We start from the raw sequence: 57,671 nt of genomic DNA, 5'->3' as shown, positions 1-57,671 counted from the left end.
CGGAGTCGGCGGTTTTAAGTGCTGTTATCTTTAACGCTTTAATCCTTGTCTTTCTGGTTCCCTTGGCATTGAAGGGTGTCGAATACAAACCGATAGGAGCCGATTCAGTCTTGGCAAGGAATGTGTTCATCTACGGCTTCGGAGGATTGGCGCTTCCTTTCCTCGCTATCAAACTTATAGATATCGTTTTGAGATATGTAAAAGGAGCATTTGTATGATCCGCGCTTTTGTTCATTTCGCAACATGGAGCTTGGTTTGTGGGATCTTATATCCTGCATTCGTGTTTGGAACCTCTAAGCTTTTATTTCCAAGGGAAGCTTCCGGTTCTCTTCTGAGAGAAGGAGACAAGATAATCGGTTCTGAGTTGATTGCTCAGAAGTTCGAATCTCCAAAGTATTTTCATTCTCGTCCGTCCGCTTCGAATTACGATGCGTCTGCGGGAGGGGCTTCTAATCAAGGTCCAACAAGTTCTTCCTTGCAAAAAGTCGTAGAAGAGAGAAGGGCTTATTGGGTATCTCGCGGCGGAAATGACCCTGTTCCTTCCGAATTGCTGCATTCTTCTGCGAGTGGGTTGGATCCTCATTTGAGTCCCGATGCTGTAATCTATCAGATCCCATTGGTCGCGAAAGAGAGAGGATACTCTAAAGAAGAGTTGCATGCATTGGAGAATTTAGTTACGAATTCCATAGAAGGACCTCAATGGGGACTGTTCGGATTTCCTAAGGTCAACGTGATGAAGTTGAATCTAAAATTGGATTCGATCCGTTAGAAGAATATTATAAAATGGTAATTTATTTAAAGTGATTCCTTTGGAGGAAAATCGGCCCGATCCGGACGAATTGCTTTCCAGGATCGGAGGAGAGGAAAAACAAAACCGAGGGAGATTAAAAATTTTCTTCGGAATGGCCGCAGGCGTCGGCAAGACATTTGAAATGCTTCGAGATGCACAAAAAGCGAGATCGGAGGGCACCGACGTTTGGATCGGTTATTTAGAAACTCATAATAGAAGGGAGACCGAGGCCCAAGCGGAGGGAATTCCTATCCTTCCCCGCAAGAGAAGTAAATACAAGGGAGTCGATCTAGAAGAGATGGATCTGGATTCCATTTTAGAAAAGAAGCCGGATCTTGTCCTTGTAGATGAACTTGCGCATACAAATGTTCCCGGTTCAAGGCATCCTAAAAGATACCAGGATGTTCTGGAGATCTTGGATCAAGGGATCAACGTGTATTCTACATTGAATGTGCAACATTTGGAAAGTCGTGCTGGGATCGTTGAGGAGATTTCGGGTGCTCCGGTTATGGAAAGAGTTCCCGACTCTATTTTGGAAGTTGCAGATGAGGTTGAACTCATCGACTTGGTTCCGGAGGATCTAATCAAACGTCTGAAAGAAGGAAAGGTGTATCCGAGCGAGAAGATCCCTCAGGCTCTCAACTCCTTCTTTCGAACTCCGAATCTTACTGCATTAAGAGAATTATCTTTAAGTTATACATCCAAACTCGTAGACCGAGAACTTTCTAGATTAGAACCTACTAAGGACTCAAAATTATCCGAAAAGATTCTGGTTGCGATCGGCCCATCCGCAGGAGGAGCCGAATTGATCCGTTATGCGAAACGGATTGCCTTCGGCCTGAAATGTCCTTGGGTAACAGTTTATGTGGACGAAGGAAAGAATCTAAGTGAGGAAGACAAGAATACTCTAAGAGAGAATCTGCAATTTGCAAGAGAGTTAGGCTCGGAGATATTAAGTCTCGCCGAAAAGGATCCTGTAAGAGGGATCCTTCGTGCAGTTCAAAGAACTAAGGCTACCCATGTCGTCGTTGGAAGAAGTGGAAAGAACAGAATTTCTTGGCTTCTAGAAGGAGGTTCCCTTGTAGATCGGTTAAGTAAGGAATCGGGAGATTTTCAGGTCATACTCGCGCCAACGGATTCCTCTAAAAGAAAATCACCGAATCGCTTCAGTCCATTCTGGTGGGGTGCACGCTCTAAACCTGTACAGTATTTTCTTTCCTTTCTCGCTTTGATGGGAGTTACCTCCTTTAATCTTTTATTAAATACGTTTGCGGGTTATTGGTCCATCGGACTTATATATTTATTTTTTATAATGTTCGTTTCCCTTTTTGCGGGAAGAGGTCCGGTACTTGTGACTGCGGCTCTAAGCGCTGTCTTCTGGAATTTTCTTTTTATTCCCCCGAAATTCACCTTTTATATAGAAAAGATGGAAGATTGGATGATGTTCGGGACGTATTTTCTATTAGCGATCGTACTCGGAGTTTTGACTACCAGGCTCAGGGCAAGAGAAGACGCCTTGCAAAGTGGAGAAGAGGCACTTTCCGGATTATATAGGCTTTCCACTTCTTTATCTAAGGCACATTCGTTAGACGAAATTGTTTCAGTCGCGATGGAGTCTATTCGAAATACATTTCATTCTCCTATTCTATTAGTCTTGGCGGATAAAGAGGGGAGGCTCTCTAATACTCCTCATACTAAAAGCGATTTTCTTCCGGACATGAGAGAGTTTGCTCTTGCGAATTGGACCTTTCAGAATCGGAAACCTTCCGGAAAATCTACGGACACTGTTCCCATGTCGAGAGGATTGTATCTTCCTCTTTTGTCTCCGGGGGGATGCTTCGGAGTTCTTGGGCTTGATAGAGAAGAAAAACCTCCATTAGAGTTAGAAGAAGAGGCACTTCTATTTTCCATGTTAAGTCAATTGTCTTTGGCAATGGAGAGAATACAACTCTTGGGAATACGAGCAACGGCAAAGATGGCAGAAGAATCCGAAAAGTTTTACTCTGCATTATTCAATTCAGTAAGTCATGATTTTAGGACTCCTTTAACTGTGATCCGAGCCTCTTTGGATCTGCTAGACTTAGGAGAAGGTTCTCTTGCATCTAAGGACTCCAGTTTGATCTCTGAGATCCGTACTGCTTACAAGAAGCTCGACCGTTTGGTTTCCGATCTCTTGGATATGTCCCGCTTAGAATCGGGAAGATTGCAGTTAGATTTGCAGTGGGAAGATCCTTCCGATCTAGTAAATGATGCAGTGAAATTGACTCAGGATGAGAAGGAGAAGCATTCTTTGACTGCGATTGCAGATGAGAATATGCCTTTGGTCAGAATGGATCATAGATTGATGGGTCAGGTTTTAGTACATCTTATTCAAAACGCTTTTTTGCATACTGGACAGAATACCTCTGTCGTAGTAAGGGCGAGTGTTCCAAAAGATCATCTTCTATTAACGGTAGAGGATAACGGACCTGGTGTCCCTTCCGGACAAGAAGAAAAGATCTTCGAGAAGTTCTTAAAAGGCCCAGGAGAAGTACAGGGAACTGGACTCGGGCTTTCTATTTGCAAAGGACTTGTTGAAGCGCAAGGAGGAAAGATCTGGGCTGAGAATAAACCAGAAGGTGGAGCAAGATTTTCCATACGGATCCCTGTCTTAACCTTTCCTCCTTTGGAGGATGAATTTGTCTAGTCCAGTCATACTCGTCATAGATGACGAGGTGCAGATCAGAAGATTATTGAGAATGGCCTTCGAAAAGGAAGGATATAAGGTAGAAGAAGCAGTCTCCGTCCAAGACGCATTCACAAAACTTTATATGGTTCGACCGGACTCCATCATCTTGGATCTAGGGCTACCGGACAGAGGAGGAGAAGAATTCTTAAAGCAGATCAGAGAGTCCGGTTCTAAAATTCCGATCCTAGTTTTAAGTGTGCGAGCTTCCGAGAAAGATAAGATCCTTCTTTTGGATGCCGGAGCGGATGATTATCTTTCCAAGCCTTTCGGAGTAGGGGAATTGCTTGCAAGAGTCAGGGTCCTTCTGAGACATTCCTCCCCGGAAAAAACCGATGTGAAGGTGAGGATAGGAAATTTGGAGATCGATTTCGGCTCACGTAAGGTTACTATAGATGGAAAAGAGATCAGACTCACTCCTACCGAATATTCCTTTATTAAACTATTGGCAAGTTATCCAGGAAAGATCGTAACCCAGACTCAGATCCTGAAGGAACTCTGGGGTCCGAACCAGCTCGGAGAAGCAGGCTATCTACGAGTTTATGTAAATCAGATCCGGAAGAAGATCGAAAAAGATCCTTCTAAGCCGGAGATACTGATTACAGAACCTGGTGTGGGGTATTTCTTGAGATCGGAAGAATAGATCAGCGCGGCCCCCACCCTCATCGGGATTGGGGAGGTGGGTCCCCAGTGGGACGCACTCCGCCTCTATATCAGAAAAACGTATCTTTTGCAACTCGAAAAAATTCCCTTCAAAAATGTGGGAACTGTTTGCATTCTGCTATATTAATTTTTCCTAATTTTCCTGTTCCTTATATCGAATAAGAAGCAATCCAGCGCCATCTGCGAGTTCCCAGTTTCTGAGCTCGGTTTCTTCTTCCCAAGTTTCCAAGCCGCAGAGGATTAGGTCCGCTTCTGAAAGAATATGCGGATCATCGCCTCGGACAATCGGTGTCTTTTCCTTCTTTAAAAGATTTCTATCTTTTTGAGAGAGATGAGGCACTCTTCCTCTTGGATCCCAAAGAGAAAGTTTCGCTCCTAAGTTTTTAGATAAGGATTGAGATAGATTCAATAGGCCTAGATCGTTATCGGAGTAAACTGCTAGGATGATCTTCTTGATATCTCCCAGTTTTTCAGAGACGAGGATGCCTGCGTTTCCGTCCGACTCGGAGAGAAGAGTGCGGATCTTTCCCCCAAGTACATCATCACTGAAAAGAGATCTTGCCCCTCCGGTCAGGAACATACTATAATTTCCGGATTGTATCGTTTTGAGTATATCTCGAGTAACGTTATCCGACGGTTTGTATAGAGTGCTAAGCCTTAGGCCGAGTTCTTTAGAAAGTTTGAATAAAGGTTCGAAGCTGGTCTTTTCGTATTTTTGAGCGGTCTTGCCTGAAATCCAAGAATCGGGAGTCAGGTGAAGGGCGGTCACCTTCTTATGTTTGCTTCCTTTATCAAAGAGGCCTCCAGCCAGACGCAATAGATCGATCCCTCTGGAATGGAGAGCGAATGCGAGCAGAATGCCTTCTCCTTTCTGGTCTTTCTCTCCCGCAAACAATCTATCAATTAAATTTAATGTAGGTCCGGTCATGTAAGTGGTGACGAGGGCCATGAGCACCATCATGGAGAATACTTGAGAAGAAAGAACTCCGATATCGTATCCGATATTCAATACAATAAGCTCCATGAGCCCTCTTGTATTCATGAGGGCACCCAGAGAAAGAGAATCCTTCCAATTCTTTCCTGAGGCTTTGGCAGCGGCAGCGCTCCCAATGAATTTACCGGAGATCGCAACGAGAAGCACCAATAGAAAATCTGTCCAGAGATGACCTTCGTTTAAAAGCCCGATCTGGGTCCGTATGCCGGTTAACGCGAAAAAGAGGGGAAGAAAGATCGCAGTGCTCACGTCTTCTACCTTCTCTGCAAGAAGAGTCCTGAGTTTCGGTTTATCTGGCATGACCACGCCGGCCAAGAATGCACCGAATAGAGCGTGAATTCCAATGGATTCGGTAATCCAGGCAGAAGCGATCGGAAATAATAAGAAGAGGGCAACCGCCATCTTAGTAAATGCTTCTCTATTCGTGAAGATTCTGCCTGCTCTGTGCATGGCGGGTTGTACGATCTTCCACATAAAGAAAACGTAAATTACTGCAAGAATGATGGTAAGTAGGGCAGGAAGTAATCCTCCAGCTTGCACTAATGCGATCACTAATGCAAGAAGACACCAAGCGGTTAGGTCGTCCGATGCGGCACAGGTGAGTGCAAGACCACCTAACTTTGTTTTGGTGAGTCCTCTTTCTTGCACGATCCTGGCAAGAACCGGAAAGGCGGTGATACTCATGCCTATTCCCATGAATAAAGAAAAGGAGAGAAAATTTACTCCTGCCGGAGCCAAATTCTTATAGAGGGACATTGCAAGAATGGCCCCTAGTAAGAATGGGAGAAGAATACTTGCGTGGGAGATGAGAATTGCCGAGTCCGCTTGGTTGCGTAGGATCTTCAGATCCAATTCCATTCCTACTACGAACATGAAGAATACTAATCCGATCTGGCTTAAAAGCTGCAGAGATCCTAAGGAAGCCTTTGGAAATAAGAACTGGTAGGATTCTGGTGCTATGGCTCCAAGTAAAGAAGGCCCTAATAAGATACCCGCCAAGATCTCTCCGATCACGAAAGGCTGTCGAAGTTTTACCGACAATTTTCCTACGATCCTGGTTGCGATGATTACGACAGCAATTTGTAATAAGAGAAGAGGAAGAGGTTCATGGAAACCTTTCCATAAACGTGCGCCCGCTTTTTTCCATGCTTCGATAGCGGTGTCTGTCGTAACCGGCGCAGCGGTTTGCGTTGAAATGGTTTCGAGTTTGCCGACCTCTAAGAGCTGGCCTTGTTTCACCACGAATAGAAAAGCGGCGACGGAGAATAGGATCAATAGGAAATAGAAGATAGCATTTCGTTTCATTCTAAAATTCTAAAAAACCAATGACGAGTATTATATTCCATAATGCTAAAACTAATAAATAGAGAAAAGAAGAATCTGAAAGGATTAGTTCGAGAAATATTTTTCCCAAATCCCTTTTTCCCTTAAATAGGCGACTCCGAATTTTGCCGCTTCTAAAGAAGAAAAGGTTTCTGTCTCGCTCTCTAATCTTGTAAGGAATAAATAAGACTTCTTCTCGGTTTTCCAAAAGAACCAATACCAAGAGACGCTTCTTCCTCCCGCATAACCTGTTCCTGAATCCGAATAAAACTCTTTGTAAGGACCCCAATTTCCATCCAGTCGATGGGAGCCTGAGGGATTCTTAACTTCTCCCGGAATTCTTTCTAATCCTTCCAACACCGATCTTAGATTCTTTTCGCGAAGGTTTAATTCCCCATCGAATAGTTTCCATAAGAAGGAATAGAATTCTTCCGCAGTCCAAACGTAGCCTCCGTCCATCCAGAAGGCGCGATTCGGATCCGTGGGAACGGATGTAGGAAGTCCTACGGAACCGAGCCAAGCCCGAATCTTTAAGGCTCCAGTATCCATCCAAAGTTTTTGAAAATACCAGATCGTTGAATTCTCTAAGGCGGATCTTAGATTTTGTTCCTTCTGCCAACGCAAATAGGGAAATTTGGTCTTGTCCCAAGGAAGATTTCCATGCGGATCTTTTAAGCTTCCTGTCTCCAAAGCGGAGAGTGCAAGAATAGGCTGAAAAATATACATAGAAGGAGCAGTTTGCTTGCAGGAACTCTCTCCTACTCGAACCAAGTTTCCTTCGCCCAATTCGGCAAGAAGTATGCAAACTTTCTTGTCCGTAAAGGAAAGTTCTTCTCTTTCTAATCTAGGAGAATCCGTCCCGGTCTTTACCGAACAGGATACAAGAATTAGAAAAAAAGAAAAACCTAATATTCCTTTCATGAGAACCAGGCATAGATAGTAAGATAGGTTATATATAATGAAATTGGAATGTAAAAGTACAGAAAGACTCTACCTATTTTTCTCCAATTGATCTGCGTATTCTTTCGAACAAATTCAGTCATTTCCTCTCTTCCCATGGAATAGAGTTCGCTTGCGTCGTTCCAACCGAATATATTTCGAGCGAGTCTCCCAACGATTTCTTCCTTATGAGAACGGATCGTTTCCCAGGAAAGTTCTTGTTCGGCGGAGTTAGGGGAGAGGAGACCTAAAAAGATCTTAGGCACTAAGAAAACCCTTCCGATCATGAGGCTTGCGGTACGGGTGAATAACCCTAAAAAAAACATGGCTGCAAAGAGAGGATTCTCTTTTTTGAAAGCGAATACGATGGATAAACTGACCACGTAAGCTCCGTAGCCGATATACAATCCTGCGAGTTCGAATCTTCTATTCGTTCGTTTCTCCCGAAGGAATTCTTCGTACAGGGATCCGACCGTTTTGCTTTCTTGCATTCTTTCTCTCTCTTTTTCTGTCATCTCGAAACAGAGATGATAATGCTAACATTTCTCGGTTCTTCTTCCGGACAAGTATTTCCGTAGGACTTCCCACATTCGTTTTTTATGTCCCAGACAAGATCGTAAAAAGCCAGAGGGGAATTTTCGTAATCCTTCCGAAAATTTAGAAAAGAAAGGCGGGACGGATGAACGGAGCAGTTCGTAAAAAAGAGAGAAAGATACTCACCGGAGAATTTTGGACTTCTAAGCAAAGACAGGCACATCCGATCCATTACGTAGTAAGCTACAGAGCTTCCTTCAAACCCGAATTACCTTCCTTCTTCATGGGAAAATATTTGGGGAATAAAAGGGGGGTCGTCTTCGATCCGTTCGGCGGAAGAGGAACCACTTCTGTTCAAGCAAACCTAGAAGGCCACACCGCGATCCACAATGATATTAGTCCTATGTCCTTGTTTTTGGCAAGAGCAAGACAGTATGTGCCTTCTCTCGAAAAATTGGAAAAGACACTTTTCTCTTTAGATCTGAAGAAGAAATTACCGGAAGAAAAAGAAGACTCAGATCTTCTGCATTTTTATCATAAGGATACCTTAAGAGAGATCAAGAATTTCAAAAAGATCTTGGCTAACGAGGATTCTCCCGAGTTGCGTTATCTTGGTTTGACTGCGCTCTCTCGTTTGCATGGACATAGCAACGGATTCTTTTCCGTGTACAGCTTTCCTCAGATTTCTATTCCTCCTTTGGCCCAAAAGAAGAATAATGAAAAGAAAGGAATGGTCCCTGATTATAGAGAGATCCAGCCCAGGATCTTTCAGAAAATGAAAAGAGATTTGAAGGAGATCCTACCTCCTTTCTATCACGAGTATTCTTCTCGAAATATTTATACCAATAATTCCTCTTTAGATCTGTTGGATCTGTCTGAAAATGCGGTGGACCTGGTTGTGACGAGTCCTCCATTTCTGGACAAGGTCAACTATGAAGAGGACAACTGGCTTCGCTACTGGTTCTTGGATATTCAATTGGAGAAGGATCAAAAGCCCAGTATCTTCGCAACCTTGGCCGGTTGGTGCGAATTCATCCAAGGCACACTGTCTGAACTTTCCAGAGTAGTTAAGCCAGGAGGCGTGGTCGTAATGGAAGTTGGCGAAGTCAGAAAGGGAAAGACCGTCTTCAATCTGGACGAGTATGTGATCCGATGCGCCGAAAACACAGGCCTTGTTTGGGAAAATACCTATATCAACGACCAGAAATTCACGAAGCTTGCAAATTGCTGGAATGTCTCGAACAATGAGAAGGGGACGAATTCCAACCGTTGTGTCGTATTCCGGAACCTAAAGTAGGGAGGAGTTCCCACAAAAGGGATCGAATGTTCCTAAAATTCCCCGGAAAAACGCCAAAACCCCTGGGGAAATTTTGGAATCGTCCGATAGGTAACCAGAGGTACAACTCAAATGATGCGTTCTCTTTGGACCGCTGCGACTGGAATGGTTGCACAGCAATTTCATATAGATACGATTTCCAACAACCTGGCAAACGTTAACACTACCGGATTCAAAAAGAACCGAGCCGATTTTGAAGATCTAGTGTATCAGCACATGGTTTTGGCAGGAACTCCTGCAACTTCCGTGAGTGAGATCCCGACCGGTGTGAATGTGGGTCACGGGGTAAGGGCGGCTGCTTCTCAGAAATTATTCGAGATTGGTTCCTTTCAAGCTACCGGCAATAAATTGGACCTTGCGATCACAAGTGAGATGGGATTCTTCAAGATCCAAATGCCTGACGGAAGTTTCGCATACACTAGAGACGGTTCTTATAAAATAGATTCTAACCAGCAAGTAGTGACCTCCAACGGTTATTTGCTCGAGCCTCCGCTTATTCTTCCGGAGGGAGCGATCCTGAATACTCTTATGATCTCCGAGCAAGGAGAGGTTACTGTAAAGATCGGTGCCGACATTCGTCCTACAGTGATCGGTCAGGTTGAACTTTACAGATTCGTAAACCCTGCAGGTTTGCAAGCGATCGGTAAGAACTTATTCCAAGAGACAGTAGCATCCGGACCTGAGATTCCTGGGACTCCTGGTATGGAAGGATTCGGTAATGTTCTCCAAGGATTCTTGGAGATGTCCAACGTGAAGATCGTAGAAGAAATGGTGAACATGATCGTTGCTCAGAGAGCTTATGAATCAAACTCCAAAGCGATCCAAACTTCCGACAACATGTTATCCACAGCGATCGGTCTTAAACGTTAATTAGAATGAGCCTGCGTCTTTCCATTTTGATCTGCATCTTGGCGGGGATTATTGATCTCCGCTTAGGTCGTTTGGATGCGATGGACGCAGTGTATTTGCGCGGAAAATTACTGACCCTAAAAGAAGAAGTTCTTCTCTCAGAGATAGCAAAGCTTCCTGAAGGAATCAAGGATAGGGTAATATTAAAGAATGTTAAGGAACCTATTCTTCTCAGACCTGATGATCTAAGACAGATCTTACCGGAGATCCCAGTATCCGGAAAAGAAACACTAATCCTTCCTCTAAACTCCGAATTGGATCCGGAAGATCTACAAGAAAGTCTTTCCAAAGAAATCGTGAAACTTCCCGAAACCAAAGCGGAAGACTTCAGGATTACTTATATGAATGGAGAAAGATCTGTCCCGAATAAGGGAGTAGAACTGAAATGGGCAGGTCTTCCTCAAGTATTGCATGCAGGACAGATCGTTACTTCTTTAGATTTTTATTATGAAAACAGAAAGGTCCATACCCAAAGAATCAAATTCAAAGTAGAAAAGAAGACCTCAGCGCTTTTTGCAAATAAGCAAATTCCCAAAGGCCAAAAATTGAAAGCAAGCGATCTAGAAGAAAGGATCGTATATATGGAAGATACTTTTACAGACGGTATTTCCAATACTGATATTGGTTCCACCGCATTGAAAGATATTCAAACGGGAGAGCTTTTACGTAAGAAACAATTTCGCTTTCTATACGACGTGCAGAGAGGCGGGGATGTTCAGCTCGTTTATACCAAGGGGAATTTGGTAATAAAAGCAAAGACAAAGGCATTAAGTTCCGGTAATATAGGCGAGTCTGTAGAAGTTTCTTCCCATTCCAAAGAAGGAAAGCTAGTCGCAAGAGTTGTGGAGAAGGGGACAGTCCTCTTAGAGAATTAATATGATCCGTACAGTTTTCCAAGTTCTTGCAGCAATCATCATATTCAATCTCGCCGGGGTATTCGCACAGGACCGTTCTCAATGGCAGGATAAGAATCCGTATTCTCGCAGTCAGAATCTGAAAGTTGGATCTACTATCTTCGTGAAGTTGAAAGAAGGATTTACTGCGGATTTCGAGATAGAATCCACTGCGGATGAGAATATCACAATTAAGGCAGTTCCGGACAAGAAGATCATTCCGGACAATCCTTCTTACAATACGGATCGCACTATTGTTAGAAAGAACAAAGGCAAGATCAAATCTTTGGGAAGATTGAAAGGAAATATGACTGTGGTAGTGACCGCAGTTGATGCGAATAGCGGGCTTCTTACTTTGCAAGGACAGAGATCTTCTACATACAATGGCGAGCCTTCTCAGGTATTATTAACCGGTAGGGTTTCTCCTGAGTTTTTAGCTAGAGATAATTCAGTGGATGCGGACAGGATTGCGGATCTGCAAATCCAGTTTACTGGAAGAGTAGAGCCTAAGAATCTGCAGCCTCCAGTTACCTTAAAAACGATCAACAATCCTGACGGAACAGTGACCGTAAAAGCGGAACTCTCAGAAGAAGAGAAGCAAAGATATATCTTGGAACAGTTGAATCGGCTCTTAGGAGAGTCCAGATGAAAAAGCTATTTCTTCTTTTTCTAATATTCTCTGCATCCTTATCTGCTACGGAAGTTCGTCTAAAGGATCTTGCAAAGATAGAAGGGATCCGAGATAATCAAATCACTGGCTATGGGATCGTAGTCGGACTTCCTGGGACTGGAGATACTAAGACTCCTATGACCAGCGAAAGCATGAAGAACTATTTGAAGAATCTTGGAGTAGATGCAAATCTAAAACCGGAACAGACCAAGAATATCGCATCTGTATTAATAACTGCTAATATTCCTTCGTATGCGAGAAAAGGCGACAGACTGGATGTAACCGTTTCTTCGATCGGAGACGCTAGGTCTTTAGAAGGAGGGGTCCTATTACAATCTCCTCTAAAAACCGCGAACGATAAGATTTATGCAGTAGCAAGTGGAGTCATCTCTTTTGGTGGCAAAGCCGAGAATGCAGGTGGTCTAGGCAGAGCTTCTAAGAAAACTGTAGGGATCGTACACCAAGGTGCGATCGTAGAATCCGAATTGCAGGAAGACTTTTTCTCCAGCCAAAGGGTAGTCGTTCGTCTCAAATCACAAGACTTCTCTTTGATGAACAATGTAGTGAATCGAATCAAGGAGATCGTTCCTGAAAAATTCGGGATCAAGCCTGAATCCATCCAAGCCCTGACTCCGTCTGAAGTAGTGATAGAAGTAGGCGCAGGTTTCTCTGCAAAATCTCCCGGGCTACTTAACCTTCTTTCTGACTTAGAAAATTTAACAGTAGAGTCGAGTACCAAAGCAAAGGTTGTGATCAATGAAAGATCCGGAGTCATCGTTATGGGCGGAAGTATTGCGATCGACGAAGTCGCAGTTGCTCGTTCGGGCTTAAGTCTTTCGGTTGCAGATAAGAACAGAAGACCTACTAGACTCTCCAAGGAAACTACTCCAGTTAAAGAATCTTTCGTGATTGAAGAGTCCACTCAAGTGTCGGACGTAGTGGAAGCCTTGAACAAGGTGGGCGCGTCCACGAGAGATATTATCGCAATCTTAGAGGCATTGAAAGCTGCAGGTGCATTGCACGCAGAATTGGAGATACAGTAATGATCGATCATATCCAAGATTATCAAAACCGTTTGAATCTTTCTGAAAGACCAGAAGTTCAAAAACTTCTGAGAGAGGAGAAGAACCTAAAACAAGGTCAAACTTTTCCCGAAGTTTTAAGAGAGGAATTTAATCAGAATCTTTCCGGAAAAGTTTCCTCTTCTGAAGTGAAGATGCCTCATAATATTAAGGAAGAGATCAATCAAGATCCGTATCGAAAGAAGCTATATGATGCTTCTGTCGAATTCGAATCCATTTTCGTAAAGATGATGTTGAAGGAAATGAAAACCACCGTCCATAAGTCGGGACTTATAGATGGGGGTTACGCAGAAGAAATTTTCGAAGATATGCTCTACGACGAGTATTCCAAAAATCTTTCCGCAAATTCTTCTCTTGGTCTTGCGGAGCAAATTTATCAGTCATTATCTTCGAATCTTCCTCCGCTTTCCAAGCTAAACGCAAAGGTCTGACGGAAAAATTTCGAAAGGGGACTAACTTTCTTCTTCTTTCCATAGAAATTCCTTTTAGATCCCCGATCTAATTTTCGCTGAACTGAGGTGAAGCCGCCGGCTGTCCGCCTGTTTGGCTTTTTCCTTTTACCAATCGGTCCACTTTATACATCATGATCACGGTGATAAGAGTGGTAGTCGCCACAACAAAACCTAAGTTTGCGTATCCAGTCAGATATCCGCTTTCTGTTTGGACTACGATCATTCCAGCTATAGCGGAAGCCACTCCTCCGGACACCTGTTGCATAGAAGAGCTGATCGCCATATAGGCTCCTCTGTCCTGAACTTCGGGAACCGCAGAATTCAATGCACTCGCTGAAACGATTCTAGAAGTGATCGCTGCAAATAGCACGCAGTTCACCACGATTACAAACCAGAGAGGAGTCACTCCTAAATGTGTATAAAAGATCACGATGGGAATAGCAGCTAAGGATCCAGCAGTAAAGACAGGATATTTTCCTACAGCGTCACTGATCCTTCCCATAATAGGGCCGACAATGATCGAGCTAATCCCAGTGATCATATAGATAAGAGGAAGGCTCTCTAAAGCGATTCCCATATTATGAACTGTGAATGCACTTCCGAAAGGCATGAGCATATATCCTCCGGTAGGAAGAAGCATGGTCGCTGCGAATCCAGGTAGATATTTCCCTTTGCCTAAGGTGGAGAGAAGGTGAGCAAACGGATGCTTGTCTGTTTTTTGACTTAGGTGTCCAATGATAGGCTTAACGTAGATTAATGCAATGATCCCGGATAGACCTGAGATACCTGCGATCATTAAGAAGGGAGCTCTCCATCCCCAAACTGTGGAGAAATACATTCCTATAGGAAGTCCTACGACTTGGCTTGCAGCAAAGGCGGTCATTACTAGACCCATGACTCTTCCTCTGACTTCCATCGGGAATAGATCCGCTATAATCGCGAAGCTGATAGAAGATATTACGCCTGCAAAGAATCCTGTAATGATCCTTGCAATAAGAAGTGAATCATAGTCCGGAGCAATTCCGCAAAGCACTGTGCCTGCAACGAAGCCAGTATAGAAGAAGAGTAAGAACTTCTTTCTGTCGAAACGATCCGCGAACCCCGCAGCTAAGATTCCGGACAGACCTGCGCTAAAAGCGTAGGCCGACACGACCAAGCCGAATTGATTTGTTGCGATCTTTAATTCCTTCATCACGAGGACTCCCATAGGGGAGAGGATCATAAAATCCAAGACGATAGTGAATTGTAAGAAAGCCAACAAGACTATTAGAAAAATTTGATATTTAGTGAAAACTGGTTTCATGCGTTTCCGATTGAATAAACTTTTTAAGGTACATTCTACAAGTTAAAGTGCACTTGAAGTAAAGTCTTCTTGCATGATTTTTAGTAAAAAATTTGTGTTTTTAACTATTTTTCGACCAAAGTCGGTATTTTGTAAAAACTTCAAGTTAAAGTGAACTTGACATTTCCAAGCTATAGAGTTCAAACTTTGGGAATGGATGATTTACTCACAATCAGTCAAGTCGCAGAGAGAAGTGGAGTAGCTTCTTCTGCTCTTAGATTTTACGAAGAACGTAAACTGATTCGCTCTGTCCGCGCAGGTTCGGGCCATAGACAGTATCCAAGGCATGTGCTTAGAAGGATCGCATTCATTGTATTTGCTCAGAAGGTAGGCTTGAGCCTGGAAGAAATTGCCGAGGAGATCTCGAAGCTTCCCGAAGATCATACTCCGAGTGGCCAGGACTGGGCTAAGCTTTCCAAAAGATGGACAGAAAGAGTAGAAGAGAAGATTGCTGAATTAGAAAAGTTGAGAAGTGGACTAACTGCTTGTATCGGATGTGGATGTCTTTCTCTCGCGCGTTGTAAGTTTGCAAACCCTGGAGATAGATTGGGAAATTATGGGCATGGTCCATTACGTTGGCTCGTGAAATCCCGTAAGAAAATGAAATAACTTCCAGTGACATATCCGATAACGTAGGTATCAAAACCGAATTGACATACTGTCGTTTTTTCGCTTACAATCATCTTCTTGTTCTTATGTTTCAACTCAGCGAGATTTTGAACCTCATTTTTGACTCGATAGGTCTCGTCGTAATCATAGCCCTCTATCAAATCGGGATGATCCCGAGATACAAACTCCTATTTATCGCTTTCCTATTTGTTTGGTTAAGCAGCGTGTTTACGGTTTTAGAAGGATTCTTTCTCCCCGATCTGTTGAATTTTTTAGAACACTTTTCATTTCTTCTATCTGGAGTATTCTTTTTATTTGCTGTGCGAGTCTACTTCATGGCTAAGCAGGATCTTGTATGAATCCTGTAGCACTCATGAATGCAATTGCATTCGTACTGTATTCTTCTAGTATTTTTCTTCTTTTAAGAAGTATCCGAAGACATTTAATCCTTCCTGGGCCTGCGATCTTTGCAGTGGCTTCTCTTTCTACAGGTGTATTTCTTTCTATTTCAAATTTTTTAGAACATTCAGGTATCAGTGATCTCCTGGATGATTATGAGGGATTCGCTCGGGATCTATTCGTAATGTTTCTTCTTATCTTTTTGTATGTGGATTCGATGCATAGAGAGCAGGTTAAGAGAGAAGATGATCAGAAGAGGATCCAAAACGAACTAAGGGAGAAGGCTTTTCTACTTACTGAAATACACCATCGAGTGAATAATAATCTACAGATCGTTTCAGGACTTCTTTCATTACAAAGAGAAAGCCAAGGAACAGGAAAGATATCCGACGCTCTGAGAATTGCTCAGAATCGAATTCTTTCTATAGCTAAGATCCATCAGATTATTTATGATTCTCAAAACCTTCTTCAGATAGGAGTGGATTCTATTCTGGGTTCAGTGATCCAAAATCTGACAACTGCTTATCAGAATGAATCCACAAGGATCCTAGTTAAGAGCGAGATGGACAAGAATATCAAATTGGATCCCGAAAGGGCGATGCCTCTAGGTCTGATTCTGAATGAACTCGTCACCAATTCTTTGAAACATGCATATTGCGATGGAGAAGCAGGTGAGATCTCCGTTCGTTTGGAACAAGATGCAGGAAATATAATATTAAGTGTATCCGATTCCGGAAAAGGACTCCCTTCTGCCGAAGCGGAAGATACCGGGATCGGTATGAAATTGGTTGAAAGTCTAGTACAACAAATTCGCGGTAGAGTGAAAGTGGACTCGAAAGAGGGAACTTCTATTCGGATCATTCTTCCGAAAGAAGGAGTGTCCAGTTTGATCTTCTTTCGGCCTTAAAATCGATCGTCTGGATCGATTTTATAAACGTTCCTATAAATGTTTTAATCCAATAGATCTCGAAAATGGACTGCGTCCAAGTCTTTCTGCAAAGAAGTTTCGGCCTTCTCCATCTTATCCTTCACTTTCTCCGGATAGATTTGAAAAGAAGGGTCCTCTTTTAATAAGGCTTCCGGAATCTTACGATAGAAATCGCCTAGAGTCAGATCTTCTCCCGAAACAACAGGAAGCCAAGTCGAGCCTTCGCTAGTTTCTACAAGAAGCCCTGCTTGCGTAAGTGTTTTAGTCAAGCGAGGGATCTCTTCGGCATGAAGTCCGGAACGCCGGGCCAAGTCGAAATTTTTAGGAGGAACCTTATTTTCCTTCTGCACCTGATAGACTGCTTTTAATACTGCGATCAGTTTTCTGAATTCATAACTGAAAGAAGTATGATGCTCCTCTATCAATTGAAAAGGAGCGTAGTAACGTTCCGGAAATTGCACGCAAGCGGTTACTTCCGCACCGAAAAGAACAATTAGAGAAAGAGAATATACTCCTATTAGAAAGATAGGAATGGAGGCGAGAGCCTTATACACGATCATTGTGGTTTCTGAGAAAGAAGTGATATAGATCTTAAACCCATACAAAAATGCGAGAAAGATCACGCTTGTAAATCCGGATCCCCAGGCGGAGGCGCGGATAGGAACTCGAGTATTCGGGATCAGAGTGAATAATGCCAAGAAGAAGAACCAGATCCCCGCTAAAGGAAATGAGAACTTTAGAATATTATAAGCAGAGAATACAGATTCTCCTCCTTGCAGAGTGATCGTCTCATACTTTACATCCTTGTATTCGGAAAGGCTGATTTTTTGGTATTCTCCTATATTCAGAAGTCTGAATCTTCCGTTCTCACTTCTGTCTAAGAGAACGGACGCGAACACCTTTCCCTTGGCAGGAACATAGAAAGTATTCCAATGTTCTCCTCCATCTATAGAGACCAATATGTTTCCGAGAGCATCTAATAGAAAGATGTCAGCAGATTCCTCATTTGCTACGGTCCATACCTTACTGAACGTGTAACGTTTGTGGCTTAGATTTTTCCAAGAATACCCGCCATCTTCCGTTTTAAAGATAGAGCCTCTTTCTCCAGCTACTAAAAGTTCTCCGAAACGGATCCTATGAATATCCTTCAGACCTTGTCCGGTAATCTTAGTCGCAGACCAAGCATATCCGCCGTCCTCACTCTTCCAAACATTTCCATCCTCATCCACTATATAACCTAGATAAGATTCTGGAAAATAGACTCGATTCGCTCTCATTCTAAGAACATTCGGGAATACGGGCTTATAACTTCTACCTTGAGTAAAGAAATGCAATACTTCGCCGTTGGAAAAAATAAGATAAAAATTTCCGTCGGTAATATATTCAAAATCCTTAAAGCTAGAATTATCGAAATAGATTGCACTCCAGACGGAACCGTCCACCGGCTTGGAAAGAAGAAGTCCCTTTGCGGAGAGGGCATACACTTTTCCACCTCGAACGGAAACCCGAACGAAATTTTCGCGAGAAAGATCAGGCTTCTCACAGAAATCCATACGGACTCCGAAAGAATCCACGCAACGTATATTCTTCAAATCTACATCCGTTTCGTCTATGAAGTAGTCTTTCTTCAAGTTAGAATCGAGACGAAATAGAGTGCCATTCTCTCCCGAGATCCAGACGCGATTCTCCGGATCCTTATCCATGCTCAGATAATGAGAGGGACGAAAAATATCGGTGACCTTTTGGGCCAAGTTATCTCCGATCACAAGAAGAAGAGGGACGATGGACAAAACGAAAAAGTAAAATACGAATTCTTGGATAAGAGATCTCTTCTCCTCTATTCTCCAGATAGAATTGAAAGAATTCTCCAAGGATCTTAAGACTGTAGTCGCAGAGAAGACGAGCAGAACGAAACCGATCGCACCAATCTGTCTTGCCGCATCTATCAATTCTCCCAGAGTGTCTAGATAAGGGTTGATATCCAAATTGATATTGCTTGTGAGAAAAAACGCATTAATTTTATCGAATATTTCTTCCTTACGATTGTCTAAGCCGGAAGTGATTGTAAGAAGAGAAAGCGCCACGACGAGCATCGGAATTAGGGAGACAATGGTAGTATAAGAGATACCCGAGGCCTTGATCAAACATTCGTCCTTGATGAAACGATATGCAGAAGCGGCAAGCACTCTGATCGTGAAATTCAGCTTCCGCAAAATGCCTGCGTCCGGAATATAATCGAAGAATCTACTATACTTAGTATTCGGATGTGAATTCATTTCTTGATCGCGTAATGCACCATAGAAGAAGTGAGAGGGCGACCCTTCTTTGAAATCTTACTTTTCCAGTGGTATAAGGCGATCCTAAACCACTTCCAGTAATCCTTCCAACTAACGAAACTTCCTCGAGACTTAAGTAGTTTCGCAGAAAGAGGGAAGTCCACTCCGAGGTAGGTAATCTGTCTTCCAAAGCTTCGATTGGCAAGAATTTTCCGAAGGTTTTTCTCGGAATAATAATACACATGGCCCGGCAAATAGTAGTGATATTTACTTCCGGCTTCGATTGCCTGCCAGCCTTCAAAATTCGCGGTTTGAATCAGAAGGAGTCCTCCTGGTCTTAATATGCGAGAGAGCTTGTCAAAGACCAGTTTTGGATTTTCTAGATGCTCTATGACTTCGATGAGAGTGATGACATCGAAAAAATTCTCAGGAAGATCCGCGTCCAAGAACTGGCCCTGCCAAACAGTAAATCCTCTTTCCTTCGCGATCTTTGCAGAATAAGGAGAGATCTCCACGCCGAATGGAACAAACCCCATTTCCTTAGCGGCCTGCAAGAAGCCTCCGAAGGAACAGCCTATATCCAAAAAATTTCCTGAGGATCTAAATTTAGAAATATTCTTTAGTCTTGCGAACCAGACATAGCGATCGAATTTTTCAGTCTCTCTTTCATCCCTATACGTGAATCCTTCTTTGCCTGTGTAATATTCTTCGGTGTATAAGGACTCAGGTTCCGGCCTAGGAAATTGCGCTTGGAGTCCGCAGGTCTTGCAGAGTTGGATGGGAAGTTTGAAATCTGCATGAGTGGATTCGTATAAGGGAGTCCAATCACAATTTCCGTCTAAAGGACATTCCTTATAGATTATTTCCGAGCGAGAAAGATCCAATGGCAAATCCTCTCCTCTAATTTTCCTAAGGGAGTTCTTTCCGTATAGCCCATCTCGAAGGAAGAGAAATTACTTAATAAATCTTGAATATCATTTTGGGAATAGAACCAGGTGGCCCCACCTTTTAGATCCGAAGCTCCTATCTTTCCTTCTTGCGCCTTTAAGTGGGTGTCGCCTAACGCTCTAACTGAGGTCGCCAGGTAGCCGCCTTTTTTAAGTATTCTGTATTTTTCGGCTAATATGGATTTAGCGAGATCCGGAGAATTATAATGCAGAACTCCCCAACTTACCACAAGATCAAATTCCTCATCCGCAAACGGATAGGGAGGCGATTGCAGAAGAGAAGCTTTTGCCCAAGGATAGGATTCTTGGATGGAATGAACTGAATTCTCGCTATAATCGCAAGCACTTACCTGGTAACCGAAATCTTTGAGTAATACGCAATGTCTTCCTGAGCCGGAGCCGAAATCCAATGCAGTTGGAGAAGAAGAAGTCTGATCGATCTTGGAAAGCATTCGTACCAGATTTTCATCCGGATAAGAAAGTTTAGATTTAGGTCTTGTATAGTGGGTTTCCCAGGCTTGCTTAGAAGGATGTTCAGCGGACATCGTATTCAGCCTTCATTCTGTTTCGGACCGAACCGTTCCATTCTTCTTCCGAGCCGGAAGATTTGGTTTTGATACATAGAACTCTCGTTCTTGTTTCATTTCCCAGAGAAGTATCTAACTTAGAGCCCAAGTCTTTCAGATTCTGTTGGAATAAAAGAGTCTCGGAAGAATAAGCCGGAAAATTTTCCCAATGTTTTAATACGGAAATGCCTCTAGGAGGGACATCGAACCGAACCTGAGACTTTAGTTTTTTAGAAATTTCTAAACTACTTGGAGGAGGTTCAATTCCTTCTCCGATTAGAAGCTGGACTAGATTAGTAAAGTAGTCGTAACCGGAATAGCCTGGGATTAATACATCCGCTAAATATTCTCCACCTACTTCGGGGGCAGCTTCGATTAATACTGGCTCTCCATTTTTGTCTAAACGGAATTCTGCGACGAAGGGACAGTTTTTGAGTCCGGTTGCTTTGACGATTGCTCTGCATTGCATCTTGATCTCGCCTTCTAATTCCTTTAAAGGGAATGGGAGTCTATGTGCAGCTTCCAAAAATGGAGGAAAGTTCGTAGTTTCCTTTAAGGAAAGACTTACCAAATGGAAATCGTGAGAGTCAATAAGGCCAAGTACAGTACATTCCAGTCCGCCTATATATTCCTCCAAGATCCAAGACTCGGTATGCGTAGACTTAGCCGGCACCTTTGATTTTTTATTCTTTGAGGGAGAAGGTATATTAGAAATATGTTTTAGATCGGAATCTGATTCAATGAGCTGGACTCCAGTCTTGCCTGAGCCTTGGCTCGGCTTTGCAATCCAAGGATAGGGGAAGGATTTGGATTTTGCTTTGAGCTCGGTGAGTGGGATCTCTTTAGGAACTCGGATCCCTTTTGGTTCGAGGGTATCTTTTAGTACCTTCTTATCCGAGAAACAAATCACAGCTTCTGTGCTCGCGTATCTTAGCCTCAATTTCTCAGCGAGATACGCTGTGCTAAAGGTTGCCTTTCCGAAAGATCTGGTCCCCACACCTAGGATGGGAGTAGGAAGCGGATTCTCAGCGACAGCTCTTAGAATCCTACGATATTCATGAGTAGATTCGATGATGCGAAGACTAGAGAGAGCAAAGCCGGGAGCCTTATCATCCTTGTCCACTGAGGCAACCTCGAGACCTAAGGATTTCGCCGCGTGGATCAATGGCAGTTGGTTCTTGCCCGCTCCCAAGGAGAGAAAGTAACCTTTCGTCTTCTTCTTTTTCATTCCTCGGATAGATAGCCTCTCATGAACGGGACTGTCAAAGTTTTTTTGGGAATGAGACAAATTTTCCAGTTTATGTCCTCAAAATCGTAAGGCGAATTTTAAAATAGTCCGATCCTAGATACATAGGAGAAGGCTATGCTAAGAGGATTGTACACTGGATCCAATGGGATGATCATCCAGCAGACTAGAATGGATGTGATCTCTAACAATCTCGCAAACGTGGATAAGACTGCGTTCAAGAGAGACACGACTATCTTCAAGACCTTCCCCGAAATGTTATTACATAGATATAATGAAGATGGAGTGGGGAAGGTGCCAATGGGTTCCTTCGATACGGCACCAGTCGTCGGCAAACTAGGATTAGGCGGTGAGGTCAATGAGATCTATACCAGATTCGAGCAAGGAGCCGTGAAGAAGACCGACAATCCATTTGATCTAATGCTGCAAGATCGTCCAGGCTCGGAGCATCCAGCATTTTTTAGCGTTCTGACAAATAGAGGAGAAAGGCTCTCAAGGTCCGGAGCTTTCGTATTAGACACGAACGGGTATTTAGTGAGCCCGCAAGGCTTTCCACTTATGGGAGAGAACGGACCCATCAAAGTAGCTCGCGGGAATTTTCTAGTTCGAGAGAACGGAGAAGTTTGGATCAACGGAGAAATAGGAAATGATCCAAGAAATTCCACTGGAACGGATAAGAACCGATTCGAGACGCCTGTCCTTTTAGATAAGATCAAACTCCGCACTGTGGATCAGCCAAGGCATTTGGATAAGGAAGGGGATTCCTTTTATAATGAGACTCCAGAGTCGGGAGAGTTTCGTCCTCTTCTCGGAGACGAAGAGCCGAATCTTCTGCAAGGTTATTTAGAAGCTTCTAATGTAAGCGTAGTAACTGAAATGGTAGAAATGATCGAAGTCAACCGTTCTTACGAGGCAAACCAAAAGACAGTCCAGACACAAGATGGAATGCTCGGTCGCTTATTCGAAATAATGCGTTAGACGATATTTCTTCCTTTCAATCCGAACCGCTCCCTTCTTTCGCGCTCTCGGATTGAAAGAGCCATCTAAAAAAACCACTTTCACTTTCCGTTTAGCTTTAATATTGTTATTACTCAATATTATAAATTTTGAATTTGCTATCTAATTGCCTCGGTTTTCCACCAACGCCAGCCTAGTAAAAGGACAACGATTCCTATGGAATAGAGAACTATCGGTAATCTCAAGGAAGGTCTGATTGCATAGCCTTCTGTAATCCGAACATCCACGTTATTTCCGATGTCATCAGAATTGGTATTTTCCACCTCACCCATTTGGATCTTTCCTTGGAAAGTCCAGAATCCGTTGCAGGTTTCCGCCCTTCTGATTTTTTTACAACTCGTGACTTTTGCTGTTCCGGGAGTTCCGACCGACTGACGATAGGCGAGATAACTCCCTCCGGCGATACTTCCTAAAGAAAGTGTTAAGATAATTGCCCAGCTGATTATATTCTTTTTTTTGTGGTTCATAAATCCTTTAGCTCTTTTATTTCTTCCTGTATATCCGTTCCAACAATTTTTAGGAAATGATTTGCTCAGGAAATTTACAGCAAACAATCAACTTTATCCGAGTACAGTAGAAACGGATTGTTTATAAGTTTTGAAGCTAAGCATTAACGAATATAAATCCTATCGTTTGATTGCGAAGCCAAATGAATTTGTCGTTGTTTGTTCCTTAAAAATTTACGTTTGTTCAGGGCTGTTACTGCCTTTGGTGATAGCTCCCTAGAAGCTATCCTTATACGGACTCCAAACTCGATTTACCCCACCTTGACGATGAATAGTCTGTCGAAATTTAGAGGAGGGGTCTACCGTACTTTCAATACGGTAGACAGCATAGGCTTTGTTGTGCGCTTTAGTTCGAGGAGATTCGGCGATTAAGGCAATCGCTCATGAAGTTCCCGGATCAGAGATTTGGCCTCTTCTTTTTCATATCCGTTTTCTAAATATAGTTTTAAGGCAAGTTTGTCTTGCTTTAGATACACATAATAGAATGCTGCGGAAGCAATAAGACTTGCATTTCTTTGATTTCCCAAATCATCCTTTTCTCGAGTCTTTTCAATAGGTGATGTTGCATAACGCTCGTAAATTTTATAGAAAGCCTTTTTATCCTGTATAAATTTTCCATTCTTGAATCGGAAGTAAATATCCGCTTCGGGAGAATCCGTATGGCTTTCGTGGAAATAATCCAAGTAATTTCCAGTGATTGCATCAACTGTTCCGTCTTTATCAATATCTTCGAAACTAATTTCATCCGGCGTTGGAATTTCGGAAATATAAGTTTTTCCTTTCGGACCGAAAGAAACTACATCCACAACTGAACAACAATGGGCCCCTTGCGTATCCATAATAATGATGAATACATCGTATTCGCCGATTTGGAAATATTTTATTGTTTCGTAGCGAAGGCTAATGCTATGGATATCATTAATATTCAAAGACGACCTTGAAAAAATCTTTTTTTTTCCATATTTTAGAACGACTCGATCTTCTCTTTTTCCGACGTACCCCTGTAGCTTTCCTTTTCGCAGATAGACTTTTACGGTTTGATTATTTTTAGAAATACGAGTGAGAATAACTCGTTCTGGTTGTACGCAATTCGTATAATTTTTTCTTTTAATTAATTTCCCGTTGCACTTTTTCGAATCCATGTCTTCTTCATATTCGCTGTTTGCAGGCTCTTTCGCCAAATTTTCGTTCGATACTGACTCTTCTCTTTTGCAAAAGGTGAAAGAGAAAATCAGCAAAAGAATGAAAGGCGAACGAGTAAAAATGCATTTTAAGTTAGAAGAAATTTTCATAAGTTTTCTCGCGACTGTAGTTTCAGGAAATTCGATAGAATGAATCATCGAGGTCGTGGTCTTTCGGAGCGAAAATTTAAAATAGCTCCGAAAACCCCTGCGAGTAAGATTAGATCCAAATGACGCCATCCTCCAAAACCTCCGTATTTCCAGTTTTCATTTGAACTTAAATAATATTTGAATGCATTGATGCTCGATCCGTAAGTATTTGTGTTAAACCAATATTCTAAATACCAAATCCTATTATGGCTATAAGCAATTTTAGCGTTCTTAGCATTGCAATATTGCTCCGTTATGACTGCATGAATCTTCTTCTTTTAAATCTTAAACTCTTCTGTTTTATTCTGCAGAGTGCTGCTTAGTTTTTCGCAATCTCTTACTTGTTTCGCAGTATCTACTGCTTGAGTGGCGATGAACAAGTTTGAGGTTTGGATTTGGTCCAAGAAGTTTCGAATGTCTTCTAAGCTCTTTTTCTCGGCTTCGGCAGCTTGGTGTACATTTTGAGCGATCGAGCCGACTTTGTCTAAGGCTGCTGCAACGGCTATTCTCGTATTCTTTTGTCCTTCTAAGATGGAAAAGTAGGAACCCAAAATGCCTTTCATAGAATCCACATCGGAAAGGATCAAGGAAAGAGTTTTTGTTCCGGACTGAACGACTTCCGTATTTTTAGTCATCTCCACATTCCCTTCCCGTATTAATTGAGAAATTTCGTTGATCGTTTTTCCAGTAAGGTCAGCAAGTTTGGAAATCTCTCGAGCTACTACTGCGAAACCTCGTCCATGCTCTCCCGCTCTTGCGGCCTCGATAGATGCGTTTAACGCGAGAAGATTCACTCTATCAGCAATATCATTGATGGTTCCGAGTTTAAGAGACATTCCGGAAGAGCTTGTTTCAATTTTTATAATAGATTGTTCAATGGACCTAAGACTTTCTTCCGATTCTTGCGCGTGTCTCCAAGCGGTATCAAACAAATCTTTCGTAGAAATAAGGCCCATTTCCATTTCTTTAAACCCTTTCTCTAGATTTTGAAACGAATCATCCAAATCAGAAGTTGCCTGGAGTTGCTGTTTCGAAGCTTCAGATACTCCTATAATTTCACTCGCAATATGATTCATGCTCATATTAATTTCTTGGAGATTGTTTGCTTGGTCGCCAGTTCTTTCCGCGACCGACTTCGAGCTCTCTACCAGGGCTTCTAAAATCAGATTTACGGATTGAGACTTTACTTTTACATCTTCTTGGATAGAAATATTATCATAGCGTAATGCTTGTAATACATTCAGGTTTTCTGCCTGATTGAAGAATTCTTTTTTGAATCTTACTGCATAATGGATCAGAATAGCCGTTTCAAAAATAACGAATGCGGCATGCATGAGAACGATGCCCCAGCCGTTTCCGTAGTTGAAAACTACAACGGGAGTATTCGAAATATTTACATCCAAGCTTTGACATAAAGAAAGAAATCCGTGGTGAATTGCTATATATAATGCTGCAGGAAGTAGTACTTTCCAATCTCTGTAGTAGAGCAAAAAAGCCAGAGCAACAAATACATGGAAATGCATTTCAATCCGCCCGAATTGAGCTTGGATCAGCACTCCCGACCAAATCATCAGCAATATGGAATTTAGAAAACGTAGGAAATAGCTGTTGCGGAAAAATAGAAACCCTGCGCTCGCAGATCCGGCGATAGCCAACGAATTTCCAGGTTCCGAATTCTAAAGAAAATAGAAAAGCAAAAGGAATATGCGCGATCAATAGCAAATACATGAAAAGATCCACACGTCGAATCTCTTCGCCGAATTTTTCGATGGCGGATACGTTTACTTGAATTTGTTTCGGCGGACTTTCGGGAGCTTCTTGATTAAGGGCTTTCTTTTTGTTTTCTATCAGTTTGCTATATTGAGAAATCTTTAGAAGCCTATCGGAAGAATCTTCAGTGGCTGAATTTTTCAAAATCATTGTTCATCGCCTTCATCCATCTTGTTTAAAAATTCGATAAATTTTTTCGGATTCTTATTATAAGAGTTTTGGAATTCCGGAAATATTCCTTTGATACTATTGTCCGGGCTGACCCAAATTAAGGAATCTTGATGTTCTATCTCTTCGGAGTCAATATTCTTGGATAGCTTCATTCCTAAATCTAACGCAACTACCAAGGAATAGGTTTGGCTACTGCCGCGTAATAGAATTGCTCTTGATTCGGATTTTTCGAAGAGAGTTTTTAAACGAGATGGCTTGTCGTTTTCTGGATCGAGGCTAATGAAGATCAGTTGGAAATTTCTTTTTATCTCCAAGATTTCTTTTAATTTCGCAATGCTTCCCAAGCAAAATGTTTTGCAATTCAAGTATCCGAAATATATCAGAGTTTGTTTTCCGTTCAAAAAATCTTGGATATATGCTTTCTTTCCTTCTTCGTCGAGCATTTCGTATCTTGGAAGTTTTCGATCTATTTCGATCATGGGGGAAGGATCGAAAGGAAAGAAATAGACCAAAGGAAGGACGGATAAAAGTCCTCCGATTATAATTCGTTTATAATTACTTGCGCTCATATTTTCTTTGCTCCAATGTTTGCTCGCCTAGAATTCAAATTTTTAACCGATTCGGTTTAATCTTTAAAATTTCAGAGCCGGGAAGGGGCTTTCCTAACAGATATCCTTGCATAAATTCGCAATTGATTGCCCTTAAAGCTCTATAAGCTTTTTTGGACTCGAGTCCTTCAGCAATGACGGGAATATTCAGGCATTTTCCAAGTTGGATGATTGTCTTTACTATGGTTGTAGCTTTGAGATCGACTCCGTATTGTGAAATGAAAGACTGATCGATTTTTAAAGCGTCGATCGGAAAGTTTAATAGATAATTCAAGGAACTATATCCGGTTCCAAAATCATCCATGTAGATTTGAATTCCGAGTTCCTGCAGCTCCTGCATTATTTTTATGCTTTTGGGAAGACTGTGGAAATCCAAACCTTCTGTTATTTCGATACGAATCAATTTAGAAGAAACACCGTACTCTCGGCAGTATTTTCTAACTAGCCCGGCAAGATCTTGGCGAAAGAATTGAATGGGTGAAACATTGATGCTGATCGGGATCATTATTCCTCGATCCTGCATTCGTTGCAATTGTTGGCAGGCCAGCTTAAATGCCAAATCACCGATATCTAGGATGAGTCCCGATTTTTCTGCGATGGCAATGAATTCCGCAGGGGAAACCATTCCATACTTCGGATGATTCCAACGTATTAAGGATTCGAAGCAGATGATCTGTTTGTGTTTCCAAGAGTAGATAGGTTGAAAATTTAGCGTTAAACTTTCATTATAGATAGCATTTCTCAAATCGGTTTCTAAGTTGAATGCCGACTTCATATTCACGTACATTTGAGGAACAAAAATATCGAATCCATTTCCTCCTCTTGCCTTCACGTTATAAAGTGCGATATCTGCATCTCTCAGCAATTCATTCGAATTCTGATACAATTCAGTCTTAATCGCAATTCCGATACTGATCGTAATATTGACTTTGTATCCATCGGATAAGAGAATCGGCTCTTGTAGTTTAGCCCTCATATCTTCCACGAGAGATGTCACTGACTCGATAGACTGAAAATCCGTGATCAAGAGAGCGAATTCATCTCCGCCTAATCTACCGAAGAAAATATTCGAGCTATCTAGGAATATCTGTTTCAGCCTCTTGCCGATAGAAGATATAACTTCGTTCCCGATTAGATGTCCTAAGGTATCATTGATATACTTAAATCTATCAATATCTATGAATATAACTGCCAAGCATGATGGTTTGTGGCTAGGGCAATCATGAAAGGCATCTTCTAATCTATTCTTAAAGTATTTTCTATTTGGGATTTTGCAAAGATCGTCATGCAATGCATGGAACTTGTATTTTCTTAACTTCAGTACTGTAGTCGTTACATCTCGTCCAATCCCTGATACTTTGGAACGGCCGTCCTCTGTAGTGATCAGGAAAATTTGAAAATCGAAGTCTAAATAACCTCCATTCTTCGTTTTGAGCTGTATCGTTTGCTCGGTCGAACTGGAGCCGTATCGAACCGCCTCTTTAAATCGGCTGAACAGCAAGGATTGATCTTTAGGATGGATTAAGGAGTAGAATTTTTTTCCAATCCACTCCTCGACCTCCCAACCGGTTACTTTTTGGAAGGCTGGATTTAGATACCGAATTCTTCCATCAGTAGAAAGCTCGTAGAAGATATCATTTGTTCGTTCTATCAGATCGGAATAAACAGAATTACCTTCAATAGGATCGTTTGGAATTTGGGAATAACCATTGGATGAAGTCCTTCCAATAAATATGGTGTACCCTTTCTCCAATTTACTAATTCGAAAGTCTATTTGAATCGAAATATCTTCTTTCGGATAGAATTCATATTTGATTTGATTATTGCAGTCACCATCCTCGGATAGCAGGGAATATTTAATGGATCTGACAGCTTCCGTCGAGAAATACTGTGTCCAAAATTTATGTTCAGCCTGTGGATCGATGCGAGGAGTATCGATAAGTCTACTGAAATTCTCGTTTGCGTATATAATCGTATCGTTGTCAGCGACTATAAAAATGATTTCAGTGGAATTATCTGCCACATAGCGAAGCATCGGCAAGAATACTTCGCTTTCGGAATTTGAATCTGTAGCCTGAAAGTAATTCATAGTACTAAATCTAACTCCTTGTCCCTGCGGTTTCTAAGTGAAATAAGTAAGAAAAATGTTCAGATTGATTCTCGTTCGGACGAGTATCTTGCATTTTGCCATTATTTATCGAAGTGAAGAATTGTGAGCCCTTGGAAATGATTTAATGATACATTTTAAGGAATTAACGCTTCGAATCTTGTTTAACTTTCGTTGCAAGTTATAGCAGCGTTTAAATGCATGGGCTCTTCAGATCATAAAAAAAAATGTTCAAATTATAAATTGGAATAACTAGAGACATACGTATTCTTTTTTAGAGATAAAATCGACAAAGAATCCTCAATTATCGATATTCAAATCAATTTATAATCGCATCCTTCGATCCCAATATTGATCAAATGGGATATAATCTTACAGTTAATTTTTATTGTAATACGTTAGTATTCAATTCGAAAGATAAAAAAAATCCTTCTAGTTATTTACATTGTTCTAATGTTATTTTCCTAGAAGAAAAGAGGAGAGATCGGTTTTGAGAAAATGTTTTGTATGTGTAAGTTTACGGCGAATTGATTCTGCGAAATGTAATAATCGCAGATATATTAAAATTATATAAATAGATTTATTTGCAAAAAGGAAACGACTCTGAGAAATGAAATCCTCAAGAATCGTCCCAATTCTAAAATATATTTTTGAATTTTAATCTTTTCTGCAAATAGTGTTCCACTGTGCTTCTATGCATGCAAAGACCTGTTTTTTTCCGCAGCCTTCTACTTCGAAAGCGCCGCCACCTAATTCTCTTACGGTAGTTTTTTCTGCCGGGCAACGGTATTCTGAGGCAAATCGGTCACGCGCAACACCGGCGGAACAGCCGGCTAACGACAGGAAAACGAATCCTGTGATCCAAACAGATCTTTTTAAACTTAAATCTGAAATATTTAATTTCATTCCCTTTCTCCAATATTGAATTCCAATAGCAAAGTAATTCTTGGTAGACTCGTTATAGCAGTGCTAAGATGTAAATGCCCTTCAGATCATAAAATAAATCGTTCAAATAATAAGTTGGAGTAAATGGAGTTTATCGTATAATATTTTGGTGATAATTTTGTCGAAATTATGAGTTTATTGAACTGTCTTTTATTACGCTTTTATATTAAAAGATTTCTTCTGGTCCGAAGTTGATCGCTTTGGATAGTCCGATTTGAATGGAGGTCGCTTTTGTATTGGATGCTGTATGGCTCGCGTAAATATTTTGAGAAATACTATCCATCAATGCTTGTTGAGGACTAGGGGGAGTCGCTACCTGATAAGTTACAAAATCTCCTTTCTGAAATTCGTATTTCCATCTGTAAGTTTCGATTCCAATCCAAAATCCCAATCCCATTTTCCAGAAATAGGTTACTTTGAAAGACGCGTTGTATCCTTTCGCTTTCCATTTGATGCTATCTGTCGAGGGAAGGTCCGTTAACATATAGGGAGGAGTGACCGGAGAAAAAATTAAATCTTGGCGTATCGATTGACTTCCTTTCAAAGAGATGGATTCGACTTCCGTTTTGATTTCCCATTTCGATCCGAAATGATACGCGAAACCAAGCCCGATCGTCATTCCCTTCAGGTTTTCTAACGCATGAAACGTTGACTTTCCTGCTAAATTTCCGACTTGAACCAGTGCTGAATTATCATCTCTGGTTTTATTCCAAATTTGCAGGTATCCGAGTGTTGGATAGAATTCGTAATTCGGTTTAGCAATAAATGAATACGATACTTTTGCAGAAGCCCCTCTCAGTTCTTCTGGATAACTTCCTGTAACAACAGGAGGGTTGGCCGTTCCTCCACCGACGTTTTGAGAGCTTGAGCTCGTACGGATTGAAAATCCTCCAGCTTCCATATTGAATCTTTTATATTTGTAGGCTGCACCGCCCGAAGTAGAACCTTTCGATGTGTGATTCGGCCCGGTTGTAAGAACAAAAGGAATGTCTGTCGCTATAGTATTTTTTAAACTTTGGACCTTATAAAAGAAACCCACTGTATGGGAGGAAAGATTGCCACTTCCTTCTCCTACATAGAATTCTAAAAAATGCCTTTCTAGTGGATCTCTAACTACTCGTGTAGGTAGTTTGGGACCGGTGTTTGGCGGAGGGTTATTTTCCGTTGTAGCTGGGATAATGGGATCTTGCTCTTTTGGAATTTCTTCCTTTTGTCCGACTATGACTTTAGGTTTCGGCGGATCCGATTTGCCGAATGAGATTTTGAGAATCGATTTTTTCTGGATCCGCAATACTTCACTATTCGGTAACTCTAAGTCGATGTAAGTCGCTGTCTGGGTAATTATTTCTCCCTCCAAAACTTTGCCATCGCGTAGAAAGACTGTTTTAGCCTCTAGATTCGTAACGAATACGAAAAATAAGGTGCATAAGAAAATTAGAATGGATCGTATTTTCATTGTGAGTTACTTTCTAACTTTTCCGTTTTGTTTTCTTCTGTAATACTCTTTGCTTTGTTTTCGATCGGGGTCCCGTGTTTCCAAATTTCCTTCTTCAGTTTCTTGGGAGAAAGTCCTGTGAATCGAATGCAAGCTCGACGAAAGGATGAATCCGAGTTGAACCCACATTCGAGGCCGATCTCGATCAGGTTTTTATTAGCGTTCTGGAGAATTTTTTGGTAAGCTTCTTGGATCCGCAGCTTGTTGATAAAGTCGGTATAGCTTATCTTCTTATATTTATTTAAGTAATAAGAAATCTGATGTAGAGTGACTCCAACATAGGCCGAAAAATCCTGTAGCCTCAACTCTTCTTGCAAAAATACTTTTTCATCTATGAATCTCTGGATCTTATTCTCCACCTGAATTAGATCGATTCCGTATAAGATATTTAGATCATCTCTCTCCGAGGAGGATGCCTGCAGCTCGTCGGAATAATCTTGGATGATCTCTCTTGGTCCTTCGTAGCCGTATATTCTGGAAATTCGAGCTCCGATAAATTCCTCTTCGATTGCTTCTGGAAAGTTTACTGCAAGAAAGTAGAAATATATGATGAGAAGGCTTGGTATGGAATCAGCAATTTTCAATAGAATGGGATCGGAATACATTACGCCCACTAAATCGAGAAGGTTACATATACTGGCTAATAGGGCAATGGCGCAGGCATTTATATAAACTCGAGAGAGTCCGTCCTTAAAGTAAATTACTACAGTTTCTATAAAAGTAAAAGTAGAAATGAGTAAGCAGATCTGATCACAATAGAGAATGATTTGTAAATTTTCTCTTATGGTAAGATTTAACAATAGCATGATCGCTAATGATTGGGATAAATTTATTAGAATTGCCTTTGGATGATTTTGGTACCCGATCGATCTGCGGATCAGCATTCTTAACATTAAGCAGGAGAATATTAAGATCCCAAAGTATGCGTTAATATAAGCCGTTTCTGCTATTGCATTGTGACTGCCTGTCCTTGCTTCAAATCCTATGATCTTTGCTAAGAGCTGAAAGGAGCTTACGCTAATGAAAACTGCGGCATATTGTAGATTTTGTATATGCTTTCTGGCTTGGAATAATCTTTCTAATCCGATCAAAAGGCAGATTACGATCCCCGCCATGTGCAAAAAATCGGCAAATCTATTTAGGAATTCTGAAATAAAGGTCAGCATATTAGAAACATCTCAAACTCATGCTTGCTGATTTTCGTTTCTATATTAGAGAAATATAAATTTACAAATCGATTAAATCTTGATAGAGAGGGCATCTTAAGGTTAGGAGAGGAATGCTCAGGAACAAGTCTGTCCACTAACGATGAGGAGCGCATGCTGATCACCCGAGCTTACTGAATACCTCGTTAGTATTTGGCACCGGGAAAATTATTTCTGTTGCGATTGCAGTTAAATATTCTGCCAACCTAAATGAGCTAAATAGAAAGGAACTTTTGCATTGGTTTGCAGATGTTGAATAACGATAAAAGTCACTACTCGTCAGATCCATGATTCATTTCCTCACTTACTAATCGATCAGTAAGTTTGAGAAAGTCAATCTAAATTTAAAAGTCCAATTCGGAGCACTTGAGATTAGCTAAGCCTCGAATGGAAACAAACTTAGATCTTACTGAAGATAAAGATAGAAATAAACAAAATGGAAACTTCAGTGCTTCCTTAGAAAGGAATGCACGCTACTTTTTCGGGTATGAAATATATGATCTAAGGATTGATTGTACGTTTTATAATCCTTCTCGGCTAAGCGAATTGTTACTCAAGTATTCTGAATTGTTATTCAGCATTGTTGATCTGATTCGACTTAAGCTACTTTCCTGTTTAATGATTCTTTTTGAAATGAATTCACTTTATAATTCAAAGCTACGGCCAATTTGCAATTTGAAGGATTTTTATAATTATACTTTTATAATATAATTGGCCATTTCTTATTCCTTTACGTGAAGTTTTGTCAGTTATTAAGGCTTAGTTCGTATTGCATTGGGAAGGACATTCGAAGCTTTGTTCTTGTTGCTTCTGATTACATCTTTGATGGAAGCTGACTAAATATTTTTCGAAATCGATAAAGATCAATATGCACTACAATTATTTTTAGGCGTTGGGTGATTGATTTGAGGGATTCTTTATTCTTACGGGCTTGTTTTTCTATCACCTAATAAAGGGATGCGTTCTATCGGTTGATTCACCTACACATTGTTTTATATAACACGTTTTTGTATTTATGAAATGGATTCGTTTCGATTTACGAAAACAAGTAGGGATCAGAGAATCGCCGTTTCGTTGCAGAAATCCTTATTTAAATGCCTAAATAGCATTTTTCACCTGAATATAAATTATGAAAATCGAGACTTTGGCATTGCTATTTTCCGTGTTTTCCCTATACTGATTTAGCGGTTTGTCTGAAATTCAGATCTGATTTAACAAGAAGTAAAACGGAACTCTTTTAAATTACGCAGAGATATGAATCAATCGCACTATTTCTAATATAATTAAGTTACGGAATGCTTTTAGGAATAATGGAAGCTAACGTAAAGATACGAATAATAGAGTTGACATAGTGCAAAAATTTAATCTTGTAACTTTTAAGTAGCGGTTTTTAAAGCCGTGGGTTGGTCTAAGATACTATGCAAGAAACAAGTCTACGCGAAACTATTGTGACTGTTGCTGGCGATCTTTTTGTAGACCGCGGTTATAATGCAGTTTCCATAAAGCAAATTGCGGATGCAGCGAATTGTACGACTGCTGCGCTATATTACTATTACGAAGATGGAAAAGGGGCGATCCTAAAAGGTGTTCTGCGTTCGCTCTTACCTGAGCCGGAGCTCGTTTTTCAAGAATGTGCGAATGCAACATCCCTCAAGGAATTGTTTTCCTGTATTACGATAAAAGTTTGCGCGCATGAGTCAGCCAATGTAAAGAAAGACCGCTGGCTTCTGGCTGAGTTTCCTAATTTTGGCGAATCCGATCGGCATGTAATTTACGAAAAACTGCAAGCGGTCCATTCTGCTATTTGTACGCAAGTGAGTCGATTTTTAGAAGATCCAGAGGCTGTGCGAATTATATCCTGGATCTTTATGTGTACGAGCTTTGGCTACGGACAGCTATTTGGTACTTTGCAGTTGGGCAAAGTTGTTCCATTCTCCATCGCAAATTTTGCCGAAGAAATATCCGACTTACTCTCCAATAGCGTTGAGATTGATAATAGATTCGTATAATGAGTTCCTCTTTTTGTAGCGTTCATGTCCTCGATGCTGCCGTTTCCATTTTTATTTGACTTACTGATCGATCAGTAAGTCAAATCACCCATAAGAGATCCGGTTCAATCTGATGAAAGCCGCGTGATCTCTTTGTTTAGAATATTTCTAAATTTGGGGAAGACAAAATGATTCAAAAATTAGAGCAAATTAGGGAAGAGCAGAGGGAATCTTGGAATAAGTTTTCATCCGGCTGGAAGAAGTGGGATGACCTCTTTATGGACTTTTTAGAGCCGATGGGCAACGAGATCATTCGATTGCTCGATCTAAAAAGTAAAGATATCGTTCTAGATGTGGCTGCGGGAACGGGAGAGCCGGGACTTACCATCGCATCTCAGATTAATAACGGCTACGTTATCATCACGGACCTTGCAGAGGACATGCTAGCGATTGCGAAAGAGAACGCATCTATTCGCGGAATTAATAATATTGATACGATTGCGTGCGATGTGAGTGAGTTGCCTTTTGGCAACGAAACATTCGATTCTATTAGTTGCCGTTTTGGCTTTATGTTCTTTCCGGATATGACATTAGCGATCAATGAAATGGTGCGTGTTCTCAAGCCGGGCGGAAAAATTGCTGCCTCCGTTTGGAATGTTCCTGATAAGAATTTTTGGATTACTGCTATCATGGGTGTTATTAACAAAAATATGGAGATACCTGCACCTCCTCCTGGCTCACCGGGAATGTTCCGCTGTGCAGGAGATGGCGTCATTTCAGATCTTTTCTTAAAAGCAGGCTTACAGAAAGTCTCCGTTAGAGAGGTGAATGGAAAATTGAAATGCGTCACAGCAGAAACATATTGGAATGTTATGACCGAGGTGGCCGCTCCTATTGTTGCAGCTCTGAGCAAGGCGGATGCGGGGATGAAGGAAAAAATAAAAAAAGAAGTGCTTGAGTTGGTGAATCAGAAATATCCTAAAGATGGTGTTATGATCGATTCAAGTGCTCTAGTTGTTTACGGACAAAAAGCGTAATCGATACTCGTTGATCTACGGATCGCCGCTTGCGATTCGTAGATCTTTCTACTTAGATTATCACGAAATTACAATACACAACTTCACAGTGAATCATGTTCTCGATTGATTCTTTTAAATTCTTAAAATAGACGAAAGCCTTGATCGAATAGGATCAAGGATGCAATGGCTAAAGTAAAATAGCCAAAACCTCTTTTTAGATAGCTTTCATTCATCTTGGACGAAAGTGTCTGTCCTAAAAACATTCCCCCAATTCCCAAACTGCTAATGATGAGAAGCAAGGGGCAACTCTTAGTTTGCTCCGGTGTGAAACTGATTGCAAACCCGAAGAGTGAATTTGCAGCTACGATTGCGAGAGAGGTTCCTATTGCCTGCTTGATTGAAAACTTCAGCAATAATACAAGTGCGGGAATGATGAGAAATCCTCCGCCGGCTCCTACAAGACCGGTGATCATTCCTACCGTAAGTCCTTTGAAGCCGATCGTTAGAAAGTCATAAGACATCGGATTGGATTTAGAAGAATCTGTATCCTTAGGATCATTAGAGCGGATTATTGCGAAAGAACTAAAGGTCATTACGATCGCGAATATGGTCATTATCAATAGAGATTTTGCTAATATAATTCCAAATGGAAAAATCAATGTATTGGGAATGGAAGGTAGAAGAAGATTCCTTGCAATATAAATGCCTAGAAAGCTAGGTATTATGAATAAGATTCCGATTTTTATATTTGTATCTCCTCTTCTTATCTTAATCAACGCTCCCGCTAAGGCAGCTATTCCAACTACAAAGAGGGAGTTTGTTGTGGCTAACGTTGCATCCTGTCCAAAGAAATAAAAAAGAATGGGAACCGTGAGGATAGAACCTCCTGCTCCGATAAGACCGAGCAGGGTTCCCATTACAAAGGATGCAATATAACCTAAGATTAGCATCTTGGGCTATTCAAGTCTGCTTTTTAAATGCGTCTTCTTATCCATGAATCCGAAGAGTAGCATTCCAAAGATTATACTGGCGAAAACGATAATCGGTCTTGTTTCGAAACTTGCAAGTGTAGTGACTGAAACTGTAGGGCAGTAGCCGCCTAGTCCCCAGCCAATTCCGAAAATCAGACTCCCTATGATGAGAGCCGGAGTGATCTCTTGCCGAGTGGGAATAAACCAATCCTTTGAAAACATTGGAGTCTTTCTTTTACGTATTAGCTTGTAAGTGATGAAGTGAACACCTACGGCTCCAGCCATCGTAAAAAGAAGAGTGGGATTCCACTTTCCAAAGACATCTAGAAATCCTACTATGTTTGCCGGTTGTAAAATTCCGGACAAGCCTAGGCCAATAGCGAATAGTAAACCTACAATCAGGGCGCCGATATTATACTTCATATCATTAAACCTGTTTTCCGAAGTAGGGCCACCGCTGCCATTCCTGCCGACATAAATATGATCGTAGCGACTATAGATCTTGGAGAAAACCTGCTTACTCCGCAGACTCCATGTCCACTCGTGCAGCCGCCTCCTAACATTGCGCCGAAGCCAACAAGCATTCCTGCGAAGGCACCGATCCAAGTATTTGTTTGGACTTCAACTGCCAATAGAGCCGGTGCCGTGATTTTCAATGAGAGTCCGCCTATGAGTAGCCCAACGATAAAATACCATCGCCAAGCTAGATCACCTTTGATCGGAACCAAAACACCGTATACGATGCTACTGACACCGGTTACTCTTCCGTTCCATAAAAGCATTAGAGAAACGGCGATACCAATTACTACTCCGCCGATAATGCCCATCACCCATTCTGTTGCCATTCTTCTTACTCCTTAGGCAGATACTTTTCATTCCAATTCACCATTCCGCCTGCCATGCTAGATGTGAATTTATAACCTAAACGAATGCTTTCCTCCGTTGCTTGGCTGGACCTCTTTCCACTTCGGCATATGAAGACGATCTCTTCGAAACGGTCGCCGTTTTCTAGAAACTTGGTTAGCTCTGATCCCATTGTTACGAGTTGAGCAGTTTTAATATGTCCTAACTCTCCGGAGAATTCTTCGAAAGAGCGTACATCGATGATTTTCACTCTTCCGATCTTCTGAAATACGTCCTCATTGGAAACAGTAGGAATTCCTAATATTATTTGAGGGTTCATTGTTTTAACGATTTCCAATTTACCGCAGCCGAGGTTTGCAGGTAGTGCTATGTGCATTTTTTTGGGAGTCGCAAGTTGAAGTTCATCCATGATCTTCTTGAAATCTTGTGCAGAACGATTTGCGCCGACTCGCGGGTTTAATTTCTTCTCCAATGCTATTGTAGTATTGCTTAATCCATGATAGTCATGTGCGGGATAAACTTGTGTTTCATCAGGAAGGGAGAATAACTTTTGAGTAATACTTTCATATAACTTAGAAGAGGATCCTCCTTGAAAGTCCGTTCTGCCTGTTCCTCTTATCAGAAGAGAATCCCCAGTAAACACCATCCCTTCGAAGATGAAACTCATGCAGGCGTTTGTGTGCCCTGGAGTAGAAATTGCTTTTATTTCTTTTTCTCCAAGGGAAATGACCTGGCCATCTTCGAGTAGAATGTCTGCGCAATCTACTTCTGATAAAGCGCTGGCGGCGGTTTTGGCCATAGTGTTTTTGCGAAGTTCGGAAGCTCCGGTTATATGATCCGCATGGATATGCGTCTCTAATATATACATTAAGCGAAGTCCTAATTCACGAATAAGTTTTAAATCTCTCTCAGCAGTCTCCCAGACAGGATCGATAATGGCTGCTTCTTTCGTTTGCAAATCTGCGATCAAGTATGTGTAAGTAGAAGATTGCTCCTCGAAAAGCTGATAAAAAAGAATGTCTTTCATTTTTGGGTCATGCCTTAGTAACGTGTATATGCAGCAATATACAGCGCGCCGGTCCTTACACCTTGTATAATCCTGCAATTTAAGAAAAATTTTATGGAGAAGGTTCGATTTTTTAGAGAACTTGCAGAATTATACAAGCGGTGAATCTTTTTTACTTAGTCAATAGGTAATAGAAGTGGTAACAGATATGAAGACAAAAGAACGAGAGAAACTTCACAAAGACGGGCTCATTAATTTTTCCATAGCATTTACTGCCGCTGGTTTTTTATGGAGCGTTTTATATTTTGCATTAGGTTTTCCGCAATCGGCTATTATTCCCGGGGGCTATGCTCTTTTGAGTCTACTCAGCCTCTTCTTTGTTTTTGTCAGCGGAAAGTATCTGGCTTTCAGATTTCTTCAGTTTCTTTTTATCCTAGTGCTTCCTGTACTTTTGCAAGCGAGCTTGGGCGGATTTGAGAATTCAGGAGCCGTTATTATTTGGGCGATTCTTTGTCCGCTCGGCGCTCTTTCGTTCGCTCCGATCCGCCACGGATTGGTCTGGTTCGGATTGTTTCTCATCGTTCTGATTTTGAGCGGATTGGCGGAACTGTATCTCCAATTGCCGGTGCCTGAGGTTCCGCATAATTTACAGATATTGTTTTTCGTTATTAATATTGCTGGAGCTGGTACTTTAACTTTCTTCAGCTTATATTATTTCATTTCAAAGAACAAGCAAGAGCATGACCGTGCTGAGAATCTTTTATTGAATATTCTTCCGGAACCGATAGCAGAGAGATTGAAACGAAATCCGTCTACGATTGCTGACGGATACCAAATGGTTTCTATATTATTTGCGGATATAGAGAACTTCACTGTCATTTCCCAAAAAGTATCGCCGGAGACTTTGGTCCATTTTCTAAACTATGTATTTTCTCAGTTCGATATGATCGCAGAAAAATATAGAATGGAGAAGATAAAGACGATCGGAGATGCATACATGGCGGTTGCAGGAATCCCTATTTGGGATGAAGATCACGCAGAAAGCGCAATGCAAATGGCAATTGAAATGCAAAAGTTCGTAAAAACTTTGCAAGATCCATCTGGCAAACCTTTAAGAATGCGCATCGGGATCCATTCCGGGCCTGTCGTTGCTGGAGTGATCGGACGGAAGAAATTTGCGTATGATCTATGGGGCGATGCTGTGAATACCGCTAGTCGACTGGAATCTCATGGTATATCTGGTAGGATCCAAATTTCTGAATCTACTTACGAACTATTGAGTGATCGATCTCCAATTGAAATTCGCAGATTAGTGGACGTGAAAGGTAAGGGTACTATGACGACTTATCTGAGCTACGAATAAGAGATTGCGATTTTCTTTATATTCAGAAACGATTAAGCTTCCACGTAGCTTGCAGGTACTTCTATAAATGATTTCAGATGTCTTGTACTTCTGAATATTTCGGAAGGAGGCAGCCCGAATGTTGCACGAAAGGTACGTGTGAAATGTGCGGAGTCAAAAAATCCGGCTCTATGTGCGGAATCTGTATGGCTCATTCCGTGCAGAAGAGAGTAAACTGTTAATTTAAGTCTAAACCAAGTCCGAAAAGAATGAAAAGGAATACCGACCTCTTTCTTAAATTGATGCTCTAAATTAGAGATGGACATACCGGCAAATTCAGCCAGGTCCTTTGCGGAATGATCTTCGTGAGGCATCGCAGTGATTAAATCTACGATCTTTTGAATGCGAGGATCTAGCATTCTGGATTCGTTCTCTGGGATAGGAGGGATCTGGTTTAGCAACTCTAGTAATTCTTCTTCAGAAACATGATCCGTTGCTAGGATCTCATTGATTTTATTGAAGAGCTGTTCTTCCTCCCTTAAGTATATAAAAATTCCTTCATTTTCCTTTTCTACATTAGACGCTCTTAGGAATTCATAATTAGGTCCGCTCAAATCCATGAAGAGCAATACGCAGAACTGTCCCGAGAATCGGATGGAATGATCGATCATGGGTGGAATTAATGCAGTACGAAAATTGATCCAATCGGTATCATTTAAGGAAACTTGAAATTCTCCATCCAAGCTTATACAAACTGTTGCCGCCGCTCTTCGACGTAAGGTTAAATCCGGAAGATATCCCGCGAACAGGCAGCGACTTCCCCAAATAAATATCCTCTCTTGGCGATTGAGTGTGTGTGCATTAGTTGTCATAACGAGAGCCTGTAAAGTTTTTACACAAGGTTGCAGAATTATACAAGGAGCTTTCATCATCTGCAAATATAATCATCCTGTCACTGAGAATTTATTCGACCCTATGAGTTGGGTGGAAGGCTGGAAAGAATATACTACTCTATAATAGGATCTATAGTTACATGATAAAACAAATCTTAGACTCTAAATCAGAAAATCCAAATAGAGCTTTATGGGAGAAGGGCGACTTTACAGAGATCGCTGCCTTAATGCGTCAATCAGGAGAGGTGCTTGTTGCTGACCTAAAGATCCCATCTTACTTTCAGGTTTTGGATCTAGGGTCCGGAGATGGGACTACTGCAATTCCAATTGCTCGAACAGGAGCGGAAGTAACCGGGATTGATATCGCAAAAAATTTAGTAGAGGCGGGGAATCAGAGAGCTACCGAAGAAGGTCTTACTAATTTGAAATTTCAAGAAGGAGATGCATGCAATTTACAAGAAGTCAGAGACCATTCTTTTGATCTAACTCTTTCAGTGTTTGGTGCAATGTTTGCTCCTAAACCATACGATGTTGCAAGCGAGATGGTCCGTGTTACTAAACCTGGCGGTCGTATCGTGATGGGAAACTGGATCCCAAATGATCCGACCTCGTTTGTATCTCAGTTGTTCAGGATAAGCGCGTCCTTCTCGCCACCTCCTCCGGAAGGCTTCATTAGCCCGATGACTTGGGGAATGAAAGCTAATGTTATAGATTATTTTGCGAAGGCTGGAGTGAAAGAAGGCAAAATCTCCATGCTTAAAGATACATATAGTTTTATTTCACAAAATAAAAGTCCTGAGGATTTGATCGAGTTGCTAAGAAAATTTTACGGACCAACGATGAACGCTTTCGAAGCTGCTGAGAAAAATGATAGAGTAGACGAACTTCGCACGAGGTTTGTAGAGCTTGCGAATCAGCAAAATCTAAATTACAATAAAGGCATTTATATTCCTGCTACCTTTTTGCGAGTGATCGTTCATCTGTGATAGATACATCGCAAGAATTAAAACGCCGCGCCCTAGTCATATTGTTCGGGGTAACGATTTTGTTAGTCCCGATCTGGTCCTTCACGTACTGGTTATACGATCTATATCTTGCGGCAATTATCCCGCTTATCTACTCTGCTTGTGGACTTCTTACTCTTCTATACTATTGGTGGAGGGGGCCGGCAGGTTTTCATTTATTTATGATTACCTGCTTCGGATTGTATTTTATCCTGCCTCCGATCTTGCAGGGTGCGTTAGGCGGCTATCAAAATGCGAGTGGAGTCATACTTTGGATGTTTCCGGTTGTGATTGCTACATTCATTTATCAGGGGGCACGCAGCGCGTTTTATTGGGGAACCGCTTTCATGCTCGTGGTTGTCGGATCCGTTTTTTCGCCTAAGTTGATTGGAAATCCTTCCGGCCATCGATTGCCAGAGCAATTAATAGATATCTTTTATGCGCTCAACATAGTCGCGATCGGCGGGATCGTTTCTATGACTGTCTACTATCTAATAACGACGATCTCTCGGAAGTCCAATCAGTTAACCGCCGCCCTAGGTGAAGTCACTAAGGCGAAAGAAATGCAGGAACAGGACTATTTTCTGATCAGTTATCTCAGCAATCCCTTAAGTCAGATAAAGGAGCATTCAGGTTCGGTTAAGGTAGAATCTCTAATAGAACAGAGAAAGAAATTTTATTATAAGAATCAGATCCATGAGATAGGCGGTGATATTTGTATCTCGGATCGGATCACTTTACGTGGAAAAAATTACACCACTTTCCTGAACGGCGATGCAATGGGGAAATCGCTTCAGGGGGCCGCAGGAGCTATCATCATGGGTAGCGTTTTTCGAGTCTGCCTTTCGAGGGCCAAAGCAAAGAAATACCAGCATCAATATCCGGAGCAATGGATTAAAGCATGCTACTTGGACTTTCAGAAAATTTTCGAATCCTTTGATGGTTCTATGTTTATGTCGATCGTCTTCGGATTAGTCGACGAAGAGAGAGGCTTTCTCTATTACATTAACGCGGAGCATCCTTGGACAGTTCTTTATCGGGATGGCGACGCACGTTACCTAGAGGAAGAACTTTATATTCGTAAACTTGGCATGCCAATTATCGATCGTATTATACAAGAAGGAAGCGATGCTCATCGAATTGAGAATGTTTTTACATTGAAGACATTCCTTCTAAAGCCTGGAGATATGATCCTGATTGGTTCTGACGGACGGGACGATATATCCATAAGAAAACCTGAAACTGGGCTGCCTGAAATAAATGGTGATATCGAACTTTTTCTAAAGGCTGTCCGAAAAGGCAGAGGGGACTTACTTGAAATAAAGGATTTCCTTATAGAACAAGGAGATCTTACAGATGATCTTAGCTTAATGAGTATTTCGTATAATGTTGAAGATAAGAAGGAGGCGGAACTCTCTGATAGTGACAAAAAAGATGTTCGAACGAATCATCTCGCTCTTAGGCAAGCTTTTGAACAGAGAGATTTTGCAACTGCTGCTAGAATAGCGCAGGAGCAGATTCACCATTTCCCGGATAATGATAATCTTTTTCTAATCGCATCTATCAGCAATCGTAAGATCAACAATCTGGAACTTGCAGCTGATCTAGGAGAATGCTATCATTTTCGTTATCCAAATAGTCGGAAAAGTTTGATGAATCTAACAAAGATCTACTATTTAGCAGGAGAACACGAGAGAGCTAAATACCTTCTGGATCGCTTGAAGGCAATTGATCCAGAATATGAGCCGATGAGAAAACTGATAAAAAAGATCGGAACCAAGAATCATTTTTATAATTAAGACTCATCGACTCTTAAATACCGGTTGATTCAATTTGCTGGCTCGACGTTTTTAAAAAACTCCAGTAAGCTTTCCGGTGCGTTATCTCCATAGCAAGCTTTGAAGATTACCTCTGCGTCTATGGCAGCAGATGCACTGCGAGTGAAGAGCTCTTTTTCGTAGACTAGCAAGGCAGCTTCTATATCACCAGGGTGAGCTGCGATTGCCTTCCCAAGTTCTGCTCCATCATACATTGCTAAATTAGCTCCTTCTCCGGACGGTGCCATCAAATGTGCCGCATCGCCGAGTAATGTTACTCCAGGCACGCGAGTCCATTTGTGATTGGCGGGAAGGGAATGAACTGGGCGAGGCGCAGCCGTTTCACCTTCTGCGATAAGAGCTCTTAATTCAGGAGCCCAGTCATTAAATTCGTCCGCAACATTTACTAAGGCTTTAGCAGGATCAGAGAAATCTATTTTCTCGATCCAGTCCTTAGGTTTGCTTAAGGCCACGTAAGTGTGGAGTACTCCGTTGGTTTCACGGTGGGTTACAATTCCCTTCTCAGGTGCAAGAGCGAATAACGCGCCACTTCCAACAATTTCTGCACTTGCTTTATGACGGTTGTCACTGTCAAAAAGATAGGTCTCGATGAATGAAGTCCCGGTGTACACAGGCTTTGCTTCGGAAACAAGTGGACGAACTCTCGACCAAGCGCCATCGGCGCCCACGAGTAGGTCAGTAGTAACTGATAGGCCGTTAGCAAAGGTTAATAAATGGTGTCCGTCACCAAGTGAAGATGTCTCTTTGACTTTGTGTCCCCATTGGATTGTATCAGTAGGAAGGGAGTTGATAAGAATCTGTCGAAGATCCCCTCGCAATACTTCCGGTCTCCCGCCTGTTCCATCGTCTGACTCGTCGAATAGGATATTTCCCTCCTTGTCGAGTAACCGAGTCGCTTGCCCTCCGGCGTGAATGATGTCGAGAAATTCTTCAAACAGGTCTGCCGCTTTGAGTGCTAACTGTCCATTGTCTTCGTGAATATCGAGCATCCCTCCCTGGGTTCTCGCATGTTCTGAAGCCTCGGCTTCATAGATCGTAGATTTAATGCCATGAACATGTAGGACTCGAGCAAGAGTTAAGCCTCCTAGTCCGGCGCCAATGATTGCGATTGGAGTGTGATTTGTTTGGTTCATATTTGGATCCCCTTTTTAAATATAAGACGTAGATCTTTATTTTTTAATTGACTAAAAAATTTAAGTCAATTAAATTTTTTATCATAAATTTTTGAAATTTTAAAAGGAATTTACAATTTTGGGACTAAGAGAGCAAAAAAAGGAACAAACCCGCAAAGCAATCTCAGATTTGGCAACCCAGCTCTTTATGGAAAAGGGCTATCATGAGGTTACAACGGCTCAAATAGCTAAACTCGCCAATGTTTCGGTGCCGACCTTGTTTAACTATTTTCCGAATAAGGAATCTCTTGTCTTTGATGAAGATATCGAAAGGGAAGAGAGATTGCTGCATGCGGTTTCCTCTCGAAAAAAGGGAGTTTCGATACTTGATGCACTCCTTGATTTCGGATTAAAGAATCCTGCAATCAATTCTATGAATCGCAAGCTTGTAAGAGAATTCAGGAGTTTTATCAAGTCGACCCCGGAGCTTTCTCTTTATGAAAGACAAATCACGATGAGATACGAGAGCTCTCTTGCGAAAGTTCTTCAAAAAGAGGCAAAGGCGAAATTGGGCGAGGTAGAGGCGCAATCCATTGCACATTTTATATTGGATGCATTCTATAGGGCGAGCGATTCTTCTCGTCCTCATAAAACTTTAGAAACACTCTTCGCGATTTTAAAAAATGGATGGGGGGAATGATTGGAATTAGGTCGATTTGCTTTCGATTAGAGCAAGCGAAGCTGTATTAAAATATTGTAAATACAATCCTCTTTTTTCTCTTAGATCGGATATTTTTGACCGTAATTATTCTATTTAGGATATGAAATTATAAGACGTTTCGCTTCAAGGAACGTATAAAAATAAGGTCAAAGTCCTTACTTTAAGGATTAGTAAATAAATAATTTATGATACAGTTTGTTCAAACGTATTTTCGTGCTATCTTGGGGATTCTTCTTCTCCTATTACTTTCTTGTTCGCCCGGCTCAGGCGATTCTTCTTCAATGCTTTTGCTCGCTTCGGGAGTTCAATCTTCTTGTCCGAATGCACGGATCGTCGGTGGCTCTATATCATGTCCTTTAGAATTGACGGGAGAAGTCAGTACTTTTGCCGGTACAGGAAGTTCTGGGAGTGGGGAAGGGACAGGAACCTCTGCATCATTTTACGAACCATATTCGCTTACAACTGACGGGGCCAATCTCTATGTAGCCGACCAAAGTAATAATAAGATCCGTAAGATAGTTATTGCGACTGGAGAAGTAAGCACGTTCGCAGGTTCTGGTGCCTACGGTAGCTCGGATGCGGTTGGGACAGACGCGTCTTTCAATATGCCAGGAGGGATCACAACCGACGGCACCTATCTATATGTTTCAGATACCTATAATTACAAAATTCGCAAGATTGAGATTGCAACAAGGCAAGTGACCACGCTCGCCGGAACTGGAATGTACGGGGATGTGGATGCGGTCGGACTTACCGCATCTTTCAACGTTCCCATGGGTCTTGCTACAGATGGAACCTACCTTTATATAGCAGATTGGGGAAATAATAAGATCCGCAGGTTGGTGCTTTCTAGTAGTGCGGTATATACATTCGCGGGGGCTGGATATTCAGGAAATACAAATGCAACGGGAGCTGCCGCGTCCTTTAATGGTCCTACTAGCGTAACCACAGATGGAACCAATCTTTACGTAACAGACTCGCTCAACTATACAATTCGTAAAATAGAAATCTCATCAAGAGTAGTAAGCACTTTTGCAGGTTCCGGTACCTTAGGCTATGTGGATGGAATTGGTGTTGCTGCAGAGTTTAGGATTCCTTACGGAATTACCTCAGATGGAACCTATCTATATGTTACGGATTATAATAATCATAATATTAGAAGAATCAGCATTTCAGACAAGCAAGTGATCACGATTGCTGGACCGGATTCGATTGATCAAGGTTGCTATTCTACCTCTTGCCCTTCTGGTGATACGGATGCAAAGGGAGCCTTTGCGAGATTTCATATTCCAATGCATGTGACTTCGGATGGCACGAGTCTTTTCGTGGCGGATAGATTGAACCACAAAATTCGAAGGATCCGATAAGCGATCCGCTTTTATTCGAGAAAATAACTATAATGCCAAGGGAGATCCTTTTTTCCCTTGGCGAAATAGTCCCGAACGACTAGAAAGATCTTTAGTCTTAAGGGTTTGCATTTTAGAATATTATACTAAAGCTCTAATATATTTCTAATTTTTGGCAAGTTAGTATCTGCAGTATAGATTTGTTCATCCATATTACTTCTAATTAAGTCTCGATTTGACAGCAGACTCGAATGCAGAGACCGAACTTTTTCAGGAGATCCGCTCTAGAAGTTATATCCTCTTCCTTCCAAGTAAGTCCGCAAAGAAAAAGCACTTGGGAAATCTCTTTTGGCGAATATACATTTTTGCTCCGCTTAAATTCTGTAGATTCTGCTATCGCTTTTGCTATCTTTGCTCGGAACGTATCCTTGTATTTTTCGATTTGAATTCCGGATATACTATTGCCGGTTTTTATAATATCGAAAGATTTCGGAGAGAATGTAGCATAATGGCGACCGAACCAAGCATCCATTGCTCCAAGAAGACGATCGTATAGGGATGAATTCGCTTTTGTCAGTTCTTCTTGTACTAAAATCAATCCATCGTCTAAGTACTTTTGCAAGGATGCTAAAAAGATTTCCTGTTTGCTGGAAAAATGAAGATAGAGACCTTGCTTGGATAAATGAGCGGCTTCTGCTATATCATCCACTGATGTTTTTTGGAATCCAAACTGTCCAAAGACGCCGATCGCAGCAGTCAAAATATTTTCTTTCTTTGTGGGACCTTTCTTTGCCAATTGGACCATTTGAATATATTTTACTATATTGGTAAATCTGGTAAAGTATATTTAAGAAAGCTAATCCTTCTCTTGTTAGAATAAAAAGGCCGACTCGAGTTGAGCCGACCTTACTGTTGTTTTTCTTTATCTATATTGCAAAGAAATTTTACTTAAGAGTGATCTGTGTATTAGCGATTTTGGACAGTCACGTTCTCCGTTTTTACATAGGAAGTATCGTACCACCAAGCGCGAACTTCCATAGGGCGATCTACCTTGTCCGGCGAGATGCTAAAGTCCAAGTCTAAATTAGTGTATAAGCCAGGACCTGCGAAATCATGTCTATACACATCTCGCACTGCTAATACATTCTGACCATCGAACACATCCAGTGTTACTACCTTATCGTTATTCGCGTTAGTTACATCTACCATCATTCTAAAGATCGCCTTCTTATTTCCAGTTCCCCAGCGACCTCTATCGTAAGGTCCGTAGAGAATATGATCTGCCCAATTATCTGCTGTAGTAACGACCCAGGCGTCACCTTCTGCAAATCCTGTGCGATGAGAGAGATCCTTTGCCTTATAGACCAAAGGCAATTCTCCACTTAGAGGAGAAGAGCAGCAGAGAAGGGCCGATGCTCCTCCGTTTCTTTGTGCAATACCGGCAACATACTCCGAGTCTGCACATTGGCCTTTATAAGAACCTGGGGCCCAATCACCTGCGCGTTGAGAAGAACGGTTATCACCTCGATCGAACCAAACAGTACGGCAGGAGTTTGCAAGAGGAATCTTGCTATGAGCGCAGAGGATTCCGCTTGTTCCCCAAGAATGTTTAGTCGCACCCGCAACATAATAGTCAGTAGGACATTCATACTTGGTGAATCCGCTGGCCCAATCTCCGGTGTCGTGGGAGCGAGTAGGTGTTTCGTAGACTGCTTGCACGTTGATTGCACGATCGCTATTCCAAAGTTTGCCGTATTTGGTATCTCCACAAAGAGCTCTTTGGTCTTGGCTTAAGCCTAAGAAGCGTTCTCCGTCGGGACAGGTTCCTTTATTCGCACCGGATAACCAATCGTTATCGATGGTACTTGCATTATCATCTACTCCTTTGAAGTTTAGGCGCGTAAAATGATCCACGTTAGTCACGGTTCCTGTCTTTCCTGAAAAAGAAATCAGACGACTCAAATGTTCAAAGCGCCAGTCGTCCATTCTGGTTTGAGACCAATCGGAGGTCACGAGGCCCCATTCATCCTCTCCATTCAATGGCCAGATTGCGAAATCGATATCCTTATCGATCAAGTAATCCACTATTCTCTTGAGCCATTCTCTATCTGCTGGGTTGGTCTCTCCGGGGGAAGCGCCGAATTCGCTTAACCAAACAGGATAAGTTGTGATCGTATCCGGATCAGTAACATAACCCCATTCATCCGTAATCGTATTTCGGAAGGTAGTAAGGTCCATGTCCTTGTACTTGATATTTCCACCGGAAGTGGTGTCGTCGCCATTATGTTTCGGACCGATATACGCGTAATTGTGCGCCGAGTATACAAGCTTGTTCATAGCACGAATATGAGCCTGCAGATCACGGACAGGTTTTAAGAAGGGACGTTCTCCGGAACCTAAAATAGGAATGGCTCCCCACCAGTTAATACCTTCTATCACGATCACTATGTCCGGATTGGTGCGAAGAATATCATTCGCTGCGTCTTGAGAAGCCTTACGCCAGTCGTCGATATTTCCCCAACCCCAGTTCGGACTGTTCGGAAGATAGGTATCATTGAAACGCATGGTGCGAACTTCATTACGAAGATCAGCTGCGGCTACGAACTTGTTATTCTTATATCGATCCGCTAAGAAGGCCCAGTCAGCTCTCCACATTTCAGGAGTCTGGTTATAGGCGAAGGAAGAGCCCGTATGATACCACTCTCCATTATAATCAAAACCACAACACCATTCTGAGAAGGTAGTATGGTTGTTCAAAACGACTACGATACCTGCAGAAGTCAGAGCTTGCACTGTCTCATCATAAATTTCTAAAGCTGTCTTGCCAAAGAATTGAGGATTCGCAGAAACATAATCATTCGGAACGATACTCGTATCATGGAGCATCTTATTAGAGAAAGGAAGGCGAACAGAATTAAAACCCCATTCCTGGATCAGAGAAACGATATGCGAAATAGGTTGCTTATCTAATCCTCCCACAACTTGGCGAGTATCGCTTGCACCATACCAGTTCACTGCCTTAAGCTTAAAACGATTATTATTCGCATCTACGATGTATCTTCCATTTGTGCTCAAAGGGGGCGAGGGAGGAATACTTAAACCCGCTAAAGACATCGCAGAATAAGTAACAGACTTAACGGACTGCGTAGCCTGAGTAAGCGAGAACGGGAAAGGTGAAAGCTTCGAGTCTGGTGAACAGCTCGCAACAATCGTCCAAAGCACCAAGACGGAACAAAAGACTTTTATTCTTTTTCTAATGAACATTTTAAAATTCTCTCCAATGAATTCCCAATCAATCACGGATGTTTGTATATATATTCGCACTATTAAACTGGATCCTCTTATAAATCGTTTATATTCATAAAGGGAATTGACGTACATCCGATGTTTTTTCTTTTTAAAGCGTTCGTTACGGGAAGAAAGAACAGGTTCTTCTTATATGAGAAATATTATTTATTAAGATTACTTAATGTATCTTAGAGAATGAATTTTAGAACTTGTTCTGTAATGGGAAGCATCTGGAGGGAAGGGTGATGCTTCCTTATAATCTTTACATTATTTACTAAACCAAAGATTGGCTGCTTGTCGGAAAGCTGGTTCATTCAATTCTTCGTTAGATGCCCAGGCTACGATCCCATCTGGACGTATCAACGCTGCGCTCAAGTTGAATTGCTCTTTTGCTCGACCTGAAACATACTTTATTTGGTCTTCGTATTCGCTAGCTAAGGCTTTTAGAGAAGTATTTGTATTGAAATCGAGAAATATCCCTTTCCCATCCTTCATTTGTTCTCCGATCTTTGTTCCATCTTCAAACTCGAAGTTAGGAACACTATGACCTACTAAAGGATGAGCATTGCCTAGATCATACTGCGTGTGAATTCCCCATACTCTTCCTGCAATATAGGTGGCTCCGTCTCTAGTTTCCAGTAGATCATGAAAGATCGCGTGTAACGCGCGAGACTGTGGCGTCGGTTTCATGATGGCAACTTGAGCCCTTGACCAATCTAGAACTTGAGCGCCGATCGGATATCTCTCTATATGATAACTATCTAATAGACCTTTCGGCGCCTTCTTTTGGATCGTAGCGGCGAGCTTCCACCCTAGATTCATTGCGTCCCCAAGACCAAGATTCAATCCTTGCCCACCTAGCGGGGAATGAATATGTGCTGCATCTCCTGCTAACAGGATTCTTTCTTTGCGGTATTCAGTTGCTTGTCTTGCTCTGTCCGTCCAAGTGGATGCGAAATGTAAAGCTTTGATGGTAACATCTGTGTTCGAGATATAGCGAATTGTCTTCTGCACATGTTCTAGAGTGATTGGCTTTTCTGAATTATGAAATTCCCCGCCGTCAAAATCCTGCATGATTAGGAAACCAGGCTGAGATTGCAAATACATTCCGGTAGGAGTAGGATTGCGGCCAGGCTTTAGCTTTTCCGGATCGGCAATGTCGACCTTTGCAGAATATCCTGTGAATTCAGGATCAGTGCCGGCAAATTCGAAACCCGCTGTCTTACGGACAATGCTTCGAGCTCCATCACAACCTACGAGCCATTGTGCTCGAAAAGATTGATCACCTGCTTGAACAGTCACCTCATCCGCCGTTTGTTCTAGCGAAGTTAACGCGAGCCCTCTCTTGATCTCTACTCCTAAGGCTTCAGTACGACGAGACAATATAGTTTCAAGTTCTGCCATTTCGGAGATCAAAATGGTTTCGGTGGAACTTGGTAGTCTATACTTCCATTGAGAAGTATCGATATCACCATCGTGAAACGGGATGCCTGCAAAGTGTCCTGCTTGACGACGCGGTCCTCCCTGCACAGTATTGGCATGCGGGTTTTTGATTATTTTATGTATCTCTAATTCGTTTAACAATCCTCTTCGATAGAGTGCTTCGATGGTAGGAGAAGAGAGCCCTCGTATTCCGAAAGGAAGTTGCTTTAAGGGCAAATGCGGGTCTTCAGCCTTTTCTAATATAAGGACTGAACATTTTGCTAAAGCCAGTTCGCAAGCTAGGAATAGTCCTACAGGACCTGCGCCGGATATGATTACGTCGTAAGACGATTTGGTGTGATTCATTTATTCCACCCATTTTTTAAGATTTTGAACGTGAGATTTAAGGCATCTTTTGGAGATGCTGAGTTACAGGCAAAGTTCACTCCTTCGAGAATCAGCTTTGCAATACATTCTGCTTCCGTCTTATTTGCCCCGGATTCATTTTGAATTTCTTTGGCCAAAGTAGTTTCATACCGACTCCAAATTCCGCGGAAATAGGAGGCAAGTTCGGGAGAAGATCTTACAAGCTTCATGAATTCTGAGAAGATCCTTTTGTTAGGAGGATTAATGAGTTTACTATTGAGGAAATACTTATGTAGAGCATCTAGAATAGAGTGGTCTTTTTTCTTATTGCGGATTGCCGTTAGGATCTCCGTATCGATCTCATCTTCGCGATCAAAGATGATCGACTCTTTCGTAGGAAAGTAATTGAAGAGTGTAGTGACCGCCACCTCGGCTTTCTCTGCTATCTCGGCAACCGTGACTTGCGCAAATCCTCTCTCAATGAATAGATCACGGGCAATATCAGAAATGAGTTTTCTGGTCTTCACTTTTTTTAGCTCACGCAATCCCATTCTTTTAGATCTTCCTGTAACTGAAGTTAATTTTAACTGAAGCGCATTCTCAAACAATATCAAGTATAAAAATGTAGTAACTACAAATTTATATTTAATCCAATAATATGAAATCTGTATATTTACCATGTCTTAAGGGATCGATTTAGTTCCGTAAAATTCTGTTTCTATATCCCTCGAATGAGCGATGTGTAGGTCTTTCAAAAATTAATCAGTTTTGCATCGGTTTATCTGATACAAATGAATTATTTGTTTCCTTTGATAAGTCCAATGGTCGATCTTTGCAAAAGAGAGCGAATAGAGGTGGATTTTAATAGAATGATCTGTCGATCAATCTTTCCAATGGGAAGGCCTTTGGCATTCGCGGGATTTTTCTTCTTCTTCTTGCAATGCGGTGCAATTAACAAAGAGGCTCCTTGCGATCCCTCGAATGATGCATACATAAAAAACCAGCTAATTAAGTTTTTATTAAATGATACCAGCTCCACTTGCGCCATTTCTTTACAAGAATGTGGTGCTTTAAAGCAAGGAGAGGCCGCCACGATCGTTCTAGGGCAGCCTAATTTTACGACTGCCACTGCTGGTGGCTCAAGCGCGAATCAGTTCTCTCCTTCCGGCATTGCCCTGGATCATAAAGGCGGTCTTTGGATTTCCGATGGAAATACAAATCGGGCCTTGCACTTTTCCGCTCCTTTCAGCAATTTCCAAAACGCAGATATCATACTGACCGGCTCGAATGTACCCAGAGGGATTTCCGTAGATGCGAACGGAGGTCTTTGGGTCACGAACAGTTTAGGTGATTCTGTTTTTCATTATGCCGCTGGGATGACTTCTTCGAGTACATACGATATCATGCTTGGAACAGGAACGGGCACGACGACACAAAATACAATGAACAACCCGTTTGATGTTACCGTAGATTCTGCAGGAGGAGTTTGGGTTACAGATTACTTTAATAGTCGAGCTTTGCATTATTCTCCTCCGCTTACTACGAGCATGAACGCGGATATAGTGCTTGGGCATCCTGATTTTACTACGGGCGGGGGCGGGACTTCTCAATCCAAATTTAGTACTGCATTCGGTGTGGGTGTGGATCCAACGGGAAATGTTTGGATTGCAGATACTGGCAATCACAGGGTCCTTAGATTTACTCCTCCCTTTACGAATGGAATGGATGCCGATCTTGTACTCGGCCAACCTGATTTTGTTTCGAATACAGGCGGAACGAGTCAAACTTCATTATACAATCCGAATGCTGTGACTTTTGCTTCTAACGGAGCAGTTTGGGTAGGGGAAAGTAGCAATACCAGAGCGGTTCGTTTTTCTCCTCCTTTTACCAACGGACAAGCTGCAGATAACGTGATCGGACAACCGGATTTTGTATCAACCAATACTACCGCTGCCGTTTCTGATAAGGAAGTATATGGCGTTCCAGGTCTAACTATGGCACCTTGCGGTTTATGGGTAGTAGACGGTTCGAACTCTAGAGTGTTATTCTTTCCTTAATAGATAGAATTGAACAAAGAGAGATCAGGATTCTTGGACTACGGTTAAGATTTGATCCCCTAAATCTATCCTTCGATCCGCAGTCCTAATAGAAGATCTGATCTTATCATTTGGTTGAAGGTATTCTTTTCGTTTCGATTGGCCTTTTACGAATAATTCCCATTTCTTTTTCTCTGATAAAAGTGCCGCTATCTTTTGGATCAATTTTCCAGGAGCTCTCAATGCGCAGCCGGAAGGAGTTCCTGTGATCAAAACATCCCCTGGATTAATATTACAAAACTGAGATAATTCTAATATTGCCTCTGCCGGTTTATATACTAGATTAGAAGCAGTATCATGTTGCCTGATCTCATCGTTGACTAATAAGGTTAGTTCCAAATTTTCTAAGAGTTCAAAATCTCCCGGTTCTAATACTGCAAGCATCGGCCCAGCAGGAAGAAAAGTTCTGTAGGATTTTCCCTTGTACCATTGCAATTGCGGTAATTGGATATCTCTGGCAGACACATCATTCGCCATAAAGAATGCCGCTACGAATTCGGAAGCATTTGCAAGAGTGATCTTGGAATTCGAATCGATTCGTTTGCCAAAGACTAAACCTAATTCGATTTCGTAATCCAGTAGTCTCACGTGTTTTGGTCGGATTACGTTTCCTATAGGAGAAGTAAGAGATGCATCCGATTTAGTAAAAAACATATCATACGTTTTCTCATCAGGATCCAGGCCTGATTCGATCAAATGTTGCTTATAATTCGCTCCTTGGCAAATGATCTGGCAGGGAGAGGTAATCGGAGAAAGGATAGAAACCTGCTCGAATGGAACTTTCGTCTCAGATTTGATCTTAGAATTTCTTTGAATGGACTCTAAGAATTCGGCAGTACTTAGATTTCCGAATTCTAAAGGAGTCACTGACCCGTCTTTATAAAATCCCCAATCGATCTTATCTTTCTTTTGAAATCGAATATAATTCTTCGCCATTCTTTCTTCCTTAATAATTGATCCATTTTCTTGGAGATCGTGATGCCATTGTCTTCATTTGTATTAATGTTTTGATTTGGATCTTTCTACCTGAAATTATTCCCTTAATAAGTTCTTTTAAGGTTCTAAAATTCAATTTAGTATCTAGAAAATCTTCCGGCATGTCCTGTACCCATTGATACAGACTTTTGCGGCTGATCTCGTGAAAACCTACAGGGACAGAACGATCAAACTTGTCCCCATCCGTATAATGTTCGACCAACATTCCTGTAGGATCTCTTTCGTAATCGAATATTTGGCTTCCTAAAAGATGTCTACCTAGACCCCAAGCGGGTTTCCAACCTTTATTCAGTAACCATTCTCTACCTTGAGCGATCTCATCCAAGTCATTCAACTCAAAGGCACAGTGTTCCAAACGATCATCGGCGCCGGAGGCAATTACGATCGTATGGTGATCGGTCACTTCTCCTCCTCTATCACATCTTAGAAAGGAGAGAACAGGCTCTTTGGAACCTGGAAGGATTTGGATATCGGACGGAATGAGTCCAAATGTATCACAGTACCATTGTGCATTTTTATAGAATTCCTGCTTTAAGAAAACTGCATGTCCTAAACGGATTACTTCTGGCGGACCAGAAATGCTTGGCTGAGGCGTATTGATCCGTTTGGTCGTATCGAAACGATTCCAACTTCTTTTTGATCTAATCCCCGATCCAATATGTGAAGGAGAAGAATAGACTGCATCCACTGGAAGTCCGGATGGATCGAGTATGGTTAAGGAAGGAATATCCCCGAATCTTCCTTTCGGGTGAAGGATCGCACCTTTAACTTTTTGTAATTCTTCAAATTGCTTTTTATCTGAAATGAAAAAGCCAAAGCCGAGTAAAAAATCCCTATTGGCCCTTTCAATGGACCAACAGGGGAATTCGGAGCTAATAGCATGGAAAAGAATTCGATCTTCTGTTCGATTTTTTACTCTCAAGCCGAAATCTGAATAGTAATTATACGCAGACTCCAAGTCCTTTCTACCTAATCGAACGTAGGCGATATCTTGCGCCTTACTTATCGGATCTTCTGATTGTCTTGGAATACGTGTGGGCATATCAAATATTAATGAGAGAATTGTCAAAAATGAAATATTAGTCAAGTATAAAAGAAGATTTATAAATGTAAATATTTTACTAAGAAGTTTCAATCTCTATGTTTAGTGCTTTGGTCGAGCAATGGATTTACGATTTATTGTTATAAAGTAATCAATAAATGAGATATCTCTCAATATTGTAGTTGATAGGCTGATCTTACTTGTCGAAATGGCAGTAATGGCAATTGCAAAACGGCGAAAAATCCTTCTTCCAAAACGTGAAAGAACAAGGGCGCAGATTATGAATGCAGCTCTACGTTTATTCGCAACTAAGGATGCTGGGGAAACCTCGATTGCGGAAGTTTCTGCAGAAGCTGAAATTGCAAACGGGACTTTTTATAATTACTTTAAAACGAAAGAAGAATTGTTAGAAGCATCCGCTCTCGCTCTAGCCGAGTCCTTGGTGGCCGAGGCTGTCACTCTCATGCCCGACATTACGGATGGGGCCGAAAGGATGGCAATAGGTGGGATGCTTTTTTTAAAGAGAGCTAGAAACGATGCTGATTGGGCTTGGGCTTTGATCAGGGTTGCGGCAGTGGCACCAAGGATGAGTGAACTTCTTCGAGCTCAACCATTGAAAGACATGCAAAAAGCAATTAAGTCCGGTAGATTTACTATCGATTCGGAAGAATCTGCATTGGGACTGTATGTAGGTGCCTTGCATTATGGGATCCGCAATATCTTGGAAGGAAGAGTAAAAAATAAATCCCATGATGTGGAAATGATCGCTTTTGTTTTAAAGGCATTCGGTGTATCCGCAACCACAGCAAAAAATATTAGCCAAAGAGCCTTTGACCGAGCCTGGAAAGAGTAATCATTCTTTTTATATTCATTTTCGTTAACGGTTCCTCACTTTTGCTGCAAGACTTACGAATCTTTTGATGACTCGGGATCTAATTGCTGTGCCTAGATCCATACTGTCAAAACTAGGAGCGATCCCTGAGGCCTCTCCTTCTGTTGCTAAGCTTGGAAATAATTTTAATGCATGTCCTCTGTCAATCGCGGCGAGAGTGGTAGGATCGAATTGTTTTAATTTAGCAAGTTCCTCTCTTTGATGGACGAAGAGAGGCTCTGGAGCGAATGGAAAATCGCTACCGAATAGAATGTGATCTGAATCCACTAATTCTTTCAATGCGGACATTGCAAATGGGGAAGGGGACAATGCAGTATCAAAGTAAAACCTTCTTAAATAGGTGAGTATTCCTTGCGGTGTTCTTTCTGAAATTTCAGGGAGAAGATTTCCTAAAGATACTCTCCAAGCTACATAGGGTAAGAATCCTCCCGCATGCGCGAGTATCCATTTGATCCTAGGATACTTTTCAAGAGTGCCTGTATAGATTAGGTTCACTGCAGCTCTCGTTGTATCACAAAGAAATTCTAATATGAATCCGGGAGTTTTTAATCCAAGAGTTTCACTACTTGGATGAATATCTGGGTGAACGAATACAACTGCGTTTCTTTTGTTCAACTCTGCCATGAGTTCCTCAAAATCAGGATCTCCTAAAAATTTACCTCTGGTGCTGGCAAGAAGAACGACTCC

51 protein-coding genes (2 of these 51 running past the window's edge) are annotated in these 57,671 nt (G+C 41.6%); 22 read left to right on the top strand and 29 right to left on the bottom strand.

The window, feature by feature from the left end:
- The 4 genes in view from kdpB to EHO59_RS17180 are tightly spaced (at most 31 nt apart) and all read left to right on the top strand, a layout consistent with a single transcriptional unit that may run on beyond the window.
- On the top strand, positions 1-218 hold the end of the coding sequence (kdpB, locus tag EHO59_RS17195; protein WP_135589672.1) for a potassium-transporting ATPase subunit KdpB. 1,873 nt of this gene lie to the left of the window's left edge; the window shows 218 of its 2,091 coding nt (coding positions 1,874-2,091); its start codon lies off the left edge, out of view; it ends in the stop codon at positions 216-218.
- Complete coding sequence (gene kdpC, locus EHO59_RS17190; RefSeq protein ID WP_135589671.1) at positions 215-769, top strand: potassium-transporting ATPase subunit KdpC; 555 nt, start codon at positions 215-217, stop codon at positions 767-769. The genes kdpB and kdpC overlap by 4 nt, the downstream gene beginning before the upstream one ends.
- A 31-nt stretch (positions 770-800) precedes the next feature.
- Positions 801-3,476, top strand: a complete 2,676-nt coding sequence (locus EHO59_RS17185) for a sensor histidine kinase (RefSeq protein ID WP_135589670.1) — start codon at positions 801-803, stop codon at positions 3,474-3,476.
- On the top strand, positions 3,463-4,158 hold the full coding sequence (locus EHO59_RS17180) for a response regulator (RefSeq protein ID WP_135589669.1): 696 nt from the start codon (positions 3,463-3,465) through the stop codon (positions 4,156-4,158). The genes EHO59_RS17185 and EHO59_RS17180 overlap by 14 nt, the downstream gene beginning before the upstream one ends.
- A gap of 153 nt (positions 4,159-4,311) precedes the next feature.
- Here EHO59_RS17180 and EHO59_RS17175 read toward each other — a convergent pair whose 3' ends face one another.
- From EHO59_RS17175 to EHO59_RS17165, 3 genes are all read right to left on the bottom strand, one after another.
- Positions 4,312-6,477: a cation:proton antiporter domain-containing protein gene (locus EHO59_RS17175; RefSeq protein WP_135589668.1), complete on the bottom strand. Its 2,166-nt coding sequence runs from the start codon at positions 6,475-6,477 to the stop codon at positions 4,312-4,314.
- Between the two features lie 84 nt (positions 6,478-6,561).
- Positions 6,562-7,416: a penicillin-binding transpeptidase domain-containing protein gene (locus EHO59_RS17170; RefSeq protein WP_135589667.1), complete on the bottom strand. Its 855-nt coding sequence runs from the start codon at positions 7,414-7,416 to the stop codon at positions 6,562-6,564.
- The gene (locus EHO59_RS17165; protein WP_135589666.1) at positions 7,413-7,925 is read right to left on the bottom strand and encodes a hypothetical protein; all 513 of its coding nucleotides are present in this window, start codon (positions 7,923-7,925) and stop codon (positions 7,413-7,415) included. Before EHO59_RS17165 ends, EHO59_RS17170 begins: the two co-directional genes overlap by 4 nt.
- A gap of 188 nt (positions 7,926-8,113) precedes the next feature.
- Between EHO59_RS17165 and EHO59_RS17160 the strand changes: the two genes are divergently transcribed.
- The 6 genes from EHO59_RS17160 to EHO59_RS17135 all read left to right on the top strand — a co-directional run bounded on the left by EHO59_RS17160 (position 8,114) and on the right by EHO59_RS17135 (position 13,289).
- A complete protein-coding gene (locus EHO59_RS17160) occupies positions 8,114-9,265 on the top strand; it encodes a DNA methyltransferase (RefSeq protein WP_135589665.1) in 1,152 nt (383 codons plus the stop codon).
- Between the two features lie 111 nt (positions 9,266-9,376).
- Positions 9,377-10,174, top strand: coding sequence for a flagellar basal-body rod protein FlgG (flgG, locus tag EHO59_RS17155; protein ID WP_135589664.1), 798 nt, complete (start codon positions 9,377-9,379; stop codon positions 10,172-10,174).
- A gap of 5 nt (positions 10,175-10,179) precedes the next feature.
- Positions 10,180-11,088 carry a flagellar basal body P-ring formation chaperone FlgA gene (gene flgA / locus EHO59_RS17150; protein ID WP_135589663.1) on the top strand — a complete coding sequence of 303 codons (909 nt, stop codon included), beginning with the start codon at positions 10,180-10,182 and terminating at the stop codon, positions 11,086-11,088.
- 1 nt (position 11,089) lies between these two features.
- Positions 11,090-11,755, top strand: coding sequence for a flagellar basal body L-ring protein FlgH (locus tag EHO59_RS17145; RefSeq protein WP_135589662.1), 666 nt, complete (start codon positions 11,090-11,092; stop codon positions 11,753-11,755).
- Positions 11,752-12,819, top strand: a complete 1,068-nt coding sequence (locus EHO59_RS17140; protein WP_135589661.1) for a flagellar basal body P-ring protein FlgI — start codon at positions 11,752-11,754, stop codon at positions 12,817-12,819. Before EHO59_RS17145 ends, EHO59_RS17140 begins: the two co-directional genes overlap by 4 nt.
- Positions 12,819-13,289, top strand: coding sequence for a rod-binding protein (locus tag EHO59_RS17135; RefSeq protein WP_135589660.1), 471 nt, complete (start codon positions 12,819-12,821; stop codon positions 13,287-13,289). Before EHO59_RS17140 ends, EHO59_RS17135 begins: the two co-directional genes overlap by 1 nt.
- A 67-nt stretch (positions 13,290-13,356) precedes the next feature.
- Here the strand turns inward: EHO59_RS17135 and EHO59_RS17130 are convergent, their stop codons facing one another.
- Positions 13,357-14,613: an MFS transporter gene (locus EHO59_RS17130; RefSeq protein WP_135589659.1), complete on the bottom strand. Its 1,257-nt coding sequence runs from the start codon at positions 14,611-14,613 to the stop codon at positions 13,357-13,359.
- A gap of 150 nt (positions 14,614-14,763) precedes the next feature.
- Here EHO59_RS17130 and soxR point away from each other — a divergent pair, with 150 nt between their 5' ends.
- Positions 14,764-15,261, top strand: a complete 498-nt coding sequence (gene soxR / locus EHO59_RS17125; protein WP_246053019.1) for a redox-sensitive transcriptional activator SoxR — start codon at positions 14,764-14,766, stop codon at positions 15,259-15,261.
- A gap of 355 nt (positions 15,262-15,616) precedes the next feature.
- Entirely contained in the window at positions 15,617-16,567 is a 951-nt protein-coding gene (locus EHO59_RS17115) for a sensor histidine kinase (protein WP_135589657.1), read from the top strand.
- A 44-nt stretch (positions 16,568-16,611) separates the two neighbouring features.
- Here EHO59_RS17115 and EHO59_RS17110 read toward each other — a convergent pair whose 3' ends face one another.
- From EHO59_RS17110 to EHO59_RS17095, 4 genes are read right to left on the bottom strand one after another with little or no spacing between them, the layout of a single operon-like run.
- The gene (locus EHO59_RS17110) at positions 16,612-18,864 is read right to left on the bottom strand and encodes a YhjD/YihY/BrkB family envelope integrity protein (protein WP_135589656.1); all 2,253 of its coding nucleotides are present in this window, start codon (positions 18,862-18,864) and stop codon (positions 16,612-16,614) included.
- Positions 18,861-19,748 (bottom strand): class I SAM-dependent methyltransferase, encoded by an 888-nt coding sequence (locus EHO59_RS17105; RefSeq protein WP_167882132.1) that lies wholly within the window; start codon positions 19,746-19,748, stop codon positions 18,861-18,863. Before EHO59_RS17105 ends, EHO59_RS17110 begins: the two co-directional genes overlap by 4 nt.
- Positions 19,724-20,356, bottom strand: coding sequence for a class I SAM-dependent methyltransferase (locus tag EHO59_RS17100; protein WP_135589654.1), 633 nt, complete (start codon positions 20,354-20,356; stop codon positions 19,724-19,726). Before EHO59_RS17100 ends, EHO59_RS17105 begins: the two co-directional genes overlap by 25 nt.
- Positions 20,346-21,605 carry an ATP-grasp domain-containing protein gene (locus EHO59_RS17095; RefSeq protein ID WP_135589653.1) on the bottom strand — a complete coding sequence of 420 codons (1,260 nt, stop codon included), beginning with the start codon at positions 21,603-21,605 and terminating at the stop codon, positions 20,346-20,348. The genes EHO59_RS17100 and EHO59_RS17095 overlap by 11 nt, the downstream gene beginning before the upstream one ends.
- Before the next feature lie 135 nt (positions 21,606-21,740).
- Between EHO59_RS17095 and EHO59_RS17090 the strand changes: the two genes are divergently transcribed.
- The gene (locus tag EHO59_RS17090; protein WP_135589652.1) at positions 21,741-22,601 is read left to right on the top strand and encodes a flagellar hook-basal body protein; all 861 of its coding nucleotides are present in this window, start codon (positions 21,741-21,743) and stop codon (positions 22,599-22,601) included.
- A gap of 137 nt (positions 22,602-22,738) precedes the next feature.
- On the opposite strand, the gene EHO59_RS17085 is transcribed toward EHO59_RS17090, so the two are convergent.
- From EHO59_RS17085 to EHO59_RS17050, 8 genes are all read right to left on the bottom strand, one after another.
- A complete protein-coding gene (locus EHO59_RS17085; protein WP_135589651.1) occupies positions 22,739-23,107 on the bottom strand; it encodes a hypothetical protein in 369 nt (122 codons plus the stop codon).
- 407 nt (positions 23,108-23,514) lie between these two features.
- A complete protein-coding gene (locus EHO59_RS17080; RefSeq protein ID WP_135589650.1) occupies positions 23,515-24,075 on the bottom strand; it encodes a hypothetical protein in 561 nt (186 codons plus the stop codon).
- Positions 24,076-24,755: 680 nt separating this feature from the next.
- Positions 24,756-26,000, bottom strand: coding sequence for a methyl-accepting chemotaxis protein (locus tag EHO59_RS17075; RefSeq protein ID WP_246053018.1), 1,245 nt, complete (start codon positions 25,998-26,000; stop codon positions 24,756-24,758).
- 393 nt (positions 26,001-26,393) lie between these two features.
- Complete coding sequence (locus tag EHO59_RS17070) at positions 26,394-26,987, bottom strand: SCO family protein (protein ID WP_135589649.1); 594 nt, start codon at positions 26,985-26,987, stop codon at positions 26,394-26,396.
- Positions 26,988-27,021: 34 nt separating this feature from the next.
- Positions 27,022-29,115 (bottom strand): bifunctional diguanylate cyclase/phosphodiesterase, encoded by a 2,094-nt coding sequence (locus EHO59_RS17065; RefSeq protein ID WP_135589648.1) that lies wholly within the window; start codon positions 29,113-29,115, stop codon positions 27,022-27,024.
- A gap of 675 nt (positions 29,116-29,790) precedes the next feature.
- Entirely contained in the window at positions 29,791-30,039 is a 249-nt protein-coding gene (locus EHO59_RS17060) for a hypothetical protein (RefSeq protein WP_135589647.1), read from the bottom strand.
- A 205-nt stretch (positions 30,040-30,244) separates the two neighbouring features.
- Positions 30,245-31,534, bottom strand: coding sequence for an LA_0442/LA_0875 N-terminal domain-containing protein (locus tag EHO59_RS17055; RefSeq protein ID WP_135589646.1), 1,290 nt, complete (start codon positions 31,532-31,534; stop codon positions 30,245-30,247).
- A complete protein-coding gene (locus tag EHO59_RS17050; protein WP_135589645.1) occupies positions 31,531-32,739 on the bottom strand; it encodes a helix-turn-helix domain-containing protein in 1,209 nt (402 codons plus the stop codon). Before EHO59_RS17050 ends, EHO59_RS17055 begins: the two co-directional genes overlap by 4 nt.
- A gap of 1,457 nt (positions 32,740-34,196) precedes the next feature.
- Between EHO59_RS17050 and EHO59_RS17045 the strand changes: the two genes are divergently transcribed.
- Together EHO59_RS17045 and EHO59_RS17040 are read left to right on the top strand one after the other, a co-directional pair.
- Positions 34,197-34,787: a TetR/AcrR family transcriptional regulator gene (locus EHO59_RS17045; RefSeq protein WP_135589644.1), complete on the top strand. Its 591-nt coding sequence runs from the start codon at positions 34,197-34,199 to the stop codon at positions 34,785-34,787.
- Between the two features lie 167 nt (positions 34,788-34,954).
- Positions 34,955-35,803 (top strand): class I SAM-dependent methyltransferase, encoded by an 849-nt coding sequence (locus EHO59_RS17040; protein WP_135589643.1) that lies wholly within the window; start codon positions 34,955-34,957, stop codon positions 35,801-35,803.
- Positions 35,804-35,925: 122 nt separating this feature from the next.
- Here EHO59_RS17040 and EHO59_RS17035 read toward each other — a convergent pair whose 3' ends face one another.
- Genes EHO59_RS17035 through EHO59_RS17020 form a run of 4 tightly spaced genes read right to left on the bottom strand, consistent with a single transcriptional unit; the run spans position 35,926 to position 38,647 of the window.
- Positions 35,926-36,735, bottom strand: coding sequence for a sulfite exporter TauE/SafE family protein (locus EHO59_RS17035; RefSeq protein ID WP_135589642.1), 810 nt, complete (start codon positions 36,733-36,735; stop codon positions 35,926-35,928).
- Between the two features lie 6 nt (positions 36,736-36,741).
- Positions 36,742-37,179, bottom strand: coding sequence for a DUF6691 family protein (locus tag EHO59_RS17030; protein ID WP_135589641.1), 438 nt, complete (start codon positions 37,177-37,179; stop codon positions 36,742-36,744).
- A complete protein-coding gene (locus tag EHO59_RS17025) occupies positions 37,176-37,601 on the bottom strand; it encodes a YeeE/YedE family protein (protein ID WP_135589640.1) in 426 nt (141 codons plus the stop codon). The genes EHO59_RS17030 and EHO59_RS17025 overlap by 4 nt, the downstream gene beginning before the upstream one ends.
- Positions 37,602-37,606: 5 nt before the next feature.
- Positions 37,607-38,647, bottom strand: coding sequence for an MBL fold metallo-hydrolase (locus EHO59_RS17020; protein WP_135589639.1), 1,041 nt, complete (start codon positions 38,645-38,647; stop codon positions 37,607-37,609).
- A gap of 187 nt (positions 38,648-38,834) precedes the next feature.
- Between EHO59_RS17020 and EHO59_RS17015 the strand changes: the two genes are divergently transcribed.
- Positions 38,835-39,989, top strand: a complete 1,155-nt coding sequence (locus EHO59_RS17015; protein ID WP_135589638.1) for an adenylate/guanylate cyclase domain-containing protein — start codon at positions 38,835-38,837, stop codon at positions 39,987-39,989.
- 32 nt (positions 39,990-40,021) lie between these two features.
- Here the strand turns inward: EHO59_RS17015 and EHO59_RS17010 are convergent, their stop codons facing one another.
- Positions 40,022-40,840, bottom strand: a complete 819-nt coding sequence (locus EHO59_RS17010; RefSeq protein WP_246053016.1) for a helix-turn-helix transcriptional regulator — start codon at positions 40,838-40,840, stop codon at positions 40,022-40,024.
- 161 nt (positions 40,841-41,001) lie between these two features.
- Between EHO59_RS17010 and EHO59_RS17005 the strand changes: the two genes are divergently transcribed.
- The gene (locus EHO59_RS17005; protein ID WP_135589636.1) at positions 41,002-41,847 is read left to right on the top strand and encodes a class I SAM-dependent methyltransferase; all 846 of its coding nucleotides are present in this window, start codon (positions 41,002-41,004) and stop codon (positions 41,845-41,847) included.
- 59 nt (positions 41,848-41,906) lie between these two features.
- Entirely contained in the window at positions 41,907-43,664 is a 1,758-nt protein-coding gene (locus EHO59_RS17000) for a PP2C family protein-serine/threonine phosphatase (protein WP_135589635.1), read from the top strand.
- A gap of 29 nt (positions 43,665-43,693) precedes the next feature.
- On the opposite strand, the gene EHO59_RS16995 is transcribed toward EHO59_RS17000, so the two are convergent.
- The gene (locus EHO59_RS16995) at positions 43,694-44,836 is read right to left on the bottom strand and encodes an FAD-dependent oxidoreductase (RefSeq protein ID WP_135589634.1); all 1,143 of its coding nucleotides are present in this window, start codon (positions 44,834-44,836) and stop codon (positions 43,694-43,696) included.
- A 118-nt stretch (positions 44,837-44,954) separates the two neighbouring features.
- Between EHO59_RS16995 and EHO59_RS16990 the strand changes: the two genes are divergently transcribed.
- Entirely contained in the window at positions 44,955-45,515 is a 561-nt protein-coding gene (locus tag EHO59_RS16990) for a TetR/AcrR family transcriptional regulator (RefSeq protein WP_135589633.1), read from the top strand.
- A gap of 206 nt (positions 45,516-45,721) precedes the next feature.
- Positions 45,722-46,903 carry an NHL repeat-containing protein gene (locus EHO59_RS16985; protein WP_135589632.1) on the top strand — a complete coding sequence of 394 codons (1,182 nt, stop codon included), beginning with the start codon at positions 45,722-45,724 and terminating at the stop codon, positions 46,901-46,903.
- Positions 46,904-47,105: 202 nt separating this feature from the next.
- Here the strand turns inward: EHO59_RS16985 and EHO59_RS16980 are convergent, their stop codons facing one another.
- The 4 genes from EHO59_RS16980 to EHO59_RS16965 all read right to left on the bottom strand — a co-directional run bounded on the left by EHO59_RS16980 (position 47,106) and on the right by EHO59_RS16965 (position 52,509).
- On the bottom strand, positions 47,106-47,687 hold the full coding sequence (locus EHO59_RS16980) for a TetR/AcrR family transcriptional regulator (protein WP_135589631.1): 582 nt from the start codon (positions 47,685-47,687) through the stop codon (positions 47,106-47,108).
- Positions 47,688-47,848: 161 nt separating this feature from the next.
- Complete coding sequence (locus EHO59_RS16975) at positions 47,849-50,146, bottom strand: glycoside hydrolase family 5 protein (RefSeq protein WP_135589630.1); 2,298 nt, start codon at positions 50,144-50,146, stop codon at positions 47,849-47,851.
- A 291-nt stretch (positions 50,147-50,437) separates the two neighbouring features.
- Complete coding sequence (locus EHO59_RS16970; protein ID WP_135589629.1) at positions 50,438-51,958, bottom strand: FAD-dependent monooxygenase; 1,521 nt, start codon at positions 51,956-51,958, stop codon at positions 50,438-50,440.
- The gene (locus EHO59_RS16965) at positions 51,955-52,509 is read right to left on the bottom strand and encodes a TetR/AcrR family transcriptional regulator (RefSeq protein ID WP_135589628.1); all 555 of its coding nucleotides are present in this window, start codon (positions 52,507-52,509) and stop codon (positions 51,955-51,957) included. The genes EHO59_RS16970 and EHO59_RS16965 overlap by 4 nt, the downstream gene beginning before the upstream one ends.
- Before the next feature lie 318 nt (positions 52,510-52,827).
- Between EHO59_RS16965 and EHO59_RS16960 the strand changes: the two genes are divergently transcribed.
- Complete coding sequence (locus EHO59_RS16960) at positions 52,828-54,015, top strand: NHL repeat-containing protein (protein WP_246053014.1); 1,188 nt, start codon at positions 52,828-52,830, stop codon at positions 54,013-54,015.
- Positions 54,016-54,039: 24 nt separating this feature from the next.
- Here the strand turns inward: EHO59_RS16960 and EHO59_RS16955 are convergent, their stop codons facing one another.
- Together EHO59_RS16955 and EHO59_RS16950 are read right to left on the bottom strand one after the other, a co-directional pair.
- Positions 54,040-54,990 carry a fumarylacetoacetate hydrolase family protein gene (locus EHO59_RS16955; RefSeq protein WP_135589627.1) on the bottom strand — a complete coding sequence of 317 codons (951 nt, stop codon included), beginning with the start codon at positions 54,988-54,990 and terminating at the stop codon, positions 54,040-54,042.
- 10 nt (positions 54,991-55,000) lie between these two features.
- Positions 55,001-56,092: a VOC family protein gene (locus EHO59_RS16950; protein WP_246053012.1), complete on the bottom strand. Its 1,092-nt coding sequence runs from the start codon at positions 56,090-56,092 to the stop codon at positions 55,001-55,003.
- 280 nt (positions 56,093-56,372) lie between these two features.
- On the opposite strand from EHO59_RS16950, the gene EHO59_RS16945 reads away from it, so the two are divergent.
- Positions 56,373-56,945, top strand: coding sequence for a TetR/AcrR family transcriptional regulator (locus tag EHO59_RS16945; protein WP_246053010.1), 573 nt, complete (start codon positions 56,373-56,375; stop codon positions 56,943-56,945).
- 24 nt (positions 56,946-56,969) lie between these two features.
- Here EHO59_RS16945 and EHO59_RS16940 read toward each other — a convergent pair whose 3' ends face one another.
- Positions 56,970-57,671, bottom strand: the 3' portion of a protein-coding gene (locus EHO59_RS16940; protein WP_135589625.1) for an amidohydrolase family protein. It continues 369 nt past the right edge of the window; 702 of the gene's 1,071 nt are visible here — the last part of the coding sequence; its start codon lies beyond the right edge, outside the window — the gene reads right to left on this strand; the stop codon is at positions 56,970-56,972.

The sequence above is a fragment of the Leptospira semungkisensis genome, from assembly GCF_004770055.1.
GTDB classification, from domain to species: Bacteria; Spirochaetota; Leptospiria; order Leptospirales; family Leptospiraceae; genus Leptospira_B; species Leptospira_B semungkisensis.
The sequence above is the reverse complement of the archived record's forward strand: the minus strand, read 5'-3'. Positions and strand labels throughout refer to the sequence as shown.

Bases quoted from the DNA above. Each gene is read 5' to 3' on its own strand.
- EHO59_RS16980 (WP_135589631.1), bottom strand. From the start codon at position 47,687: ATGGTCCAATTGGCAAAGAAAGGTCCCACAAAGAAAGAAAATATTTTG.
- EHO59_RS17180 (WP_135589669.1), top strand. From the start codon at position 3,463: ATGAATTTGTCTAGTCCAGTCATACTCGTCATAGATGACGAGGTGCAG.
- EHO59_RS16955 (WP_135589627.1), bottom strand. From the start codon at position 54,990: ATGGCGAAGAATTATATTCGATTTCAAAAGAAAGATAAGATCGATTGG.
- EHO59_RS17065 (WP_135589648.1), bottom strand. From the start codon at position 29,115: ATGAATTACTTTCAGGCTACAGATTCAAATTCCGAAAGCGAAGTATTC.
- EHO59_RS17020 (WP_135589639.1), bottom strand. From the start codon at position 38,647: ATGAAAGACATTCTTTTTTATCAGCTTTTCGAGGAGCAATCTTCTACT.
- EHO59_RS17015 (WP_135589638.1), top strand. From the start codon at position 38,835: ATGAAGACAAAAGAACGAGAGAAACTTCACAAAGACGGGCTCATTAAT.
- EHO59_RS17140 (WP_135589661.1), top strand. From the start codon at position 11,752: ATGAAAAAGCTATTTCTTCTTTTTCTAATATTCTCTGCATCCTTATCT.
- EHO59_RS17005 (WP_135589636.1), top strand. From the start codon at position 41,002: ATGATAAAACAAATCTTAGACTCTAAATCAGAAAATCCAAATAGAGCT.
- EHO59_RS17160 (WP_135589665.1), top strand. From the start codon at position 8,114: ATGAACGGAGCAGTTCGTAAAAAAGAGAGAAAGATACTCACCGGAGAA.
- EHO59_RS17085 (WP_135589651.1), bottom strand. From the start codon at position 23,107: ATGAACCACAAAAAAAAGAATATAATCAGCTGGGCAATTATCTTAACA.
- EHO59_RS17040 (WP_135589643.1), top strand. From the start codon at position 34,955: ATGATTCAAAAATTAGAGCAAATTAGGGAAGAGCAGAGGGAATCTTGG.
- EHO59_RS17045 (WP_135589644.1), top strand. From the start codon at position 34,197: ATGCAAGAAACAAGTCTACGCGAAACTATTGTGACTGTTGCTGGCGAT.
- EHO59_RS17030 (WP_135589641.1), bottom strand. From the start codon at position 37,179: ATGAAGTATAATATCGGCGCCCTGATTGTAGGTTTACTATTCGCTATT.
- EHO59_RS16965 (WP_135589628.1), bottom strand. From the start codon at position 52,509: ATGGGATTGCGTGAGCTAAAAAAAGTGAAGACCAGAAAACTCATTTCT.
- EHO59_RS17090 (WP_135589652.1), top strand. From the start codon at position 21,741: ATGCTAAGAGGATTGTACACTGGATCCAATGGGATGATCATCCAGCAG.
- EHO59_RS16960 (WP_246053014.1), top strand. From the start codon at position 52,828: ATGATCTGTCGATCAATCTTTCCAATGGGAAGGCCTTTGGCATTCGCG.
- EHO59_RS17025 (WP_135589640.1), bottom strand. From the start codon at position 37,601: ATGGCAACAGAATGGGTGATGGGCATTATCGGCGGAGTAGTAATTGGT.
- EHO59_RS16970 (WP_135589629.1), bottom strand. From the start codon at position 51,958: ATGAATCACACCAAATCGTCTTACGACGTAATCATATCCGGCGCAGGT.
- EHO59_RS17145 (WP_135589662.1), top strand. From the start codon at position 11,090: ATGATCCGTACAGTTTTCCAAGTTCTTGCAGCAATCATCATATTCAAT.
- flgG (WP_135589664.1), top strand. From the start codon at position 9,377: ATGATGCGTTCTCTTTGGACCGCTGCGACTGGAATGGTTGCACAGCAA.
- kdpC (WP_135589671.1), top strand. From the start codon at position 215: ATGATCCGCGCTTTTGTTCATTTCGCAACATGGAGCTTGGTTTGTGGG.
- EHO59_RS17115 (WP_135589657.1), top strand. From the start codon at position 15,617: ATGAATCCTGTAGCACTCATGAATGCAATTGCATTCGTACTGTATTCT.
- EHO59_RS17035 (WP_135589642.1), bottom strand. From the start codon at position 36,735: ATGCTAATCTTAGGTTATATTGCATCCTTTGTAATGGGAACCCTGCTC.
- EHO59_RS17095 (WP_135589653.1), bottom strand. From the start codon at position 21,605: ATGAAAAAGAAGAAGACGAAAGGTTACTTTCTCTCCTTGGGAGCGGGC.
- EHO59_RS16995 (WP_135589634.1), bottom strand. From the start codon at position 44,836: ATGAACCAAACAAATCACACTCCAATCGCAATCATTGGCGCCGGACTA.
- EHO59_RS17075 (WP_246053018.1), bottom strand. From the start codon at position 26,000: ATGCATTTCCATGTATTTGTTGCTCTGGCTTTTTTGCTCTACTACAGA.
- EHO59_RS16950 (WP_246053012.1), bottom strand. From the start codon at position 56,092: ATGCCCACACGTATTCCAAGACAATCAGAAGATCCGATAAGTAAGGCG.
- flgA (WP_135589663.1), top strand. From the start codon at position 10,180: ATGAGCCTGCGTCTTTCCATTTTGATCTGCATCTTGGCGGGGATTATT.
- EHO59_RS17010 (WP_246053016.1), bottom strand. From the start codon at position 40,840: ATGACAACTAATGCACACACACTCAATCGCCAAGAGAGGATATTTATT.
- EHO59_RS17110 (WP_135589656.1), bottom strand. From the start codon at position 18,864: ATGAATTCACATCCGAATACTAAGTATAGTAGATTCTTCGATTATATT.
- EHO59_RS17135 (WP_135589660.1), top strand. From the start codon at position 12,819: ATGATCGATCATATCCAAGATTATCAAAACCGTTTGAATCTTTCTGAA.
- EHO59_RS17060 (WP_135589647.1), bottom strand. From the start codon at position 30,039: ATGAAATTAAATATTTCAGATTTAAGTTTAAAAAGATCTGTTTGGATC.
- EHO59_RS17070 (WP_135589649.1), bottom strand. From the start codon at position 26,987: ATGAGCGCAAGTAATTATAAACGAATTATAATCGGAGGACTTTTATCC.
- EHO59_RS17170 (WP_135589667.1), bottom strand. From the start codon at position 7,416: ATGAAAGGAATATTAGGTTTTTCTTTTTTTCTAATTCTTGTATCCTGT.
- EHO59_RS16975 (WP_135589630.1), bottom strand. From the start codon at position 50,146: ATGTTCATTAGAAAAAGAATAAAAGTCTTTTGTTCCGTCTTGGTGCTT.
- EHO59_RS16985 (WP_135589632.1), top strand. From the start codon at position 45,722: ATGATACAGTTTGTTCAAACGTATTTTCGTGCTATCTTGGGGATTCTT.
- EHO59_RS17175 (WP_135589668.1), bottom strand. From the start codon at position 6,477: ATGAAACGAAATGCTATCTTCTATTTCCTATTGATCCTATTCTCCGTC.
- EHO59_RS17165 (WP_135589666.1), bottom strand. From the start codon at position 7,925: ATGCAAGAAAGCAAAACGGTCGGATCCCTGTACGAAGAATTCCTTCGG.
- EHO59_RS17100 (WP_135589654.1), bottom strand. From the start codon at position 20,356: ATGTCCGCTGAACATCCTTCTAAGCAAGCCTGGGAAACCCACTATACA.
- EHO59_RS17055 (WP_135589646.1), bottom strand. From the start codon at position 31,534: ATGAAAATACGATCCATTCTAATTTTCTTATGCACCTTATTTTTCGTA.
- EHO59_RS17050 (WP_135589645.1), bottom strand. From the start codon at position 32,739: ATGCTGACCTTTATTTCAGAATTCCTAAATAGATTTGCCGATTTTTTG.
- EHO59_RS17130 (WP_135589659.1), bottom strand. From the start codon at position 14,613: ATGAAACCAGTTTTCACTAAATATCAAATTTTTCTAATAGTCTTGTTG.
- EHO59_RS16945 (WP_246053010.1), top strand. From the start codon at position 56,373: ATGAATGCAGCTCTACGTTTATTCGCAACTAAGGATGCTGGGGAAACC.